Source organism: Streptomyces sp. NPDC050147, from assembly GCF_040660195.1.
Lineage (GTDB): Bacteria > Actinomycetota > Actinomycetes > Streptomycetales > Streptomycetaceae > Streptomyces.
In genome coordinates, this window is the sequence record NZ_JBFALJ010000017.1 from 55418 (window position 1) to 110381 (window position 54964).

Annotated in this window: 55 protein-coding genes and 1 pseudogene (2 of these 56 cut by a window edge); 29 read left to right on the forward strand and 27 right to left on the reverse strand. The window is 69.4% G+C overall.

Features of this window, described 5'->3' with window-relative positions; genetic code table 11:
* A protein-coding gene (locus AB0I94_RS24950; protein WP_363311852.1) for an AAA family ATPase crosses the window boundary here: on the reverse strand, positions 1 to 2950 show its 5' portion. 50 nt of this gene lie to the left of the window's left edge; 2950 of the gene's 3000 nt are visible here — the first part of the coding sequence; its start codon is at positions 2948 to 2950; its stop codon lies off the left edge, out of view.
* A 369-nt stretch (positions 2951 to 3319) separates the two neighbouring features.
* Between AB0I94_RS24950 and snpA the strand changes: the two genes are divergently transcribed.
* Complete coding sequence (snpA, locus tag AB0I94_RS24955) at positions 3320 to 3991, forward strand: snapalysin (RefSeq protein WP_363311853.1); 672 nt, start codon at positions 3320 to 3322, stop codon at positions 3989 to 3991.
* Positions 3992 to 4135: 144 nt separating this feature from the next.
* Here snpA and AB0I94_RS24960 read toward each other — a convergent pair whose 3' ends face one another.
* The 4 genes from AB0I94_RS24960 to AB0I94_RS24975 form a co-directional block, all read right to left on the reverse strand.
* Positions 4136 to 5701, reverse strand: coding sequence for an alkaline phosphatase D family protein (locus AB0I94_RS24960; protein ID WP_363311854.1), 1566 nt, complete (start codon positions 5699 to 5701; stop codon positions 4136 to 4138).
* On the reverse strand, positions 5698 to 6276 hold the full coding sequence (locus AB0I94_RS24965) for a phosphoesterase (protein WP_363311855.1): 579 nt from the start codon (positions 6274 to 6276) through the stop codon (positions 5698 to 5700). The genes AB0I94_RS24960 and AB0I94_RS24965 overlap by 4 nt, the downstream gene beginning before the upstream one ends.
* 186 nt (positions 6277 to 6462) lie before the next feature.
* A complete protein-coding gene (locus tag AB0I94_RS24970; protein WP_363311856.1) occupies positions 6463 to 6819 on the reverse strand; it encodes a DoxX family protein in 357 nt (118 codons plus the stop codon).
* Between the two features lie 255 nt (positions 6820 to 7074).
* Entirely contained in the window at positions 7075 to 7458 is a 384-nt protein-coding gene (locus AB0I94_RS24975; protein WP_363311857.1) for a DUF6223 family protein, read from the reverse strand.
* A 229-nt stretch (positions 7459 to 7687) separates the two neighbouring features.
* Here AB0I94_RS24975 and AB0I94_RS24980 point away from each other — a divergent pair, with 229 nt between their 5' ends.
* The 8 genes from AB0I94_RS24980 (at position 7688) to AB0I94_RS25015 (ending at position 15409) form a co-directional block, all read left to right on the forward strand.
* A complete protein-coding gene (locus AB0I94_RS24980) occupies positions 7688 to 8815 on the forward strand; it encodes a sensor histidine kinase (protein WP_363311858.1) in 1128 nt (375 codons plus the stop codon).
* The gene (locus AB0I94_RS24985) at positions 8812 to 9474 is read left to right on the forward strand and encodes a response regulator transcription factor (protein ID WP_363311859.1); all 663 of its coding nucleotides are present in this window, start codon (positions 8812 to 8814) and stop codon (positions 9472 to 9474) included. The genes AB0I94_RS24980 and AB0I94_RS24985 overlap by 4 nt, the downstream gene beginning before the upstream one ends.
* A gap of 152 nt (positions 9475 to 9626) precedes the next feature.
* Complete coding sequence (locus tag AB0I94_RS24990; RefSeq protein ID WP_363311860.1) at positions 9627 to 10493, forward strand: GNAT family N-acetyltransferase; 867 nt, start codon at positions 9627 to 9629, stop codon at positions 10491 to 10493.
* A gap of 416 nt (positions 10494 to 10909) precedes the next feature.
* Entirely contained in the window at positions 10910 to 11032 is a 123-nt protein-coding gene (locus AB0I94_RS24995) for a keywimysin-related RiPP (protein WP_363311861.1), read from the forward strand.
* Between the two features lie 76 nt (positions 11033 to 11108).
* Positions 11109 to 12965, forward strand: a complete 1857-nt coding sequence (locus AB0I94_RS25000) for an asparagine synthase-related protein (protein ID WP_363311862.1) — start codon at positions 11109 to 11111, stop codon at positions 12963 to 12965.
* A complete protein-coding gene (locus AB0I94_RS25005; protein WP_363311863.1) occupies positions 12962 to 13219 on the forward strand; it encodes a lasso peptide biosynthesis PqqD family chaperone in 258 nt (85 codons plus the stop codon). The genes AB0I94_RS25000 and AB0I94_RS25005 overlap by 4 nt, the downstream gene beginning before the upstream one ends.
* 16 nt (positions 13220 to 13235) lie before the next feature.
* Positions 13236 to 13652, forward strand: a complete 417-nt coding sequence (locus AB0I94_RS25010) for a lasso peptide biosynthesis B2 protein (protein WP_363311864.1) — start codon at positions 13236 to 13238, stop codon at positions 13650 to 13652.
* Positions 13649 to 15409, forward strand: coding sequence for an ABC transporter ATP-binding protein (locus AB0I94_RS25015; protein WP_363311865.1), 1761 nt, complete (start codon positions 13649 to 13651; stop codon positions 15407 to 15409). The genes AB0I94_RS25010 and AB0I94_RS25015 overlap by 4 nt, the downstream gene beginning before the upstream one ends.
* A 34-nt stretch (positions 15410 to 15443) precedes the next feature.
* Here the strand turns inward: AB0I94_RS25015 and AB0I94_RS25020 are convergent, their stop codons facing one another.
* From AB0I94_RS25020 to AB0I94_RS25030, 3 genes are read right to left on the reverse strand one after another with little or no spacing between them, the layout of a single operon-like run.
* Positions 15444 to 15656 (reverse strand): hypothetical protein, encoded by a 213-nt coding sequence (locus AB0I94_RS25020; RefSeq protein WP_363311866.1) that lies wholly within the window; start codon positions 15654 to 15656, stop codon positions 15444 to 15446.
* A gap of 60 nt (positions 15657 to 15716) precedes the next feature.
* A complete protein-coding gene (locus AB0I94_RS25025; protein WP_363311867.1) occupies positions 15717 to 16805 on the reverse strand; it encodes a HAMP domain-containing sensor histidine kinase in 1089 nt (362 codons plus the stop codon).
* Positions 16798 to 17493, reverse strand: coding sequence for a response regulator transcription factor (locus tag AB0I94_RS25030; protein ID WP_363311868.1), 696 nt, complete (start codon positions 17491 to 17493; stop codon positions 16798 to 16800). The genes AB0I94_RS25025 and AB0I94_RS25030 overlap by 8 nt, the downstream gene beginning before the upstream one ends.
* 215 nt (positions 17494 to 17708) lie before the next feature.
* Between AB0I94_RS25030 and AB0I94_RS25035 the strand changes: the two are divergent.
* Positions 17709 to 18005: pseudogene (locus tag AB0I94_RS25035) on the forward strand (TetR/AcrR family transcriptional regulator); the annotation flags it as partial.
* Positions 18006 to 18017: 12 nt separating this feature from the next.
* Here AB0I94_RS25035 and AB0I94_RS25040 read toward each other — a convergent pair.
* The 5 genes from AB0I94_RS25040 to AB0I94_RS25060 all read right to left on the reverse strand — a co-directional run bounded on the left by AB0I94_RS25040 (position 18018) and on the right by AB0I94_RS25060 (position 22139).
* Positions 18018 to 19058, reverse strand: a complete 1041-nt coding sequence (locus tag AB0I94_RS25040; RefSeq protein WP_363311869.1) for an FAD-dependent oxidoreductase — start codon at positions 19056 to 19058, stop codon at positions 18018 to 18020.
* Positions 19059 to 19289: 231 nt separating this feature from the next.
* On the reverse strand, positions 19290 to 19715 hold the full coding sequence (locus tag AB0I94_RS25045; protein WP_363311870.1) for an SgcJ/EcaC family oxidoreductase: 426 nt from the start codon (positions 19713 to 19715) through the stop codon (positions 19290 to 19292).
* A 5-nt stretch (positions 19716 to 19720) separates the two neighbouring features.
* Positions 19721 to 19921 (reverse strand): helix-turn-helix domain-containing protein, encoded by a 201-nt coding sequence (locus tag AB0I94_RS25050; protein ID WP_363311871.1) that lies wholly within the window; start codon positions 19919 to 19921, stop codon positions 19721 to 19723.
* Positions 19881 to 20723: a hypothetical protein gene (locus tag AB0I94_RS25055; RefSeq protein ID WP_363311872.1), complete on the reverse strand. Its 843-nt coding sequence runs from the start codon at positions 20721 to 20723 to the stop codon at positions 19881 to 19883. Before AB0I94_RS25055 ends, AB0I94_RS25050 begins: the two co-directional genes overlap by 41 nt.
* Positions 20724 to 20873: 150 nt before the next feature.
* Positions 20874 to 22139 carry a serine hydrolase domain-containing protein gene (locus AB0I94_RS25060; protein WP_363311873.1) on the reverse strand — a complete coding sequence of 422 codons (1266 nt, stop codon included), beginning with the start codon at positions 22137 to 22139 and terminating at the stop codon, positions 20874 to 20876.
* Positions 22140 to 22742: 603 nt separating this feature from the next.
* Here AB0I94_RS25060 and AB0I94_RS25065 point away from each other — a divergent pair.
* Positions 22743 to 23192, forward strand: a complete 450-nt coding sequence (locus AB0I94_RS25065; RefSeq protein ID WP_363311874.1) for an ABC transporter substrate-binding protein — start codon at positions 22743 to 22745, stop codon at positions 23190 to 23192.
* Between the two features lie 485 nt (positions 23193 to 23677).
* Here AB0I94_RS25065 and AB0I94_RS25070 read toward each other — a convergent pair whose 3' ends face one another.
* From AB0I94_RS25070 to AB0I94_RS25080, 3 genes are all read right to left on the reverse strand, one after another.
* On the reverse strand, positions 23678 to 23986 hold the full coding sequence (locus tag AB0I94_RS25070; RefSeq protein ID WP_363311875.1) for a hypothetical protein: 309 nt from the start codon (positions 23984 to 23986) through the stop codon (positions 23678 to 23680).
* 304 nt (positions 23987 to 24290) lie between these two features.
* The gene (locus AB0I94_RS25075) at positions 24291 to 24911 is read right to left on the reverse strand and encodes a LysE family transporter (RefSeq protein ID WP_363311876.1); all 621 of its coding nucleotides are present in this window, start codon (positions 24909 to 24911) and stop codon (positions 24291 to 24293) included.
* A gap of 38 nt (positions 24912 to 24949) precedes the next feature.
* The gene (locus AB0I94_RS25080) at positions 24950 to 25765 is read right to left on the reverse strand and encodes an AraC family transcriptional regulator (RefSeq protein ID WP_363311877.1); all 816 of its coding nucleotides are present in this window, start codon (positions 25763 to 25765) and stop codon (positions 24950 to 24952) included.
* 352 nt (positions 25766 to 26117) lie between these two features.
* Between AB0I94_RS25080 and AB0I94_RS25085 the strand changes: the two genes are divergently transcribed.
* The 6 genes from AB0I94_RS25085 to AB0I94_RS25110 all read left to right on the forward strand — a co-directional run bounded on the left by AB0I94_RS25085 (position 26118) and on the right by AB0I94_RS25110 (position 31425).
* Positions 26118 to 27401 (forward strand): hypothetical protein, encoded by a 1284-nt coding sequence (locus AB0I94_RS25085; protein WP_363311878.1) that lies wholly within the window; start codon positions 26118 to 26120, stop codon positions 27399 to 27401.
* A 226-nt stretch (positions 27402 to 27627) separates the two neighbouring features.
* Positions 27628 to 28221: a hypothetical protein gene (locus AB0I94_RS25090; RefSeq protein WP_363311879.1), complete on the forward strand. Its 594-nt coding sequence runs from the start codon at positions 27628 to 27630 to the stop codon at positions 28219 to 28221.
* Positions 28222 to 28654: 433 nt separating this feature from the next.
* On the forward strand, positions 28655 to 29221 hold the full coding sequence (locus AB0I94_RS25095) for an RICIN domain-containing protein (RefSeq protein WP_363311880.1): 567 nt from the start codon (positions 28655 to 28657) through the stop codon (positions 29219 to 29221).
* Between the two features lie 275 nt (positions 29222 to 29496).
* Positions 29497 to 29931, forward strand: a complete 435-nt coding sequence (locus tag AB0I94_RS25100) for a VOC family protein (protein WP_363311881.1) — start codon at positions 29497 to 29499, stop codon at positions 29929 to 29931.
* Between the two features lie 188 nt (positions 29932 to 30119).
* Positions 30120 to 30545, forward strand: a complete 426-nt coding sequence (locus AB0I94_RS25105; protein WP_363311882.1) for an NUDIX domain-containing protein — start codon at positions 30120 to 30122, stop codon at positions 30543 to 30545.
* 139 nt (positions 30546 to 30684) lie between these two features.
* Positions 30685 to 31425: a class I SAM-dependent methyltransferase gene (locus AB0I94_RS25110; RefSeq protein ID WP_363311883.1), complete on the forward strand. Its 741-nt coding sequence runs from the start codon at positions 30685 to 30687 to the stop codon at positions 31423 to 31425.
* Positions 31426 to 31507: 82 nt separating this feature from the next.
* Here AB0I94_RS25110 and AB0I94_RS25115 read toward each other — a convergent pair whose 3' ends face one another.
* Both AB0I94_RS25115 and AB0I94_RS25120 read right to left on the reverse strand, forming a co-directional pair.
* Positions 31508 to 32383 carry a helix-turn-helix domain-containing protein gene (locus AB0I94_RS25115; RefSeq protein WP_363311884.1) on the reverse strand — a complete coding sequence of 292 codons (876 nt, stop codon included), beginning with the start codon at positions 32381 to 32383 and terminating at the stop codon, positions 31508 to 31510.
* Positions 32384 to 32446: 63 nt separating this feature from the next.
* Positions 32447 to 33778 carry an MFS transporter gene (locus AB0I94_RS25120; protein WP_363311885.1) on the reverse strand — a complete coding sequence of 444 codons (1332 nt, stop codon included), beginning with the start codon at positions 33776 to 33778 and terminating at the stop codon, positions 32447 to 32449.
* Between the two features lie 228 nt (positions 33779 to 34006).
* Between AB0I94_RS25120 and AB0I94_RS25125 the strand changes: the two genes are divergently transcribed.
* The 4 genes from AB0I94_RS25125 to AB0I94_RS25140 all read left to right on the forward strand — a co-directional run bounded on the left by AB0I94_RS25125 (position 34007) and on the right by AB0I94_RS25140 (position 38158).
* The gene (locus AB0I94_RS25125; protein ID WP_363311886.1) at positions 34007 to 34849 is read left to right on the forward strand and encodes an amidohydrolase family protein; all 843 of its coding nucleotides are present in this window, start codon (positions 34007 to 34009) and stop codon (positions 34847 to 34849) included.
* A gap of 34 nt (positions 34850 to 34883) precedes the next feature.
* Positions 34884 to 35666: an SDR family oxidoreductase gene (locus tag AB0I94_RS25130; RefSeq protein ID WP_363311887.1), complete on the forward strand. Its 783-nt coding sequence runs from the start codon at positions 34884 to 34886 to the stop codon at positions 35664 to 35666.
* Between the two features lie 66 nt (positions 35667 to 35732).
* A complete protein-coding gene (locus AB0I94_RS25135; protein WP_363311888.1) occupies positions 35733 to 37400 on the forward strand; it encodes an AMP-binding protein in 1668 nt (555 codons plus the stop codon).
* Entirely contained in the window at positions 37397 to 38158 is a 762-nt protein-coding gene (locus AB0I94_RS25140; RefSeq protein ID WP_363311889.1) for an enoyl-CoA hydratase, read from the forward strand. The genes AB0I94_RS25135 and AB0I94_RS25140 overlap by 4 nt, the downstream gene beginning before the upstream one ends.
* 71 nt (positions 38159 to 38229) lie before the next feature.
* Here the strand turns inward: AB0I94_RS25140 and AB0I94_RS25145 are convergent, their stop codons facing one another.
* From AB0I94_RS25145 to AB0I94_RS25160, 4 genes are all read right to left on the reverse strand, one after another.
* The gene (locus AB0I94_RS25145) at positions 38230 to 38913 is read right to left on the reverse strand and encodes a hypothetical protein (RefSeq protein WP_363311890.1); all 684 of its coding nucleotides are present in this window, start codon (positions 38911 to 38913) and stop codon (positions 38230 to 38232) included.
* A gap of 286 nt (positions 38914 to 39199) precedes the next feature.
* Positions 39200 to 39745 carry an EF-hand domain-containing protein gene (locus AB0I94_RS25150; protein ID WP_363311891.1) on the reverse strand — a complete coding sequence of 182 codons (546 nt, stop codon included), beginning with the start codon at positions 39743 to 39745 and terminating at the stop codon, positions 39200 to 39202.
* 207 nt (positions 39746 to 39952) lie between these two features.
* Positions 39953 to 40321 carry an MmcQ/YjbR family DNA-binding protein gene (locus AB0I94_RS25155; protein ID WP_363311892.1) on the reverse strand — a complete coding sequence of 123 codons (369 nt, stop codon included), beginning with the start codon at positions 40319 to 40321 and terminating at the stop codon, positions 39953 to 39955.
* On the reverse strand, positions 40318 to 40713 hold the full coding sequence (locus tag AB0I94_RS25160; RefSeq protein ID WP_363311893.1) for an MmcQ/YjbR family DNA-binding protein: 396 nt from the start codon (positions 40711 to 40713) through the stop codon (positions 40318 to 40320). Before AB0I94_RS25160 ends, AB0I94_RS25155 begins: the two co-directional genes overlap by 4 nt.
* A 125-nt stretch (positions 40714 to 40838) precedes the next feature.
* Here AB0I94_RS25160 and AB0I94_RS25165 point away from each other — a divergent pair, with 125 nt between their 5' ends.
* Positions 40839 to 41771 carry an AraC family transcriptional regulator gene (locus tag AB0I94_RS25165; protein ID WP_363311894.1) on the forward strand — a complete coding sequence of 311 codons (933 nt, stop codon included), beginning with the start codon at positions 40839 to 40841 and terminating at the stop codon, positions 41769 to 41771.
* A gap of 148 nt (positions 41772 to 41919) precedes the next feature.
* On the opposite strand, the gene AB0I94_RS25170 is transcribed toward AB0I94_RS25165, so the two are convergent.
* Positions 41920 to 42408, reverse strand: coding sequence for a nitroreductase/quinone reductase family protein (locus tag AB0I94_RS25170; protein WP_363311896.1), 489 nt, complete (start codon positions 42406 to 42408; stop codon positions 41920 to 41922).
* Positions 42409 to 42447: 39 nt separating this feature from the next.
* A complete protein-coding gene (locus tag AB0I94_RS25175) occupies positions 42448 to 43209 on the reverse strand; it encodes an SDR family oxidoreductase (RefSeq protein ID WP_363311897.1) in 762 nt (253 codons plus the stop codon).
* Positions 43210 to 43388: 179 nt separating this feature from the next.
* Between AB0I94_RS25175 and AB0I94_RS25180 the strand changes: the two genes are divergently transcribed.
* Complete coding sequence (locus tag AB0I94_RS25180; RefSeq protein WP_363311898.1) at positions 43389 to 46787, forward strand: BTAD domain-containing putative transcriptional regulator; 3399 nt, start codon at positions 43389 to 43391, stop codon at positions 46785 to 46787.
* Between the two features lie 99 nt (positions 46788 to 46886).
* Positions 46887 to 47114, forward strand: coding sequence for a DUF5133 domain-containing protein (locus AB0I94_RS25185; protein ID WP_363311899.1), 228 nt, complete (start codon positions 46887 to 46889; stop codon positions 47112 to 47114).
* A 121-nt stretch (positions 47115 to 47235) separates the two neighbouring features.
* Here AB0I94_RS25185 and AB0I94_RS25190 read toward each other — a convergent pair whose 3' ends face one another.
* Positions 47236 to 47787: a DM13 domain-containing protein gene (locus AB0I94_RS25190; protein WP_363311900.1), complete on the reverse strand. Its 552-nt coding sequence runs from the start codon at positions 47785 to 47787 to the stop codon at positions 47236 to 47238.
* A 785-nt stretch (positions 47788 to 48572) separates the two neighbouring features.
* Between AB0I94_RS25190 and AB0I94_RS25195 the strand changes: the two genes are divergently transcribed.
* Positions 48573 to 49697, forward strand: coding sequence for a hypothetical protein (locus AB0I94_RS25195; protein WP_363311901.1), 1125 nt, complete (start codon positions 48573 to 48575; stop codon positions 49695 to 49697).
* Between the two features lie 163 nt (positions 49698 to 49860).
* Here the strand turns inward: AB0I94_RS25195 and AB0I94_RS25200 are convergent, their stop codons facing one another.
* The gene (locus tag AB0I94_RS25200) at positions 49861 to 50346 is read right to left on the reverse strand and encodes a carboxymuconolactone decarboxylase family protein (RefSeq protein ID WP_363311902.1); all 486 of its coding nucleotides are present in this window, start codon (positions 50344 to 50346) and stop codon (positions 49861 to 49863) included.
* A gap of 197 nt (positions 50347 to 50543) precedes the next feature.
* Here AB0I94_RS25200 and AB0I94_RS25205 point away from each other — a divergent pair, with 197 nt between their 5' ends.
* The 3 genes from AB0I94_RS25205 to AB0I94_RS25215 all read left to right on the forward strand — a co-directional run bounded on the left by AB0I94_RS25205 (position 50544) and on the right by AB0I94_RS25215 (position 53192).
* The gene (locus AB0I94_RS25205) at positions 50544 to 51467 is read left to right on the forward strand and encodes an RNA polymerase sigma-70 factor (protein WP_363311903.1); all 924 of its coding nucleotides are present in this window, start codon (positions 50544 to 50546) and stop codon (positions 51465 to 51467) included.
* An 80-nt stretch (positions 51468 to 51547) separates the two neighbouring features.
* A complete protein-coding gene (locus AB0I94_RS25210; RefSeq protein WP_363311904.1) occupies positions 51548 to 51979 on the forward strand; it encodes an SgcJ/EcaC family oxidoreductase in 432 nt (143 codons plus the stop codon).
* Between the two features lie 382 nt (positions 51980 to 52361).
* Positions 52362 to 53192 carry a DUF899 family protein gene (locus tag AB0I94_RS25215; RefSeq protein WP_363311905.1) on the forward strand — a complete coding sequence of 277 codons (831 nt, stop codon included), beginning with the start codon at positions 52362 to 52364 and terminating at the stop codon, positions 53190 to 53192.
* Between the two features lie 57 nt (positions 53193 to 53249).
* Here the strand turns inward: AB0I94_RS25215 and pcaD are convergent, their stop codons facing one another.
* Positions 53250 to 54056, reverse strand: coding sequence for a 3-oxoadipate enol-lactonase (gene pcaD, locus AB0I94_RS25220; RefSeq protein WP_363311906.1), 807 nt, complete (start codon positions 54054 to 54056; stop codon positions 53250 to 53252).
* Positions 54057 to 54155: 99 nt separating this feature from the next.
* Between pcaD and AB0I94_RS25225 the strand changes: the two genes are divergently transcribed.
* On the forward strand, positions 54156 to 54964 hold the 5' portion of the coding sequence (locus tag AB0I94_RS25225) for a LysR family transcriptional regulator (protein WP_363311907.1). 118 nt of this gene lie beyond the right edge of the window; 809 of the gene's 927 nt are visible here — the first part of the coding sequence; it begins with the start codon at positions 54156 to 54158; its stop codon lies off the right edge, out of view.

The following is a 54964-nucleotide window of genomic DNA, read 5'->3' on the forward strand; positions in this document are numbered from 1 at the left end:
GGCCAGAAGCGTTCAGCTTGGCCAGGATGTGGGAGACATGCACGCTCGCCGTCTTCGGCGAGATGAACAGTGCCTCCGCGATCTGCCGGTTGCTCCGCCCGGCGGCGACCAGCCGCAGCACTTCTTGCTCGCGGAAGGTGAGTCCCAGTGCCGCCGCCGGCGTCGGGGGCGGGGCAGCCTCCCCGTCGTCCTGTGTCAGCGGGATCCGAGCGCGGTCCGCCAACGTGCTGATCTCCCTGGAGAGCGGCGCCGCGCCCAGCTCACGTGCCGCCGCGTCGGCCTGTCGCAGCAGCTCACCGGCCGTTTTGCGGGAGCCGGTGCCACCCTGGGTGATCAGCGTCTCCGCGAGCCGCAATCGGGCGGTGGCCAAAAGCACCGGGGCCTGCAGCTGCTCGATGGCGTCCAGCGCCTGCGTCCATCGGAGGGTTGCGTCGTCGCCCTCGGCGGTGAGTAGTTCGGCCTGGATCATCTGGGCCTGCGCGGCCCACAGCGGCGCGAAATCGGGCTGGCCCTTCATGGCGTCGCGGATTCGCCGCACCGCTGCTGCGCGCCCCGGCCCGGCCACCGCGAGCCGGGAGGCTCGTGCCTCCGCCGCCGCGGCTTCGTACAACAGCGGCCAGCCGTATCGCTGGTGGCCGGGGGCGGTGGCATCACCGACGGCTGTCTCCAGCAGGGAGCGAACGTCCAGGATCCGGCCGTCGGCGGCCGCCAGCGCGATGGTGATCCGGGTCACGGCCAGGGTGTGCTGGAGCTCCGGACGGGGGCCGGCGGCCCAGCTGTCGGCCTCATCGAGCAGGCGCAGGGTTTCGTCGTACGCGCCCCGGGCCAGGGCCAGTTCGGCCCGCTGCTCGGCTATCTGCCCGCGCGTCCGCAAGCTCGCCCCGCGGCGGCCGGAGGCCCGGTCGAGCGCTTCGTCGGCGTCGGCCCAGCGGCCGAGCTGGATGAGGGACTCGGCGAGGTTGCAGTCGATGAACGAGGCGGTGTCCGGCAGCCCGTACCGCTCGGCGAGCTCGCTTCCCTCCTCGGCGACTTCGACGGCCTCGATGTAGCGGCCAAGGCCGTGCAGCGCCGTGGACAGGTTGCCGAAGCCGCGCAGCAGGACGTTGGCATTGTCGGGCTTCAGTTCTCGGGCGCACACCTCGCGGGCCAGCTCGAGCCCGGCTTCGACGTCGCCCGAGTGGATGGTGAGCCAGGCCAGGGTGTGTCGCGCGGTAAGACCGGCGGTCTCGGCGCCCGTCGTACGGCAGGCTTCCACGGCCCGCTCCGCGATCTCGATCGCCTTCGGCCCCGGCTGGTGCACCACGTACCAGTGCGCCGCATGCGTCAGCACATAGGCGTGTACGACGGACGGGGGCAGGCCCTGGAGCAGCTTCTGGGCTTGGGAGATCTCATCCCAGCCGTCCGAGCGGGAGAGGTCGCGCATCAACTGGTAGCGCTCGGTCCACAACCAGGCGGCCCGCAGCGGGTCGGCGCCCTCCAGCTCGCGCAGCGCCCGCTTGCAGATCGTGAGCGCTCGCTCCTGCTCTCCTGTCAGGCGCGCGGCGACGGTGACAGCAGCGAGCAGGTCCACGAAGTCGCCGGCCATGTCCAGGGACATGGCCGGACAGAGGCCGTCGTCGACGCTCTGTCGCATCGCCTGGCGGCGCAACTCCTCAGGAACGTCGTCCCACAGCTCCAGGGCCTGCTCCAGCAGGTGGTGCTGCTCGGCGAACGCATGCCGGCCGCGGGCCGCGCCTGCTGCGGCGAGCACAGCGGGCAGGGCGTTGGCGGGGTCGCGGGCGTTGAACCAGTAGCCGGCAAGGCGTCCGGCTCGCTCCTCGGGCCGTACGAGCGTGGGGTCGGCCTCCAGCGCATTGGCGTAGCGACGACTGAGCCGCGAGCGCTCGCCGGGCAGCAGGTCACCGGCCACGGCCTCGCGCATCAGGGCATGGCGGAAACGGAAGGACTCGCCTTCGTCGGAGGGCTGCAGGACGGCCGCGCCGACGGCGGTACGCAGGGTCTCGATCAGCTCGTCCTCGGCCAGACCCGCCACGGCGGCCAGCAAACGGAACTCCACGTCGGAGCCGCCCTCGGCAGCAGTCCGCACCACGCGCTGTACTGCCTCCGGCAGCGCCTCGACCCGGACCAGCAGCAGGTCGCGCAGTGAGTCGCTGATGCCGCCGGGAGAACCCTCGCGAATGCTGCAGGCAAGCTCCTCGACGAAGAACGCGTTGCCCTCGGAGCGTGCGAAGACACGGTCAAGGATTTGCTCGGTCGGGGCCTCGCCGTGGAGGGCGGCGAGCTGGCGGCGCACTTCGGCGCGCTCGAAGCGGGGGAGTTCAAGGCGGTTGACGGTGCGCAGCCGCTCGTACTCGGCGAGGGCAGGCCGCAACGGGTGGCGGCGGTGCAGGTCATCGGCGCGGTAGGTGGCGACGATGAGCAGGCGGCTGTCGGTGAGGGAACGCAGCAGGTAGCTGAGCAGCTCTCGGGTCGAGCGGTCGGCCCAGTGCAAGTCCTCCAGGGCCACGACGAGAGTCCGGCCCGCGGAGAGCCGCTCGAGGAGGCGGACGGTGAGCTCGAAGAGCCGGGCACGACCGTCGGTTTCGGGTCGGCCTCCGTCCATGTCACCGAGCTCGGGCAGGAGTCGGGCGAGCTCGCCTTCCTGGCCGGCGACTGCGGCGTCCAGCTCCGCGCCGAGCTGTCGGCGCAAGGAGCGCAGAGCGGCGGAGACGGGATGGTACGGCAGGGCGTCGGCGCCGGTTTCCACGCAGCCGCCAAGGGCGACGACGGCCCCGCCTGAGGTGGCCCGGCCGAGGAACTCCCGAAGCAGCCGGGTCTTGCCCACACCGGCCTCGCCGCCCAGGAAGACGGCGCCGGGCTCCCCGGCGTCCGCCCGGGACAAGGCATCACCGAGGGCGGCCAGCTCGGCGCTCCGGCCGACGAAGAAGGGGCTTGTATGGCTACTGTGCACAGCGCTGAGCATGGCATCTCGTACGAGGTGGGGGACAGCGGGTTCGATGTCGGCGGAGTGCCGGCGCGGCTGAGCGCGTCACTTTTGATCCGCGGCCGGGCTAGCCGAAGATGAGCTCAACTTTCTCGACCGCGCCCCCATCTGAGAGCATGTGAGGGGCAACTGCCTTACTGGGCGGACCAGTTGATGTCCTGGCGCTATCGCCAAGTGGTATCGGTGCGGGCGGGCCCCGCTGTCCCGATACTCGTCCCGACCACGGGCCGCACTCGAAGGCCTCCGGTCCCGGGACCCCGGGCATCCCCGTGCCCGAAAGTTCCCGGCCGCCTTGGCCGTCCAGGCCACCGGACACCCAAAAAGGGACTCACCCCCATGAACAGATCCCGCAGCAGATTCCTCGCCGTCCTTGGCGCCGCCGCTCTGGTCGGCTCGCTCGCCGCCCCGACGGCGTTCGCGGCGCCCGACACGGCCACGCTCCCCTCCACGAACGTTACGTCGGCGTATGAGGGCTCCGCCGAGAACGAGGCCGCCAACCGGCAGTTCTTCGACGCCGTCTTGAAGTCGGCGCTGAAGAAGCAGGCGGCGCAGCCGGGCATCCAGGTCGTCACCGTCCGCTACCGCACGAGCCGGGCGCCCAGCTTCCGCAGCCAGATAGCGCAGAGCACGCAGATCTGGAACTCCTCCGTCAGCAACGTGAAGCTCCAAGAGTCCAGCACGAGCGCCGACTTCGAGTACCGCGAGGGCAACGACTCGCGCGGCTCGTACGCCTCCACCGACGGGCGCGGCCACGGCTACATCTTCCTGGACTACCGGCAGAACCAGCAGTACAACTCCACGCGGGTGACGGCTCATGAGACGGGTCACGTGCTGGGTCTGCCCGATCGCTACTCCGGCCCGTGCAGCGAGTTGATGTCCGGCGGTGGTCCTGGCCCGTCCTGCACCAACGCCTACCCGAACGCGCAGGAGCGCCAGCGGGTCAACAGCCTCTGGGCCAGGGGGATCGCCACCCTGAAGGACAAGGGTGAGCTGACCAAGGTCCGCTGACCGGGCACGCTACCGACGGGCGCACCGTCACCTCGACCTGTGCCCCATGCCCCATGGCCCGTGCCTCGCGTCCCGGCTTGCTTCGGCCGGGCCGCGGGTTGTCGGGGCAGGGGGCATGGGGCACGTCGGCAGGTGTGGTTGGTGTCAGTCCCTGCGGTACTGCGCGGGCGACCCCTTCGTGTCCTCGTCCTCGTAGGACCCAACCTTGCCGCGGTCCACATGGAAGGTGGTCAGCGTGCTGATGGGCGAGTGCGGGTCGCGGCGGTCATCGATGACTCGCATGTGTGCGCTGAACCGCTCTGGCGTCACCTCGTACACGTCGTAGCCGTACCGGTTGCCCTCGAAGTACTTCAGGTGCGGATTGGCCTTGCCCATCAAGGGGCCGTTGGCCGCGTTCCAGTCCGCGGAGTAGGCGCCGGATGTCACCGAGTGCGCGGTGAACTCCGTGCCCACCAAGGGAGATTGTGGCTCGTCGAAGTCCGTGCGGACGTCGTCGACGAACGCCGAGTGCCAGTCACCGGTGATGACGACCAGGTCCTCCAGGCCGCTGTCATGCACGTGCCCGAGGACCTCCTTGCGCTCGGCGAGGAAGCCGTCCCACTGGTCGGTGAACATGTACGAGCCGCCAGGACGGCCTCTCAGCTGGCTCAGCATGATGGAGTTGGCCCATATGTGCCAGGCGTCGGGGGCGCGGTCGACGGTTTCCTTCAGCCACGTCTTCTGCTCAGCGCCCAGGATCGTGCCGTCGGGCAGATTCTGCGCCGTACGGTACGAGCGCAGGTCGAGGATGGCCAGTTCCAGCAGGTCGCCCCAGCGCCGCACCCGGTGGATCTCGGGGTCGGGCAGCGCGGACCCGCCGAAGGAGTCGCGGTGCGGCATGTGCTCGAACCACGCCTGGTAGGCGGCCGCGCGGCGCCGCATGAACGGGGCTCCGCCGCCGGTGCCGCTGTAGTCGTTGACGACCTCGTGGTCGTCCCAGGTCAAGAACCACGGATGGGCGGCGTGCGCCTCGCGGAGCGATTTGTCACCCTTGTAGAGAGCGTGCCGCTTGCGGTAGTCGGCGAGCGTGAGGATCTCCGGACCGTCGTGGTCCCGCACGTGCTCCTCGGGTACGCCGCCGACCTGGCCGTGCTCGTAGATGTAGTCGCCGAGATGGACGACGAAGTCGACGTCCTCGCGGGCGATGCCGCGGTGGGCGGCGTAGAAACCGTCGTGGAACGCCTGGCAGTTGGCGGCCGCGAAGGTGACCTTGGAGACACGGCCGCGCGGCGCCGTCTTCGTACGCCCCACGCGGGACGTCTTACCGAGCGCCTTGAACGCGTACCAGTAGTGTCGGCCGGGGGCGAGGCCGCTCACCGGGACGTGCACGCTGTGGCCGAGCGTCGCCGACGCCGGCGCGGTGCCGCGGGCGACGACGCGGCGCAGCCGGGCGTCCTTGGCGACGACCCACTCGACCTCGACGACCTCGGGAAGTCTCTGCTCGGCGGCGAGCGGTTCGGGAGCGAGTCTGGTCCACAGCAGCACGGAGTGCGGCTGCGGATCACCGGAGGCGACGCCGAGCGTGAAGGGCGCGGGGTCGTACTGGGCCCCCAGGTTCTCGGCGGCCTCGCGGGCCTGCGCCGGGGTGAGGCCCGGGGCCAGCGGCCAGGCGAGGCTGAGCGCGCCGGCGACCGCGGCGGACTTGAGCAGGTCACGGCGGTTGACGGTCATCGGCGGCCTCCGGTGGCGCTGAGGGTGAGGGAAACGGCGTCCGCGTAGCCGTCGTTGGAGGTTCCGCTTCCGCTGCGCGTGAAGACGAGCAGAACCCGCGCCGAGCGGGCGGTGGGCGGCACGGCGGCCTCGGCCGTGCGCTCCAGGAGGCCGGTCTTGCCCTGCCGGTCGGCCGCGCTGAGGGGGCCGAGGACGCTGAGGGCGAGGGGGGTGCCCTTGGCGTCGCGGAACTCCACGGAGAGGCGTGCGCCGTCCTCCTGTCCGGCGAAGCCGCCGAGCCAGCCGGCCAGGGTGTAGCGGACCTTGCCCGCGTCGACGGCGCGGCGTCCGGTCGGACCGCTCCTGGGCAGGTCGATGTCCTGCGTCAGCGCGGTGCGCGGGCTGTTGCCGCCCGAGTAGAAGCGGCTGCCGCGGCGGGCCGGGCCGGGGTCCGACGCGGTCGGGTAGCCGCCGCCGAGACTGTAGGCGATGAGCGCCGGGGCTCCCTGGGTGATTTTCCAGCCTCGGACCTTCGAGACGGGGTCGGCGGTGCCGCCGGTCCCGCTCTCCGCGTCGCCGTTGACGACGAGATTCACGCGCGCCTCCTGTGATCGGTGAGTTGAGCGCGGTCAGCCCACCAGCCCCGCATGAACCAGGAGAAGTATTCTGGCGAATTCTGTTACCGCCGTTACCTGTGGCGGTGTGCCGCCGGAGGAGCCCGCCACCCTCTCGCCCGCCTCGCCTGTGGCGGCGGCGGGCACAGAACTCGTGCATCCGGCGGGTTACCAGGGGCCGTGGTAGAGCAGGCCCAGGATGAGGGCGGCCACCGCGGTGGCCAGGAACGCGATCCCGCCTACGATGTCGCGGGAGCCCACCCGCAAGTGGGCGATGATCGCGCCGACGAAGTACAGCACGAGGCCGGAGGCGGCGAGAGTTCCCAGTAGCGGAACGGCGAGCCCGGCCAGCAGCCCCACGGTGCCCGCTGCCAGCAACGCGCCCAGCACCGGTCCGTACTTCCGAGGTATGCCCTTCATGTCCGCCTGGGCCTTGGGGTACTCATGGCCGATCAGGTAGGTGACGGCGGCGGCACCGTTGAAGACCGCGCCGAGGATGGTGACCGTGACGAAGGCGACGAACACGTTCTCTCCGTTCTTTGGAGACGATGTTGCTGGGCGCCTCGTTGTGGCAACACCACCCGAAGGTGCTGTCGGCGGGGGATGGGATGCTTCCTGTGCGCTGATCATCCCCGTGGTCCGGCTTGCCAGTTGCCTGCTCCTGGTCTTCGCTCCGCCGCTGTCCTCCGCGCTCTCCGGGGCTGCGGTGCCGGCCGCCGGTGCCTCCGTCTACGGGGTCCGGCGCGCGGTGGCCGCACGCACGCCGTGACCCGGTGGCGGTCAGACGGTCATCCGGTCGATCGGCCGGTCGGCGCCGCGGGAGCGGGTCAACGCCCGGCGGCCGAGGAGCGCGGCGCCCAGCCCCAGCGGGACGGCGATGATGGCGCCGACGAGCCCGTTGCCGGTGCCGGGACCGCCGCTGGAGGTGGCCAGGTGCAGCACCGCGAGGGCCGTGCCGGACAGACCCACCGCGATGGCCGAGATCCCGCCGGTGCGCGCGTTGCCGATGCTGAACCGGCCGCGGGCGTGGGCCAGGGCCAGCCAGCCGATAGCCAGGCCGAGCAGCCCTACCCCCAGGGCCAGGTTGGCCCCGGTCCGCCCGTCGCCGATGATCCCGCCCTCGGCGGCCACCACCAGCGCTGCTGAAGCTGCTGAAGCACTCATGCCGCTCTCCTCCTTCTCCGTCGCTGACTGCGAGGTTCGATGCGTCTTGAGCATGCGCGCCGGCCCCCCGCGGATCGTCCAGCAGACGCAGGCACTTTCCACTGCCGCATCCGCGGCATCCGGATACCGCGGATGCGGCAGGGCGGCGCGCCGGTACCACACACGCGGTAGCCGATCGCTCGTCCAAGAGCCGGACTCGCCCACAACCGCACCCGGTTACGGTGCACCCATGGACAAAGGACGGTTCGCTCTCCCGGCCCCGGTCACCGACTGGGCGATCGCCGTGGGCGTGGCGGTGCTGCTGCTGAGCACCGGGCTGTCCGGGCCGACCCCGGCCGGGGGCGGCGAGTTGCCCGGCTACGTGCTGCTGGCGGCCGGCGGGCTGGCGCTGGCCGCGCGCCGCCGGGCACCGCTCGTGGTCCTGGCCGTCACCGGTCTGTCTGCGGTGGGCTGTCTGGCGGCCGGGTTCGAGGTGCTCGCCGTCTCCTACCTGGTCGCCGTCTATGGCGCGGTACGTGCCGGACACCGCGCCGTCGCAGTGGTCGCGTCCGTGGGCCTGTTGGCCGTGCTCCACCTCACCGCCCTTGTCTTCCACGGCGGGCCCGCGCGCGAGGTCGTGGCGCAGGCCCGGAGCACCCTCGAGATCGCCTGGCTGATCGCCGCCTTCGCCGCGGGGGAGGCGGTGCGGCAGGCCGAACGGCGGGCGGACGAAGCCGAGCGCACCCGCGAGGAGGCCGCCAGGCGCCGGGCCGACGAGGAGCGGCTGCGTATCGCGCGGGAGCTGCACGACTCGCTCACCCACCAGATCTCGGTCATCAAGGTGCAGTCCGAGGTCGCCGTCCACGTGGCCCGGCGGCGGGGCGAGCAGGTGCCAGAGCCCCTGCTGGCGATCCACGAAGCCGGCCGGGAGGCGAGCCGGGAACTGCGCGCGACCCTCGAGGCGCTGCGCGACGACGACACTACCCCGCCGCACGGACTCGACCACATCGCAAACCTGGTGGAAGGGTTCCGAACAACCGGCCTGGAGACGACGCTGACGATCGAAGGACATCCGCACGCCGTGCCGGCCGCGGTGGGCCGTACCGCTTACCGGATCGTTCAGGAGTCGCTCACCAACGTCGCCCGGCACGCCGCCGCAACCACTGCGTCGGTGCTCGTCGACTACCGGCCGGGCGCCCTCGCCATCCGCGTCGACGACAACGGAAAGGACACCCCGCACCCCGTGCCGACGCTCGGCCTCGGGCTGCTCGGCATGCGCGAACGCGTCACGGCGCTGGGCGGCCGATTGCGCACAGGGCCGCGCGGCACCGGCGGCTTCACCGTCCAGGCCGAACTCCCCACGAACGGAGCGTCGTGATCCGGGTCCTGCTCGTCGACGACCAGCCGCTCATCCGCAGCGGCTTCCGCGCGCTGCTCGACCTCGAAGACGACATCGAGGTGGTGGCCGAGGCCGCCGACGGCCGAGAGGGCCTGGCGCTCGTCGAGGAGCAGCTGCCCGACGTCGTACTCATCGACATCCAGATGCCCGTCATGGACGGCATCGAAGCGACCCGGCGCATCGCCGCGGACCCGGCCCTGGCCGGCGTGCACGTCGTCGTGCTGACCAACTACGGCATGGATGAGTACGTCTTCGACGCGCTGCGCGCCGGCGCCGCCGGGTTCCTTGTCAAAGACATCGTGCCGGAGGACTTCCTGCACGCCGTACGCGTCGCCGCCCGCGGCGACGCCCTGCTCGCGCCCGCGATCACCCGCAAGCTCATTGACCGGTACGTCACCCAGCCGCCCCCCACTCGCGTCGGCAGCGGGCTGGAGGAACTGACCAGCCGCGAACGCGAGGCCGTCGCCCTGGCCGCACAGGGCCTGTCCAACGACGAGATCGCCGACCGCCTGGTCATCAGCCCGTCGACCGCCAAGACCCACATCAACCGGGCCATGGCCAAGCTCCATGCCCGCGATCGCGCCCAACTCGTAGTCCTCGCCTACGAGTCCGGCCTGGTGACTCCGCGCAACTCCTGACGCCGGCGCGCTGTCGACTGGCCAGGACGCTACGGCGCCTCGTCGCCAAGGGCCTCGCGGGGCCGGCTCCTTGAGCGCCTTGCGGTCCTGCGCGCGGGCCTGTTCGTAAAACCAGGTGCGACCCGTCGCCGCGATGGTGTGAGATGCGGGACATGACGATCGTTCTGAACGAGCCCGGCGTCGATGGGCTGACCGGGGTCGTGGATGCCCTCCGCGTATGGCAGGACGACCGCACGCCGCTGCAACTCCATCCGGGAGACCTCGGCTGGGCCTGGGCGCTTGGCGCGGAGAGGCTGGCCGCGGCCGTCCGCACCTGGAGCGTGGACGGACGGATCGTTGCCGTCGGATATCTGGACGACCCTGATGTGCTGCGCCTGACGACCGCGCCGGATCTGCGACAGGACGATGATCTGGCGCGCCAACTCCTTGCGGATCTCGATGATCCGGAGCGCGGGGTCCTGCCGCCCGGGAAGGTCGGCCTCGAAATCCCCAACGGCGCCTTGCTCCGCGAGGTCCTTTTGGAGGCGGGCTGGATTCTGGACGAGCCGTGGACGCCGCTGCGCCACGACCTCGCCGAGCCGGTGAAGGACTCCGGCCTGCGGATCGAGGTAGCAGGTCCGGAGACGGCGGGGGTGCGGACCGCGGTGCATCGCTCGGCGTTCGGCAGCCCGGCGTTCACCGAGGAGGTTTGGCACGTCCTCGCGGCCGGGCCGGCCTATGCCGACGCCCGCTGCCTGATCGGCTACGACGACCAGGACAACGCGGTGGCCGCGGCGACGGTCTGGTCGGCCGGGCCCGGCAAGCCCGGCCTGCTGGAGCCGGTGGGCGTGCACGCCGACCATCGCGGTCGTGGCTACGGGACGGCGATCAGCGTCGCCGCTGCGGCGGCGCTGCGTGAGCTGGGTGCGTCAAGCGCACTCGTCACCACCCCGACCTCGAACGCTGCCGCCGTCGCCGCCTACAGGGCAGCGGGATACGAGCCGTCGTCCGAACGGCTCGACGTCAGCCGAGCCGCCTGAAAATGATCGGGCGGCGGTAGCGGACAGGCCGCGTCGCTGACCCTGGCTGGGCCCGAACGCCCTTCGAGGACATGGGGCAGGTCGGGGTTCGACGATGGCCGGACGATCCGGCGCGGAGCGTCCAACCGCGTCACATGCGCCATCGCCCCACGTGGGAGGCGAGGCGTCGCCAGGCGCCGCGGCGGGCGCAATGGCACGAATGCGGATCAAGACTTAGCCTGGAATGGCGCACGGCGAGCATGTCCCAGGGCATGGCGTCGGTGCCAAATGGCTGATGACGCGCTGCTGACGACGCGCCCGCGTTCGAGAGGCGTATGTCCAGCCAGACCCCTCCGGTTCAGGTTCCGTGCCTTCTCACGCGGCTGTGGCCGCGTGGGTCGGCGCGTCGAGAGGAACGCGAAAGGAGGTGTACCGAGATGCGCACCTACGAGCGTCCGACGCTGACTCCGATGGGTTCGTTCGGGAAGGTGACCGGCGGACGAGGCGTCAAGAGGACAGGCCCGCCTGACCTTCTCCATCGTCACCGTCTGATCGGCTGAGTCACCCGAGAGAAGGTGGAACCCTGGTGGCGGCGCTTATGCCGCCGCCAGGCCCGTTCAGCGAAAGCGGGGCCCCATGGCCGCATTGACCCGACTGGCAGCGGTTCCCTCATGGTTCGTCGTTCTCCCCGACTGCACGGCCGCAGGGCCCATCGCGGGAGCTTTGCGCGGCTACGCGGAAATGACGATCGATCACCCTTCGGGAAAGCCATGGGTGTTGGGGCGGTGGGACGCCGACGAGATGGCCGTCGGCGAGGCGGGAGACAGCAAAATCACCGTGCTGGGCCAGCACGCGAGCGCCGACCGGCGCCGGGTGAGCCGGAGCGCCCAACGCGTGCGGACCCCCGGCGAAGTCGACGGGCTGGCCGCCGAATTGACGGGCAGTTCGCATGTGATCGCCTCGGTGGCCGGGAAAGTACGCGTACAGGGCACCGTCACGGGCCTGCGGCGGGTGTACTCCGCCGAGATCAACGGAATCACAGCCGCCTCGGACCGGGCCGATGTACTCGCGTTCCTCCTCGGCTCCGGCATGGACGAACGGCGGCTCGCCGTTCATCTGCTGGTACCACCCGTACTCCATCCCCTGTCGGACCAACCGGTATGGCGGGACGTGACCTTCCTGCCCACCGACCGTTTTCTGCTGCTCAACGAGAGCGGCCGTGCCCGCCGGATCCGTTGGTGGACGCCGCCCGAGCCCGAGCTGCCGTTGGCCCAGGGGGCGCAACGGCTGCGCGCGGCGCTGACGGCCGCCGTGGACGCCCGTACCGGAGGCCGTGAGCAGGTCGGCTGCGATCTGAGCGGACTTGACTCGACGTCGGTGTGTTGCCTGGCGGCCCGCCGGTCCAAGGTCGTGGCCTGTACCGCGGCCAGTCCCGATCCGCTCGACGACGACGTGCTGTGGGCAACCCGCACTGCGGCTGCGCTCGCCGGTGACGTGGAGCACCACGTCATCCCGTCCGGCGACATGCCGCTCATCTACCACGGGCTGCTGGACGTGGACGAGTTGTTCGACGAGCCCTGCGGGAGCATCGCCGACCACGCCCGCTGGCTCATCGTCGCCGGACGTGCCGCGTCACGTGGGTGCCGGCTGCACCTGACGGGGTTCGGCGGCGACGAGCTGCTGGCCTCCTCCACCTCCCACCTGCGTACGTTGCTGCGTACGCATCCGGCTGCCGCCCTGCGCCGGCTCAACGTCCTTGCGACGAAGCACGGGTGGTCCCGCAAGCAGCTGCTCCGGGAGCTGGCCGACAGTCGTCCGTACCACCGCTGGCTTCTGGGAGCGGCGGACAGGCTCACCACACCCGCCGCGCAGGACGGGGCTTTGCTGGGCTGGGGGTCCCCTCCGAGTCTGCCGCCGTGGGCCACGCTGGAAGCGGTCAGCGCCGTAAGGGAGTTGATCCGCTCGGAGGCGCCCGCCGCCGAGCCGCTCGCCGAGCTCCAGGGACAGCACTTCGAGTTGGAGGGAATTCAGGACGCGGCCCGCCCGGTGCGTCAGATCGGCCGGCTCGCCGACCGGGCGGGAATCACTCTCGCCGCGCCCTACCTCGACGACCGCGTGCTCGAAGCGAGCCTCGCGGTGCGGCCCGAGGAGAAAGACACCCCCTGGCAGTACAAGCCGCTGATCCTGGCGGCGATGCGCGGCATCGTCCCTCCGGCGAGCCTGACGAGGCAGACCAAGTCAGGCGGAATCTGCGACCTGAACGTCGCGCTGCGCACGAACCGGGAGGGCCTCCTCGCCCTGTGGGACGACTCCCGGCTGGGCCGCCTTGGACTGATCGACGCGGCGGAACTGCGCAGGCTCTGCACCCGGCCCCTCGACCCGAACCATCCCCACGACCTGCACGGCGGGCTCTACCAGAGCGTGGCCTGCGAACTCTGGCTGCGCACCTGGGAACGGGCCGCCGCCCCACCGACCGCGGGAGCGATGCCATGACACTCAAGCTGCGTACCGGCGTGTCCTGCGCCGACACGGAGTACGGAATCGCGCTGCTCGACGAGGACAGCGGCCAGTACTGGGAGCTGAACCCCACCGGCGCCCAAGTCCTGCGGATCCTGCTGCGCGGCGGCACCTCGGAGCAGGCGGTGCGGGACCTGACCGATACCTGCGATGTCGATGCCGACAGCGCGCGCGACGACGTACGGGGCCTGGTCGAGGCGCTTGACTCGTCCGGCCTGGTGGAGCGGTAGGAGAAGGAGAACCCCGGTGACCTTTCCGCAAGCCCTCTCACACGAACCGCGCGCGGTGCCCCTGAGGCGCCGGGCCGAGGTGCGGCTGGTCGTCGGCCTTGCCCGGCTGCTGGCCCGTCAACCTCCGCGACGCATCCGGACGGTGCTCCGCCGCGTCAGCCGTGGTGCCCGTCCGGCGCGTTACGACGAGGCCCTGGCCGCCCGCGAGACCGTGGTGACCGTCAGCCTCGCCTGCGCCGCTCCGGAAGGCTGTCTGCCCCGGTCACTGGCCACTGCCATGCTGTGCCGCCTGCACGGACGGTGGCCGGTGTGGTGCGTGGGGGTGCGGCGGGTGGCGCCGTTCGCGGCGCACGCCTGGGTCGAGGCGGGAGGCGTTGCCGTCGGCGAGGACGCCCCGCCCGACTACTTCCGGGCCTTCTTCACGGTGCCATGAGCGGCACGGGTGGCGACCGCGTGCCCGGCGGCGGACACCTCACCGCACCGCGGGAGATCCTTCGCGTACTGCGCGGGCACCGGCGGTGGATCGCGGGCGCGGTGACGCTGACGCTGATCGCCTCGGCGCTGGGACTGGCCCAGCCCCTGGTGGTCAGGCGAGTGATCGACTCGTCCGCAGCGGGAACGGCCGTCGCCGGCTCCGTCGGCCTGCTGGTCGCGCTGTTCGTCGCCCAGGCGCTGGTCGGGGCGGTGGCCGGTTACGTCTTGGCGCGCACCGGCGAAGGCGTCGTACTGGGTGTACGCCTCAACCTCATCGACCATCTGCTGCGGCTGCCCATGAGGACGTACGACCGGCATCGGATCGGCGACCTGATCTCCCGGGCCGGCACCGACAGCACAGCCCTGCGCCTGCTCATCGCCCAGGGCTTCACCGACGCGCTCACCGGCAGCATCGGCCTGGCCGGTGTGGTCGCTCTGATGATCTGGCTCGACTGGGCTCTCTTCCTCGTCGTCACCGCCATGATCGCCTTCGGCGGGCTGATCGTCGCCTCGGTGCTGCGCGGGATCGCCCGAGCCTCGTTCCACGCCCAGCAGGCCACCGGATCGATGACCGCGGAACTGGAGCGGGCCCTGGACGCCATCCGCACCGTACGGGCCAGCCGCGCCGAACGGCGGGAGGCGCAACGAATCGGAGCACAGGCCCGGTCGGCCTTCTCCGCGGGCGTACGGGTGGGGAAACTGGACGCGGTGGTCACACCGGCGATCGAACTGACGGTCCAGGGCTCGTTCCTCGTGGTCCTGCTCATCGGCGGCGTACGGGTCGCGGGCCAGGGCGGCTCGGTCGCCGACCTGGCCGCCTTCCTGCTCTACATGCTCTATCTGGTGGGGCCGGTCGGCTCGGTCTTCCAGGCCGTGAGCACCATGCAGCAGGGCGCGGGCGCGCTGCGGCGGATCGCCGAGATCCTGGACCTGCCGCAGGAGCCGGACGGCGGGCGCCGGTACGACATCACCTCCCCGGCGCCCGAGGTGACCCGCCCCCCGGTACTGGAGTTCAGGGATGTCTGGTTCGGCTACGACCCGCGGCGTCCGGTGCTGCGCGGAGTGTCGTTCGAGGTGCCACCACGCGGTCACGTCGCGTTGATCGGCAGCTCCGGCGTCGGCAAGTCGACGGTCTTCGCGCTGGCAGAGCGCTTCTACGACCCCGGTGACGGCCTCGTCCTGTTCGAGGGCCGCGACGTACGGAGCCTCAGCCGCGCCCAGCACCGCGCCCGGATCGGGCTCGTCGAGCAGCACGCCCCGGTCATGTACGGCACGCTGCGGGAGAACCTGCTGTACGCCGCCCCCGAGGCCGGCGCCGACGAACTGGACCGGGTGGTGGAGCTGGCCCAGCTGACGGAGCTTACGTCCCGGCTGCCGCGCGGCCTCGACACCGACGCCGGGGAGCACGGCATGGCGCTCTCCGGCGGCGAACGCATGCGCATCGCCATCGCCAGGTCCCTGCTCACCCGGCCCAGCCTGCTGCTGCTCGACGAGCCGACCGCCCACCTCGACGCGGTGAACGAGGCGGCGCTACGCCGGTCGATCCGCCGGACCGGCGCGGAATGCGCACTGCTGGTCATCGCGCACCGGTTCTCGACGATCCATGCTGCGGACCTGATCGTCGTACTCGACGCGGGTGAGATCGTGGCCACGGGCAGCCACGAGGAACTGCTGGACACCAGTGAGCACTACCGGTCTCTTTGCCGTGCCCAGTAGGTCGGCGTGTCCGGGTGGGTTCTCGAGCGGGATGTCAGCGGAACACGGGGCTGACGTAGTTCGCCGGGTGCTTCGAACCGTCGGGCTTGGCCGTCCCGCCAGTGGTCCAGTCGAGGGCCAGGTCGCTGGTCCGGCAGGGGGCAGGCTGTCCGGCTGCGGGCTGACTGGCGGCCCAGGCCGGGGTGGTGGTGATCGCCAGGATGCCGGCGCATGCGAGGGCCGCTACGCGTAGTTGGATCCGCATCATTGTTCACACCTCCAAGGTGGGGCATGGTGGCCGCGGACCAAATCCCCGACTCGCTACCTGTCAGTGTGTTGGGGCCGCCACGGGGAGTTCCACCGTGATTCGGAGCCCGCCGGCGGGGCGCGGGGCGAGGGTGAGTGTCGCGTCGTGTGCCTGGGTGATCGTTTTGACGATGGCCAGGCCGAGGCCGACACCTGCGTGGTCGACGCGGATGCGTTCGGCGCCGCGCTGAAACGGTTCGGTGAGTGTCGAGACCCATTCTGGGGAGAGCTCCACCCCCGTGTTTTCGACGGTGAGTACCGCGGTCTCGGGGCCGGCGCTGGTCGTGACCCACACGGTGCCCCGCTCGGGCAGGTTGTGGACGATCGCGTTGTGCACGAGGTTCGTCGTCAGCTGCAGCAGGAGCGCCTGCGATCCGAAAGCCGGGGCGATGTCGCCGGAGGTTTCGATGGTGGCACCGTGTTTCTCGGCGAGCGGGAGGAGCGTCTCGGTGGCCTCGTCCACGAGCAGGGACAGGTCGACAGGCTCCCGGGTGAAGGACCGCTGGTCGGCGCGGCTGAGCAGGAGCAGCGCCTCGGTGAGGTCGATCGCGCGAGCGTTGACGGCGCGAAGACGGTCGACGAGTTTGCCGGGGTCGTGTGTCGGATCGTTGTGGGCCACGTCGAGAAGTGTCTTCGAGATCGCGAGCGGGGTGCGCAGCTCGTGCGAGGCGTTGACTGCGAATCTCCGCTGTTCGGCGACGTGTGCTTCGAGCCGGGCGAGCATGGTGTCGAAGGCGTCGGCGAGTTCGCGGAACTCGTCCTGGCGGCCCGGCAGCTGGATGCGGTGGGAGAGTGATCCGGTCGTGGCCGTGCGGGTGGCGTCGGTGATGCGGTTCAGCGGGGCGAGCATACGGCCGGCGAGGAACCAACCTCCCAGGAGGCCGAATACGAGGAGGAACACCATCACCGCGGCTGCCATGGGGGCGAACCCGCGCACGAAGTCGGTGCCCGGAGTCGCTCTCCATGCCCCCTCTTCGTTGGTCTGCAACCACCCCTGTCGTAGGAGAAACACTCCCATGGCAGCGAGCAGCAGGCCGCCGGCCAGCATGAGGAATCCCGCGTAGCTGAGGGTGAGTTTGAGCCGAACGCTCAACCCGGGCCGCCTATCCACGCTCGGCTCCCTCGTGTCCGGCCTCTGATTGCGTGTCGATGCGGTAGCCGACGCCTGGCACGGTGGCGATGACCCAGGGCTTGCCGAGGCGCTTGCGCAGGGCCGAGACGGTGATGCGTACGGCGTTGGTGAACGGGTCGGCGTTCTCGTCCCACGCCCGTTCCAGGAGTTCTTCGGCGCTGACGACACCGCCCTCCGCGGCGACGAGAACTTCGAGCACGGCGAACTGCTTCCGGGTGAGCGCGACGTAGTGGTCGTCGCGGTAGACCTCGCGGCGGAACGGATCCAGGCGCAGGCCCGCGATCTCTCGCACGGGTGGCCTGGTGTGAGCGCGCCTGCGGGCGAGTGCTCTGAGCCTGAGCACGAGCTCCCGCAGCTCGAACGGTTTGGTGAGGTAGTCGTCGGCGCCGAGCCCGAACCCGGAGGCCTTGTCGTCGAGGCGGTCGGCGGCGGTGAGCATGAGGATCGGCAGGCCGCTGCCGGAGGCGACGATCCGTTTGGCCACCTCGTCGCCGGAAGGGCCGGGGATGTCCCGGTCCAGGACGGCGATGTCGTACGTGTTGATGCCCAGCAGCTCCAGAGCGGTGCCGCCGTCACCTGCGATGTCGGCCGCGATCGCTTCCAGGCGCAGGCCGTCGCGGATGGCTTCTGCCATATAGGGCTCGTCCTCGACGATCAATACACGCATGTACTTCATGCTAGGAGTCGGCACATATCGTCCACGTATTGAAAACCGCATACGGGCCGATGCAGAGGCCCGTCCGGACAGGCCCTTCCTGCCCGAGCCCGGCTCGGAGCTGCCCTGTGCCCCGGTAGGTCTACGCCTCGAGGAATTCCAGCGCGGGCGACGAAGGCGTCGTGGTACTGGAAGATCCCGACGTGTCCCGCGTCGGGACAGAGGGGGACGCCTATCTCTCCGTCGAGCACCGTGACGACGCGGCGGACGGCTGCCCGGTCGCCGCGCTCGCCACCGACATCGCGCGCGGCGGCGGGGGAGACGAGGCCCGGCGCGTCTACGCGGAGGGGGTGGGCGACTTCGCCGCCTTCCTCGCCGGCGAGGAAGGCGCTGACGACCAGGACGGCCTCGCCCGTCTGTGCACCATGTTCGGCGCGCTCGTCCTGGCCCGCGCGACCAAGGGCACCCCGCTCTCCGAGGAGATCCTCGCGGCCGCGCACGCGGCCGTGACGGGGAACGACTGATCAGCAGTGATGTCAGTGGACGCGTGGGCGGCAACGCTGCAGTTCGGAGGCCGGTCTGCCGGTCACGAGTTCGTCTGCGACAAGCCGTCCGACGGTGGGCGCCAGGGTGACGGCGGAGTGCATGACGGCGACGTAGACGGACCGATCGTGTGTCGCGTATCCAATGACGGGTCCGTGAGCGGGCATGGGACGCTGGGCGGTGCGGTGGCCGAGCAGGCGGCACCGGTCGCTTCCTCGGAAGGCCGCCTTCAAGTGCTGGAGCGCGCCCTGAGCGGCCTGCGCAAAGGCTGCTGGTGTGCCTTCGACATGCGGCACGACCAGCAGGAGGCCGCCGTCCCGTACCTCCCGGACCTCGAAATCAGGGCTGGCCACGATGGTCTTGACCAGACCAGGCGGTGCGGTGACCCGCGCGAGGGTGGCCGGGGAGGCGGCGATGGCCAGGTCGGCCGATAGAGGTTCGCAGAGCTTGGGAACCTGAGTTCCGGCAGTGAGTACGACGGTTGCGGCGGCGTGGGACCCGGTCGAGGTGAGTACTCCCTCGACGCGTCGATTGGTCATCCGCAAGGAGGTGACCGCGGTGTTGTGGAGCACGGTTGCTCCGTGGGCCTTGGCGGCTGCGACGAGTGCGTGGGCCAGGGCCGTTGGGTCGACGCCTGCGTCGCTCGGGGTGTGGATGGCCTGGCCGGGTGGGTGCCGGAGGTTGGGCTCCAGGGCTGCGATGTCACTTCGTCCGACACGGAACTGGCCTGGCTCCGGCCGTGAGCCAGGCGCCGGTGTGCCGGCCCAGGTCAGCGAGCCGGTCCGGCGGATGGTGATGTGTGGCAGTTCGTCCTCCAGGCGTCGGTAATCCGCCTGGGCGTACTCGCGGAAGTCCTGTGCGCCGCCGGGCCAGTGGCCTCCCGAGCTGCGGATCCAGGCGAAGGAGTCTCCTGTGACCCCCGTGGCCGGTGCGGGCCCTTGTTCGAGGAGGGTGACGGGGACGCCCCGACGTGCCAAGTGGTAGGCCACTGAAGAGCCGACGATTCCCGCACCGACGACAACAACGGCTGACATGAGGTCCTTTCGAGGTCGACACCACTCCCGTACAGCGCCCTGGCGCCCCCGCCCCCGCCAGTCCGCTGACTTGCCCAAGTCGGCCCCCGCCCCCGGTCGTTCGATGCCGCCGCTCCTGACCTGGGTCGAGTCGTGGGCGTCAAACAGAGCGACTCCATGGGTGCGTTTCTATGGGTGCGTTCAGAGCGGCTGCATGGGTGCGTTGATGCGCCGGCCACCGGGGGCCGGCGCCTATTCGGGGAGCTGCACTGTGTTCTGGTTGGCCGTGAGCAGCCAGCGCCCTTCCTCCTTGGCCATCACGTACAGCGGCGAGGTCGGGTTGCCGGTCGGCTCGCCGTCCAGCGTCAGGTACTGGCCGCGCGCTTTGACCGCCGCGACGTCGGGGCGGATGAAGAGCACATCCACCAGTTCGTAGCGGACCGAACCGTTCGCCATCGAGCCGGGTAGCGCCTTGTGCGTGAATGCCGCGATCTCCTCGAGCCCGGTGAGCAGCTTTCCGTGCGCCGTCGTCCAGATCGCATCGGACCGGAAGAGGCTCAGGAACTCGTCCGGGAGCTCATTGACCTGTGAGTGCTCGATCGTGGCGATGACCCGCTCGATCGCTTGGAGGTCAGCGGACTGTGCGAGTGCGTCTGTTGTTGCTGTCGTTGTGTTCATGCGTGTCAGCATGAGACATCAACCAGACTTGAGGTCAAGCGAGTTGGTACGTCGATCCCGGACACCTTGGAGAGGCGCTTCAGGCGGTAGCGGAACGTGTTGGGGTGGACGTGCATGGCGGCCGAGGCGGAGATGACGTCGCCGAAGGCCGAGGCCGACCGGGCCCTACGGGTCCTGCGCGAGCGGCGGCCCGACCTCAGGGCCACCGGCCTCGCCGCTGTCTACGGGGATGCCCTGCTCCTCGAACTGACCGACCGGATCGCCACCGACGGCGGCCCGCCGGACGGCTCGATCGTCCGACTGCGCGCCTGCGACGCCGGCGCGGGAGCGGCGCAGGTCCTCCGGCCTGGCCGCGACACGTCCGACCCCGATGACGACCGATGCCCGTTCGCCGATCCGCTCGAGAAAGGCCTCGGCGAGCCACCGGGCCGCGTCGTCCGACGCGGCGGGCAGGACCGCGTGGGTGACGCCGTCGAGCGTGGCCGTGGCCGTCATCGGGTGGATCGCGTTCAGATAGAGGGCGAGGGCGAGGGCGAAGGCGTCGGCGATCCGGTCGGCAGCCACGACCAGGTCGGCGGCCGGCGAGGTGTCGGTCGCGGCGAGGGCCAGTACGCAGGCGGGCTGGGCGGAGAGGCCCAGCCTGTCGCGGCGCCTGGAGCGCCCTCGCCGCCCTCCAGGAGGGCGGCGAGCAGGTCGGCGCGCAGCCGGTGCCCACGTCCTCACCTGCCTTGCGGCGCAGCAGATGCAGGGCGGCGACCTTGGCGGCGTCCCACAGCGCCCGCTCGTTGTCCCTGGGTCGTGATCCTTTGACCACGCCCCAGAGGGAGCCGAGGATCTCTCCGCCCGCGCGGACCGCGATCGCGGCCCGCGGCTTCTCCGAGATCCCCTCCAGATACAGGGGCTCGTCGTTGCGGTAGAGCGAGCGGAACGCACCGCGCTCCTCCAGGGCGCGCAGTCTCTCCGCCTGGGCCTGGCGGTCGAGGATAGTCGCGATCCTGGCGTCGTCACCCTCGTCCTGGCGGCTGGAGAAGGGCCAGCACCCGGCCGTCGCGATCCTCGACCGTCACCGGCCCGTCGAGGAGCGCGGAGACCGCGTTGGGCAGTGCGAACAAGTCTCCGGCCGGGGCACGAGGCGGGCAGAGGGGCACGGCGAGTGGGTCAGGAGAGCTGCAGGGGGTGGGGCGCCGGGGCTGTGGACGCTCGCTCCTGACCGGTGCCGGCACTGGCGCCGGTGCCGGGACAGAAGACCGCCTCCATTACGGCTTCGGAGATGCCGCCCTGGTCGACCCAGTCACCGTTCATGTTGGTGCTGGCGACCTTCGAGCCGTCGCGCAGGCCCATCGACCACGACAGCGAGCCGTGGATCGTGCCGCCGTGCCCCCACGCCCGCACACCGCAGGACAGCTTCTGGCCCATCACGCCGAGCCCGTATCCGGTGTCGGGGATCCAGTTCACGGTCGGTACGGCGGTGAACATCGCCTCTTGCTCGGCGGGACGCAGCAACCGGCCCTTGAGCAGGGCGCCGTAAAACCGATTGATGTCGCCGGACGTGGAGATCATGTCTCCGGCAGAGCCACCCCACGTCGCGCTCATCTCGGTCACGTCGTGGACCGGGGCCGCGGGGTCGGCCAGCATGAGCTTGGAGTAACCCCTTCCGTGCGCCCCAGCGATGCCCGTGCTCTCGCGCGGCAGATACGTGTGGGACAGGCCGAGCGGCACGATGATCCGCCGGGTCACCTCGGTGGCGAATGAGTGTCCCGACGCCTTCTCGGCGATCATCCCGGCGAGGACGAAGTTGGTGTTGGAGTAGGCCCACGACGTACCTGGTGTGAAGTCCGGCGCATGACTCATCGCCGTCTTGACGAGGTCCTCGGGGCGGACGCTGTCGAAGCGGTGATCGATGAAACCCTGACCGACCAGCTTGGTCCGGATGGCCGAGTGGCTCGTGTAGTTGAAGATGCCGCTGGTGTGGTTGAGCAGCTGCCGTACGGTGATCGCGCTGCCGTCGTGACCGTTGCCCTTCACCACTCCCGGCAGCCACTTCTCGACGGTGTCGTCGAGGCTGAGCAGTCGCTCGCCCACCAACTGCAGCAGGACCGTGGCGGTGAACGTCTTCGTCGTGCTCCCGATCCGGTAGCGATCGTAGGGCGCCAGTTTGCGTCCGGTCGAGGTATCGGCGACGCCGGCGGAGCCGAACCACCGGGAGGAACCGTTCTGGACCTCGGCGAGGATGCCGGGAGCCCCGTGCTCGCTCACCGCCCAGTCGAGCACACGCTGGACGGCGTCGTTCCTCGTCGTGGTCTCCGCAGACGCAGACGCAGAGGCGGACGTAGGCGCAGAGGCAGATGCGGACACGGTCAGCGACGCAACCACGGCCACTGCGGCGATGCTCGCGATGAGGACAGCTCTGGAACGACGGAACATGAGGCTTCCTTTCGTAGCGAGGCTGACACGTACTCCCGGGCATTGCCTCCGGGAGCCGACATCGTTCCCGAGCTCAGTCACGCCCTGGCTAAGGACGGCGGGACGCAATCTTGTCCGCGGGGTGGTGCCGCGGTACGAACCCGACCGGGCGGCCCCCGCCGTCCGGCCGGGCGAGTGCCTCGTGGCCGTCGGCACATATCAGCGCACGTCCCTTCGCATGCCGGTCCGAAGAGGCGTCCCGACGGCCGGCCTGACGTTCGCTGGTGCCATGTCACGCCCGTACGACGTGGCTGATGTGCGCGGCTTGCACGACCCGCGTGACTTCCACTGCCTCGCGCTGACGTCCGGCCTGGAGGTCCTTCTTGGCGCCCCGTAAGAACCTGACGGCCCTGTTGCTCGTCACCGCTGTGGTGCCGACCGCCTGCTCCGGTGGCGGTTCGCCCACACCGGCGGCCGGTGGCAGTACGCGCTGGTCATCGAACCGTCCTTCGACCTCAAGACGGCCGACCCGGGGCGAATGTACGAGGCCACCGGCCCCTTCGTGGGCAAGGCGGTGTACGACACGCTGCTCATCTTCGACGGCGACGACGTGATACCAAGCCGGTGCCGGCGCTGACCGAGCCGTACACGCTCTCCGCCGACGGCAAGGTCCTCACCTTCAAGCTGTGTGCGGGAGCGCAGTTCAGCGACGGCTCCCCGCTCACCGCCGACGACGACGTGGACCTCTCCCTGACCCACCTGCGTGACATGAAAGGCAACCCGCCGTTCCTCCTGGCCGGAGTGGAGGTGGCCAAGAGCGGCGACTCCACGCTCACGCTGACGTCGAATCCGCACGAACCCTCCGGCGGCCAGCACCAGCGCCGGCGCGTAGCCATCGCCCCCGCGCTGGCCGCCCGCCCCCCCCGCCTGCTGAACGGCGACAAGCCCCTCTCGGCCCTCGACGCCTCCGCCCAGTCCCAGGTCGCCACCCGCATGCGCGACCTGGCCGTCGACTCGGGCGGCGCCGCTCACTCAGGTCCGGTCACGAGGGGCGTGGAGCCAGCAGGCGGCTGACGCTGCCGGGCCCCGCGTCGCAGAAGAGCGGTCTTTCCAGGGATCATCTCCGGCACATCATCGGACGAAGGGTTCATGCATGCACGGCGCGAAGGCCCGCCTCAGTGGCGACTGGGGCGGGCCTCCTGTTGGGCGTGCTGATGGGCGTCGGCGAGGAGCTGGGCGGCGTGCGCCGATGCGGGGCAACGACTTCTACCGGGTCCAGCACAGCGCCGGCGAAGGCGGGAAAACAGCCTGTGATCAGACGGCCCCGCCCCTCATCGCGCCTGAGGTCTTCAGTAGTCGATCAAGCCTGTGGCGCGAGTCGTTCCCTTGAACTGCAAGAAGAACTTGGTGCCGTCAAGCACGTCGGTGGCAGCCAACCCCCAACGGTCTTTTGCCAGCGACCGCCAGCCGTTGCAGTTCCAGCCCGACCCCTTCCCCCGGGGCCAGGAGGTCCCGAAGGGCCAAAGCTCCCTGTCTCCGCCAAGCACGACAGGAACGTGTCAGTTCTGGACCTTGCCGAGAAGCGGCAGCGCGGGGGCGGCGGACTCGTCCTCATAGTGCGAGTGCTGACGGATCTCGTTGCACTGGAAAGCACGAGCCTCGTCCAGCACCTCTGCGGGGACGATGACGTCGATGTCCTGGACGGTCGGACAGACGTCTCCGATGATTTCGATGTTCTGCGAGTAGTCGCCGTGGCCCGACGCGTCGGCCGTGGCGGGCGTAACGGCCACGGCGGGCGTGACAGCCATACCGGTTGCGGCCAAGGTCAGCAGCGAGCCCGACAGCACCTTCTTGTTCACAGAGTTCATATTTACTGAGCGCTCCTACCGGGGATAGCGTGGCACCCCGTTCGGGTGCCGACGCCGGACCCAACCGGCGTGCCGTGGCAAAGGTTGCGTGATGACACGGGCTTTCACCCAGTCGTCCGTCTCAAGCACCGCCGGGGCGGGGCGGACCCAGAACGGACCCGTCCCGCGCATTCTGAGCCCGGCTCGCCACGAACTCGACGATGAGCGCGCCGACAACATCGGCTCGGCCGCGGGCGCTCCGACAACCGTCCTGTTACCGGCAGAACCGGGAAATGACGGGTCGTCGAGAGCCTGCTGGCGAATATCACATGACTCGGCTCAGCTGAAGAATCGCGAAGACCAGGAGCGAGACACCACAGCAGGCTTCAAGTACGCGTACAGCCAACGGTGGCAGCGCCCTGCGCAGCACCACGATCAACCCCGCCGCGACCAGACACCACAGCATCGAGGAGGCCATGAACCCGGCAAAGAAGACGCCCAGCTCCGCCGCGCCGCCCGGGCCCAGCACGGCACCCACCCCGCCAGCCGCACCCGACCAATAGACAACGTTCCATGGGTTCGCCAGGGACATGCCCGCCCCCACAGCCATGGCCTTGCGGTCCTGTCCGGCGTACGGCTCCGCTGTTGGATCGGACACCTTCCGCGCGAGCGCGTCGCGCAGGCCCGCCACTCCCAACCAGGCCAGCAACAGGCACCCGGCCACGGTGAGCGGCATGCTCAACGCCGGTACCGCGAACAGCGCCCCCACCCCTGCCAGGCCGAGCACCGCCCAGACGGCGTCGCCCACCAGCGAGCCGACCTGGACCGCGAAGGCAGGGCCGAACCCGCCCCGGATTCCACGCCGAAGAGACTCGCTGAACACCGCGCCCGGCGTCGCGTTGAACACCAGCCCCAACCACAGAGCCACCATGAAGATCTCAGTCATGCCGGCCACAGTGGCGGAGGGCGGGCCGTGCGGTCTTGTCAGATGTTGATCTGAGACAGCCGACGGTACCGGCCCGGTGTGATGGCGTAGGCCGCGGCGAAGTGGCGGTGGAAATGGGCCTGGTCGGCGAAGCCGAGCGTGTGCGCGACATCGGCGACGGGCTCACCCTTGCGCAGCCGGCGCCGTGCCTCGGCCAACCGGGCCGACAGATGCCAGGCGTAGGGAGGGGTGCCGGTGGCACGGGTGAACGTGCGGATCAGATGCTCCCGGGACATCCCGGCCTCGTCGGCCAGCTCGGCCAGCCGCGGCGCGCCGGACAGGTCGCTGCGGAACCGGGCGAGCACCGTGGCTATCCGGGCGTCAGCGGGTTCCGGAGCACGCACGCGCCGTCCTGAAGCCAGGTCGAGCAGCTGCGACAGCACGAGCATGAGCCGTTCCTGGACCAGAACAGCAGATTCGGCAGGTGGAGGGTGTCCCTCCGGTGCTAGCTCGCGGAACGCTCTGGCCGCAGCAAGGAACTCCTCGCGTAGGTGTGGAGAGCGTACGACGGGCCGTTCGAAGTCGACCGGGGCGTCACCCGTCAGCGCTTCCACCGCCGTTGGCGGGACATACCAGCTCACGGCAGCGAAGGACGCGTCGGGCGGGACCTGGGTGGTGCACGACTGGACCTGGCCGGGGTTGTAGACGGTGAACTCGTCCAGGTTCACGTCGAACGAGGTGTGATCCAGCCGGACTCGCTCCAGGCCGCAGAGGTTGACGCTGATCACGTACTCGTCGTGGCTGTGCCGCGGGAAGCCGCCCGAGGGGGGACGCACGACCGTCAGCTGACCTCCACCCCATTCCGTGACATCCATGCGCAGAGAGTACGGCAGGCAGCAGGCGTGGCCGGATGGGGTCGGAACCGGGTTCGAACGTGGAGGCTCGCTGTCCGGTACGACAAGGACTTCTGAGCCTGCAACGCTGCGACGATCATGTGGATCCGCCATGCTTGCGAGTTGGCCGTCTTCAGGGGCCCGGCTCTTGAGCCAGGCCGCGTGGTCGACGAAATCACGATGATCAATTTCATGGCCTGCCACCTCACCCGCGAGGCCACTCTCAACTGGCGAGGCCCCCTCGTTCGGGGATGAAGCGCGCGTCGGGTCGTGCCTCAGCCCTGTTAATCTCGCACGAGATTTCGAATGCTCGAAGCGACTGACGGGGTGGCACGTGAGGAAGCAGTTGTTCGTGTTCGGCAGCACAGTGATGGCCGTACTCACAGCGGTTCCCGCGGCGGCGGCCCCTCTTCCTCCGCCACCGTTGGTGAGCCTGAACGTCTCGGGTGGCCATTACACACTGACCGAGAAGGTGAACCCGTACCAGACCCCGCCGAGCGCCGAGTACACGCCCGTGGGGATCAACGGAGCGCTGTCCGGCACTGACCGGACCGCGATGCTGGGGAGCGGCGATCCGGAGTGCGCGGCACGTGCCGACGCGTTGCCGCAACCGACCGTGCCGACCAGCGCGGCGTACTGCTGGGACACGGTGATGCAGGGAAAGCAGGGGGCGGAGAACGCACACTTGATGCCCTGGGTACCGCAGGGCCTCGCCACCTCCGGCGAAGCACAGCTGAGCGGCATTCCTGTCACCGGAGACAACCGTGCCGCGATCGTCAGTTGGACGTGGCAGAACACGAAGCAGGACCCGGTGACGGACCCTGAGAATCCGCCACCGCCCAAGAAGGACTACCGCCACAACTCGGTGAAGCTGGCTTTCGTCAACCTGGACGACATGAAGTACCGCTTCGTGCTCCCGGTCTGGGTGGACGAAGCGGGCGTGCAGCGGCGGATCTACGGGCACGGCGGCGGACTGGCCTGGTACGGCCCGTACTTGTTCATGTCCAGCACCTCCAACTGGGAGGGGCAGCCGGGCCCTGACGCGGGCAAGGCCGGCATCCGCGTGTTCGACACCCGCAAGATCTACAAGAAGAAGGACGGAGGCGGCGGCGACTACCAGTACGTCTTGCCGGAGGTACGGCACTACGTCTCCGGCGGCGCCTCCTTCGACTACGTCTCGTTGGACCGCAACAGTGCCGGCGGCGCCAGTCTGGTCGGCGGCAACTACAGGTCCTCGTCGACCACGGGGAGTTACGCCGGCACCGAGGTCTACCGCTATCGGTTCGGCGACGACTACCGGCTGAACCGGACGCCCGTACAGGGATGGAAATCCACCGTTCCGCAGAACGTCGGCGACGCGATCAGCGATGTCCAGGGGGTCCAGGCCAACGGCGACACGCTGTACTTCAACATGTCCAAGGGGTCCGTGGCCAACCGCCGCTTCTCCACGGCCGGTGTCGGCGGCGCCGCATCGGAATGGACGCTCAAGTCACGCAAGGACTGGTCCTACCGCCCGCAGGACCTTTCCCTCTGGTACGCCACCAACGAACTCTGGAGCCTCACCGAGGGTGAGGAGGACAGGGTGCTCTACTCGGTGAAAATGGACGCCCTGAAGTAGAACGGATCCGGCCCTGTCTGAAGCCGTCGTCGGCGCCCTCGGCCGCCGACGGCGCTGCCTTCCCCTCGGCCTGGTGGTCGGTCTGCCCGATCACGTGGTCCGCGAGTGGTGACCGACGGAGTGAACCGGCCACGCCGCCTCGAAGGTCGCCGGGGCCGCGTGCTGCTCATGGAGGTCATCGGGTACCTGCTGCCGCCGCCAGGGGGCCGTGGTCCAGAATCAACCCATGGACGTGCCCAAGCTGCTGGAAGCCGTCTCCCTGCTGGTCCCCGCCGAGATCGCCACCGAGAACGACATCACGATCAACGACGTCTGGGACTACCTCGCCCATGACGAGTGGGAGGTGGCCCTCGGGCTTTTGGAGGAACTCGGGGACGTCCACCTGCTTCCGCTCGACTTCTGGGAAAGCCTCGCCACGGCCGCCGAGCAGATGCGGCTGGAGAGAAGCGCGGCCTGGTGCCACTGGCGCTGCTACGAGTCCCGCAACGGGATCATCCGCGCCGACCTCACGCTTCGGCCAACCGGCGAGAGCAGGCGGCAGGCGCCCTTCTCCGGAGCCGGTGTTCTGCGGCCGATGTGGAACATCGGCAATCGCACACCAACTGGTGAGGACGACCTCAACATCGCACGCCTCTGGGCCGAGTTCACCCCCGTCCTGGGGCCCGGCGAGCGTGCCTCGGTGCGACTTGCACCCCTCGACCCCTCGCAGTGGCGGCACCTCCAGCCCGGCCAAACGATCACCATGCACGAAGACAGGACCATCGGCGGCACCGCTGTCGTCCGGGAAGTCCACGGGCCTACTGCCAAGCCCGCCGCATAAAACCACCTGCCGCCCCTGGATCCTGCGGTGCAGAGAAGGTCAGTCAGATGTCTCTTGCCCTCGATGGGCTCCGGCAGGATGCGCTCGCACAGCACCTTGATCGGCTCGACTCGGCTCCATCCGCCGTACGTAGTGACTCCAGTAGCAGGTCAGACTGAGACAAGGCACCGTGTGCTCCTCAGGTTGAACTGGCCGTTCACCAGGGGGCCTTACCCGATGGCCTGGGCCGGCACGGTGCTCCCATATGCGGTGTCCTCTTCTCAAAGGGCCGCACAAGCGTCCCAAGGGGGCGAGCCGTGAACAGAAACGTTACGCCGCCGCGAGGCACATATGACTTATAGCTCTAAGGAGTTACATACCAGTTGAAACGGTGTTACGTGCCTTGCGGTGCCGCTATCCAGGAAGGACCACCAGCGTCTGTCGAAGGAGTCATATGCGCAGCTCGTTGAGGACCAAGCTCGTCACTGCCGCCGCTGCCCTGTTGGCGACGGCCTTCACCGGGACCGTCACCGCCTCGGGCGCACAAGCGGCGCCGCAGGACGAGCCGCCTACCGGCTGGAAGATGGTGGTCCATCAGATGTCCAGCGGCTACCTCTTCCCCGACGCCTACACCGACATCGACGACGAGGTGCAGGTCTGGAACGGGGACCTGGTCCCTGACCAGGGCTACAAGTGGTTGATCACACGCGACAGTGAGCACCCCGGCGCCTACCGGATCCGCACCAACCCCCACAAGAAGTGCCTCACCATCGGCTCCAGCACGAGTGACTACGTGAAAATGCGGAACTGCACCGGCAGCACGAGCCAGAGCTGGTACATCCGCCACGTCCCCGGGACCACCAGCGACTGGGCCATCGTGCCCTACAGCTACGACGACCACGCGATCCGGCCGGGCACCTCCACCTCCCCCACCGACCACGTCTACCCCCGCCAGATGTGGGGAGGCCAGCCCGACCTCACCCACGCATGGCGTTTGGTCGACCCGCCCCGCGGCCGCTGAGCACTCCCCGGCGGCACAGCGCCCCGCCCGCCACCCGCCCTCCGGCGGGCTTCAGCGGGCGGGGACCGTACGAGCCCGTCGCCCTCGCGGAGACCGGAGTGTGCGGTGGCGCCGGGGTCTTCGACGACCCGGCCGCCGAGAGGCCGACGGCTGCTGCGGCTCGTAACCGACCTCAACGCCCCTGAGCACAGGGCGAGATGGAAACCGGGACCGGGCGACAGGGTGTGGATCCACCCGCCCGGCGAGATGAGCACGGCCCCTGTTATCGTGCGCCGATGTCAACGATCAAGCAGTTCCAAGTGACCTTCGACTGCGCGGAACCTGCGCGTCTCGCCGCCTTCTGGTGCGAGGTGCTGGGGTACGTCGTACCTCCGACCCCGACGGGGTTCGCTACCTGGGAGGACTACCACCGCTCGCTGCCGCCTGAGGACCAGGTGAACTACTTCGCGTGCAGTGATCCCTCGGGTGTAGGCCCGCGCGTACTCTTCCAGCGCGTTCCCGAAGGGAAGGTTGTCAAGAACCGGCTGCATCTCGATGTGCGGGCCGGTATCGGACTCGTGGGTGAGGAGCGTCTGGCCACGCTCGAGGCCGAATGTGCGCGGCTGGTCGCGCTTGGCGCGGTACATGTGCGAACGATGCGTGCCGATGGCGAGAACGAGTCCTGCATTGTGATGCAGGACATCGAGGGCAACGAGTTCTGTCTCGACTGAGGATTCTCAAGTCGGCGAGGTGAGGAGCCGTCGAGCCAAAGCACGGAAGTCGTCACATCGGCAGGCTTGTCATCGTCAACGCCGCTTTGGGTGTCCGGCCGCCAGGTGCAGGTTCTCCTGGTGCAGGTTCTCCTGTGTCGGCCTCCACGGGGCTCCGAATAGCGGCGTTGTCAGTGGGCTCTGCCAGGGTGTGCGTCGTGGACGAACTGGTGGAGCGTGTCGACGATCAAGATCGTGTGCTGGGGGTGCTGGTCAGCCGCCGCCAGGCCATCCGGGAGGGTTGGCTGCACCGGGTCGCCGTGACGGTGTGTCGTGATGAGCGTGGGCGGATCCTCGTTCACCGGCGGTCGGAGCAGCTGTCGCGCTTCCCCGGGCTCTACGAGGTCATGATCGGTGGTGCCGTGGATGTCGGTGAGTCCTATGAACGGGCCGCCGCGCGGGAGCTGGCCGAAGAGCTGGGCATTCGTGTGCTGCCACGCTTGCTGTTCACGTTCCTCAACGGCAGCGGTTTGAGCCCTCACTGGCTTGCACGGAACACGTCAACAGCGATGCGAATACGGCGCAGACACCGTGCTCAGTGCTTCGAGAAGAGCCAGGTCGGGGTGGGAGGTTAACGACCGACAACTATCGTGCGAGGGCTCGTCCTGCGGATCATGGGCCGAGCCAAGCCGAGACAGGGCCGGACTGCGGCGAGCGCCTGCCAGTGCCGTAATCGTGTTGACCGCCCCCGGCAGGCAGTGCTGGAGTCGGCACGTGGACAGCATCCCCGCCAACCGGCGGCTCTGGAACCAGATCAGCAGCGCCTACCAGCACGAGCACGACCCGCAAATCGGCGCCACACCACGGCTGTGGGGCATGTACTCCATCCCCGACTCGCACCTGCACGCCCTGGGCGACGTCACTGGCAAGCGCGTCCTCGAACTCGGCTGCGGCGCCGGCCAGTGGTCCAGGGCGCTCGCCGCCGAGGGCGCCACCGTGGTCGGGCTCGACCTGTCCGAAGCCCAACTCGCCGCAGCTGGCCGCGTGATGGGAGCAGACCGCTACCCGTTGGTGCAAGGCGCCGCCGAACAACTTCCCTTCGCCGACGGCAGCTTCGACCTGGTCTTCTGCGACTTCGGTGGGCTCAGCTGGGCGCCACCGCACCTGGCCGTCCCGCAGGCCGCACGCGTCCTGGGGCCAGGCGGGCGCCTGGTGTTCAACGTCGCCAGCCCATGGTTCGAAGCCTGCTACGACGAAGCCGCTGCCCGCGTGACCACGACGCTGCAGCAGGACTACTTCGGCCTGAACACCATCGCCGAAGACGACGGCGCGACCAGCTATCAGCTCACCTACGGCGACTGGGTCAAGGTCCTGCGCGGCGCGGGTCTCATCATCGACGACCTCATCGAGCCGCGGCCCGAACTCGGAACACCCAACGGCTACAACGAAACCGACCCACCCGACTGGGCACACCGCTGGCCGGCGGAACTGCTCTGGGTGACCCACAAACCGTAAGCTCCGCCGCACCGAGACGTGAAGGCATCCTCTCGCCGGGCAGGCCCAAGGGCGCCGGAATCGGCCGGCCGTCTCACCGGCGTTACGCGGTCCGTCCCGGGACGCTTTTCCTGGGCCGTGCCGCGGACTTGGCGGGCTTGGAGCGCTCTTCGCTGATGCCGGTCAGTCCGGCCAGGCCAGGGCCGTACTGCTCGTTCAGCGGTTCGCTGAGGTCGGTGTAGATCTGCTGGACGTACATGTCGTGGCGGACGTATCCCTTGACGAGGGCGGCGAACAGCGGATCGTTGACCCACACGCAGTCCCAGTCCTTGCCGCCGGGTGCCAACGCCCACAGGGCCGCCGTGCCGTCCGCCACGACGGCCAGGTGCCGGGCCTGGTGGTGGCGGTAGACGACCCCTTCGGTGCTGGCGTGGCGGAGCGTGCGGCCCGGCAGTTCGAAGGGCGGGGTGCCGAAGCAGAGCACATCGAAGGTCACACCACGCTCGGCTGCGGCGCCTGCCTCGTCGCCGAGTGCTTCCAGCTCCTCCGTACGGCCCGAGAGGTATACGTGCCGCTCGGCGTCCGCGAGGATTCCGCGGGCCCGCGCGATGATGGAAGCGCGGTCGTTCATGGACCGAAGCGGCCGGATCTGCTCGGTGCGGTCCTCGGCGACGAACCTGTTGAGTTCGTAGCGGGCGTCAGAGACCCGCCTTCGGAAGTCGGTCTCGAGGTGGCCGAGCAACTGGTCGGCCGCTACGGCGACGAACCGGGCAGGGGAGTCGCCGGTCTTGACCACGGCGCCGCGCGAGGTGAGCCGCCGCAGGGTCTCGTACACCTTGGGCTGCGGGATGCCGGTCACGTTGGACAGCGCGTAGCCCGTCAAAGGCTCCTGGCCGAGCAGGCCCACGTACGCCCGCGCGTCGTACTGGGAGAAGCCGAGCTCCACCAGTCGGGCCGCGGTCTCGTCAGCCGTACTCATGGTTCGCACTCCTGTCAGCCGGACTTCGCAGGGTCACTACCGTAAGAGTGAGTGTATCGGCGGCTAGGAGGCCAGGGTCTCCAGTTTCCGCCGGGCGGTTTCGGGCCCGAACGCCCAGAAGACCACCAGACCCACGACCAGGGTGGTGAGGAACATGAGATACAGGGCGGCCATGCCGCCGTCGCCGTCGAGGACCCAGCCGATCACCGCGGGGGCCAGGACCGCTCCCACGTTGCGGAAGCTGCTGGCGGCCATGGTGCCCCACGCGCGCATCCGGGTCGGGTACAGCTCGCCGGTGTACATGAAGGCGATCGGCGCGACCGCGTTCACGCCCAGCAGGACGGGGACGGCGAGGGCGATGAGGCCGCCCGGGGACTGGGTCTGCCCGGACCAGGTGACGAGCGCGCCCATCGCTGCTCCCAGGGCGGAGACCGCGTAGCCGAGCGTGATCCAGAAGCGGCGCCCCAGCCGGTCCACGGTCAGCGCGATGGTCACCACCAGCACCACGTTGACGGCCTGGAGCCCCGCGCTGGCCAGGGACGCGGTCGCCGGGTGCATGCCGCCCTCGTTGACCAGCAGGCTCGGCAGCCAGGTGGTGAGACCCCAGAGGGTGAAGTAGGTGGTGAACCAGACGGTCCAGATCATCATGGTGCGCCTGAGGTACTGCGTGGAGAAGATCTCCGCCAATCGCGTGGGCCGCGTATCGGGCGCGATCGGCGCCTCGACGGGCTCCAGTTGACGTCCCTTGCGCAGAGTCTCTGCCTCCATGGCGGTCACCAGCGTCTCCGCCTCCGCGGTCCGGCCCCGGGAGATGAGGAAGCGCGGGGACTCCACAAGGCGAGGGCGTGCCCAGAGCGCGACGAACAGCGGGATCGCTCCCAGGGCGAGCATGGTGCGCCAGGTGGCTTCGTCGTGCAGCAGACCGAACAGGGCCGCCGCGACGAGGGACGCGGCCATGTTGCCCAGGGTGAAGCTGGTCTCGTACAGCATCACCGAGCGGCCGCGGGCGCGTCCTCGTACGAGTTCGTTGAACAGCGCGGCGGCCACCGGCACTTCGGCCCCGAGGCCGATCCCTTGCACCAGGCGGAAGAGGCCCAGGCTCAGACCGCTCCACGCGCCCGCGGCCAGCAGGGCGGCCACACCGAACAGGGCCATGGAGGCGAGGAACACCGGGCGGCGGCCGTAGCGCTCGCCGGCCCAGCCGAGGCCGAGCGCGCCCGCGATCTGCCCGACGTAGCCGGCGCTGATGAGCAGCCCGGCGTCACCGAGACCGATGTGCATCGTCGAGGTGACCGCGGTGAGCGTCACCGCCAGCGCGACGGTGTCGAAGGAGTCGAAAAACGTTCCCGTCCCCAGGATCTGAAAGGCCCTGCGGTGGGCGCTGGTGAACGGCAACCGTTCCCACCTGGCCAGGAGTTCACCCCCTCGCGTACTGGTGTCCTCGGTTCGTGACGGTGCCTCGGTCGTTGCGCCTCCCATGAACAATCGCCCCGGCGAAGGGCTAGTCACTACCACGGTAGGTAGTACACACTGAGGCGAGCCGGGCCCCGCTGTACAGAGGTCTGCGCGGACGAAACGTGAGGGAGTGACTGACTCCCTGCACAGGCGGAAAGAGGGGCAAGGATGAGAAGGATCGACCTGCACTGCTATCCGGGGACTGCCGAGTGGATCGCCTCCCAGCAGCCCTTCCCGGCAGCGCTCGCGGAGTACTGGAACAAGCCCTGGGAACCACGCGCCGAGGAAGAGGTGGTGGCCGACCTGGACAAGCACGGCATCGAAGCGGTGCTGGTCGCCTTCGACATCGAGACCGTCACCGGCGCCCCGCCCTGCGGCAACGACTATGTGGCCGCTCTGCGCGACCGGCACCCGGACACCTTCATCGGCGCCTGGGGGGCCGTCGACCCGCTGCGCGGGGAACAAGCCGTCGCCGACGCCGAGACGGCGGTGCGCGAACACGGCGTGCTCGGCTTCCACTTCCACCCGATCATGGGGCGCTACGCGGTGGACGACCGGCAGCTCTACCCCCTGTTCGAGGCGATCACCGCCCTGGGCGTACCGGTGATGATCGACGTGGGAACCACGGGCATGGGCGCGGGCATGCCCGGCGGCATGGGCGCCCGCATCCGCCACGCCCACCCCCGAGCGGTGGACGAACTGGCCGCCGACTTCCCGCAGTTGACGATTATCGCCGCGCATCCGGGTTGGCCCTGGATCGAGGAGATGACCGCCGTGGCCCTGCACAAGGGCAACGTCTACTGGGAGATGTCGGGCTGGGCGCCGAAGCACTTCCCTCAGCAGCTGCGCACCGACATCCGCGCCCGGCTGCGGGACAAGGTCATGTTCGGCACCGACCACCCGAGCCTGCCGTTCGAGCGGCTCCTGCGCGAATGGGACGAGCTGGGCTATACCGAGGCCGTCATGCACCAGGTGTTCCACGGCAACGCGGAACGCCTTCTCGGCCTGTAGGCCGCCAGTTCTTGTCCGAGCGAAGGGAATGAACATGACTGACGACAAGCCGGTAGCGCTGGTGACAGGCTCCGCACGGGGAATCGGGCGGGCAGCTGTTCTGGCGCTTGCCACGGCGGGTTACGACGTGGCGGTGAACTACGCCTCCAGCCACGAGGCGGCCAAGGAGACCGCCACCCTGGCCGAGAACATCGGGGCCGCGGCCCTGATCTGCCGCGCCGATGTCGCCGACGAGGCTGCGGTGCTCACCATGGTGGAGGAGATACGCAACCGGTTCGGCCGCCTGGACGTGCTGGTCAACAACGCGGGCACCACGGCCCGTACCCCGCCCGCTGACCTCGACGGGCTCGACATGGCCGAGTGGGACCGGGTGTTCGCGGTCAACGTGCGCGGCCTCTTCCAAGTGACCCGCGCCTGCGTGCCGTTGCTCAAGGACGCCGCCGGGAGGCGTCCGGGCCGCACGGCCGTGGTGAACCTGGCCAGCATCGTGGGACTGCGTCCGGGGCCGCAGCCGTTCCCGTACGCCGCTTCCAAGGCGGCGGTGGTGAACCTGACCAAGACCCTCGCCGGGCGCCTTGGCCCGGACGGCATCCGGGCCAACGCCGTGGCCCCCGGCTGGATGGTGGGGGAGTGGATGGAGGACCAGCTGGGAGACAACTACGAACGGCTGATGGAGCGGCGGGGCCGTCACACCCCGATGCGGCGGTGCGTCACACCGGACGAAGTGGCCCAGAGCGTTCTCGCGCTGATCGACTCCAACCCCTTCGTGACCGGCGAGATCGTCGTCATCGACGGCGGCTTCAGTGCGACGACCTGAGTCCGGAGACGGCCTGAGTGCGGAGACGACCTCAGTGCAGAGACGATCTGAGTGCAGGAGGACACCGTGACCCTGGATGGAATCGTTCCCTTCCCGCCCGCGTACGTCGAGCGCTACCGCGCGAAGGGCTACTGGGAGGACCGCACCCTGCGCGACGTGTTCGCGCAGGCATGCACGCAGTACGCCGATCGCGTGGCCCTGCACCACGACGGCGTCGACATGACCTACGGCGAACTGGAGGAGCGCGCCGCGCGAGCGGCCCGAGGCTTTTGGGCTCTGGGCCTGCGCCCGCTGGACCGGGTCGTCCTGCAACTGCCCAACACGGCCGACTTCGCCGTGACCCATCTGGGACTGCAGAAGATCGGCGTCATCCCCATCATGGCTCTCCCGGCGCACCGCTACCGGGAACTGGAGCAGTTCGCGCGGTTGTCCGACGCCGTCGCCGCGATCACCCCCGACCGGTCCAAGGACGCCGATCACCGTGAGATCGTCACCCGGGTGCGCGCCACGGCGCCATCCCTGCGGCTGCACATCGTCGCCGGTGACCCGGGGCAGGACGCCACGGCGCTGAGCACCGTCCTGGCAGGCGGCGCCGGCGAAGAGGGCGATGTGGATCTGGCGGCCGTCGAGGTCGACCCCATGGAAGCGGCGCTCTTCCAGCTCTCCGGCGGCACCACCGGCGTTCCGAAGCTGATTCCGCGTCTGCACAACGACTACGTCTTCAACACCAAGAACGCCATGTCGGTGTGCGACATCCGGCCGGACGACTGCCTGCTGAACGTCCTGCCGATCTCGCACAACCTGCCGCTTGCCTGCCCCGGCCTGCACGGCTTCCTGCTCGCCGGGGCCCGTACGGTGCTGCACCCCACCACGCGCGGCGCCCAGGTGTTCCCGCTGATCGAGAAGCACCGGGTGACCCACATCCATGTGGTGCCCGCGCTGCTGATCAAGTGGCTGAACGACCCTCTGATCCACGAGTACGACCTGTCGTCGGTCCGCGTGATCCAGAGCGGCGGGCAGCGGCTCCAGCCCGAAACCCGCGCGCTGGCCCAGCGCATGCTGCCGGGCTGCCGTATCCAGGAGAACTTCGGCATGGCCGAAGGGCTGCTGACCTTCGTACGGCTCGACGACTCCGAAGAGGTGCGGATGGAGACCGTCGGCCGCCCCGTCTGCCCGGACGACGAAGTGCTGCTCCTGGACGAGAACGGCCAAGAGGTGCCCGACGGCGAAGTCGGGGAACTGGCCGCGCGCGGCCCCTACACCCTGCGCGGCTACTTCCGCGCCCCCGAGCACAACGCCCGCGCCTTCACCCCGGACGGCTTCTATCTGTCGGGGGACCTGATGCGCCGACATCCCTCGGGCAACTACGTCGTCGCCGGCCGGCGCAAGGACCTCATCAACCGCGGCGGGGAGAAGATCAGCGCCGAAGAGATCGAGAACCTCCTCATCGGGCACCCGGCGATCGTCAACGTGGCCTGCATTCCGGTGAACGACCCCGTACTGGGCGAGCGCATGTGCGCCTGCGTGGTCCCCCGCGAAGGAGTGGCGCCACCCACCCTGCAAGAGCTGACCGAGTTCCTTTCCCGGCACGAGATCGCCAAGTTCAAGCTCCCCGAACGGCTGGAGATCATGCAGAGCCTGCCCCTGTCGCACGTCGGGAAGGTCTCCAAGAAGGACCTGGTCGCCCGGTTCGCCGACGACGCGCCGTCCGCCACCCCCGGCGGTGGCTCATGAGCGGCCTGCTGCGCGTCGAGCGCGAACGAGGCACCGCCACGCTCACGCTCGACGACCCGGACCACCGCAACGTCCTGTCCGGCCCGCTCGTCGTCGAACTCCTCGCGGCATTCGACGAGTTGGAGGCCGACCCCGCCGTCACCTCGATCGTCCTCACGGGGGCGGGCACGGCCTTCTGCGCCGGAGCCGACCTCACCGACCTCCTGGCGGCATCCGAGGGCGACACCTCGGGGGTCGAGACCGTCTACGAGTCCTTCCTGCGGGTAGCCCGGTCTCCTCTGCCCACCATCGCCGCCGTCAACGGCCCGGCGGTCGGCGCCGGCCTCAACCTCGCGCTGGCCTGCGACGTGCGGGTGGCCGCCGAATCGGCGTGGTTCGACACCCGCTTCCTCAAGCTCGGCCTGCACCCCGGCGGCGGCCACACCTGGATGCTGCACCGCCTGGTCGGAGCGCAGACGGCAGCCGCCATGGTGCTCTTCGGCGAACGCCTGGACGGCGCCGCCGCTACCACCGCCGGACTGGCCCACCGGTGCGTCCCCGACCCGGACCTGCTCGCCGCGGCCCACGCCCTGGCCGCCGGAGCGGGCACTGTCGAACCGGAGCTTGTCCGCCGTACGAAGCGATCGCTGCGGCGCGCGGGCGACGGGCGGGAGCACGGCCAGGTGGTGGAAGAGGAAACGCGGGAGCAACTCTGGTCGCTTTCCCTGCCCGGCACCGCGGAGCGCCTGCGCGAGCTAAGGAAGAACCCCAGAGACTGACCGTCCCTCCCGCCCGCACGGAGGAGTTCACGTACGAGGTCGGTTGTGATCGCCTCTCTGGTCCGCCCCGTTCAGGGCAGTGCGGGGATGGCTTCGTCGAGCAGGTCGGTGACGAACTTGCGCAGGCGACCGGCACGAACGGGGCTGACGCCGTGGATGACTTGCGAGCCGTAGGCGACGGCGGTGCCGGCGCGGGCATCGGTGGTCCAGCGGGTACGGCGAGCTCCCTCAAGCCAGGTGGGGGCGCTGGCGTGCCGGGGAGCCCCCGGCTCGGAGGCGTGGGGCAGCCGGTGCGTCAGGGGGGTGCTGGGCATGAAGCCCTCCCCTTCGCCGACCTCTTCGCCAGTCCAGATGCCGGGGCTGGAGGTGGTCTCGATGTAGAAGTCGCCGCCCGCCTCAGCGTCGTCGAGAACGACGCCGATACGGCCGAGTCGGCGCGGCGCCGTGCCGGGATCGGGGATGCCGTCGAGGTGGGTGGGGACTTCCTGGCCTGCGGTGAGTTCGGTGTAGGCCCAAGGCGCAGCGGCCGAAATCGATGGCATGGTGCGGCGGATCGCGGGCAGAGCCCGGCGGGTGGCGTCCTGCAGGATGTCCTGGGCCGCGACCGGGGCGAGAAGGATCTCGGCTTGGTGGCGAGGCTGCCAACCGGTCTCATCGAGAGTGGCATGCATGATCTTGCGGAGCTGGGTGAGCTCGCTGTCGGTCAAGAAGCCCTCGGTGGTGTGCAGGGCCAGGGTTTCACTGATGTGAATCATGGTGCTCCCTCGCAGCTGAACCGTAGAGACGGGGTACGTCTCCCACGCTCGGGCACAGAGGAGGGGTGGTCCAGACACAGGCGGGGGCGCCTGGAGGCACGCGGCCGGTGGGCATGCGCCGGGTTCCGTACGAGGGTTCGGTGCGCTCATGAGGAACGCCGGGGTGTCGCCAGAAGATGAGCGGGAGGGGCCGGCCGTGTGCCTGGTCCAGCCGCCCCCGCCTCCATGCCTCGGTCCGCAGGCTCTCATCGACGTGACCAGGCCCGCGTGCGCCGCTCGGTGGTCTTCAGGCCCGCGCGTCCATGATGAGGGCGCCCGCCTGGTCCTCCGAGTCGCTGGTATAGAAGTCGACTACGGCACGCTGCCATTCCTCGACGTCCAGACGGCCATCACCGTTGCGGTCGAGTTGCTCGAACGCCTGCCGCGAGTCCGCCTCTGCCATTCCTGACGCGCTTTGCGAACGCAGGAACTCCGCCAGGCTCACGCTGCCGTCTCCATCGCTGTCGACCAGGGCAACGTGCGCCTCGACCGACGGCCCCACGAGATCACCGATGGTGCCCAGCTCACGCGCGCGCAACAGTGCGCCCACGAAGGCCTCTTGGTCCAACCGGTCACTGTCCTGGACTCCGGCGAGCTTCGCCAGGCCCAGCCAGAACGCCACGGCCCCCTCCCGCACCGCCGCGGCTCGGGGCGTTTCGGCCGGTTCAGCCATCCCATCGAGGAGCCGCTGGGCCCGTGCTTCGACATCACTCCGGTCGACGTAGCCGTCGCCTGCGAAGTCAAGGATGTGGAATCGACGGACGTACTTGGCGCGAAGACCAGAATCGCTCATGCCGAACGGCCCCTTCCGGGCAGGAGTTGCTGGATGTCACCGGCAGCGTAGGCACACCCGACTCCCCACGCAGTGCACGCCACACACCCGTCCGAGGGACGACGGCCTGGGCGATCGCCAACCCGCCCTCAGGAGAGCCGAATCGCTCGTACACGTCCCAGGCGAGGGGCCGCGAAGAGCGGGCCCTCGCCGCCGTCGAGCAGCGTCTCATCGCGTGCCGGGGCGGTCGCGGCGCGGCAGCCCCTCGACGACCAGGTCGTAGGAGTGCTCGACGGCGTCCGTGATCAGCCGCTTGGTGATACCGCGTCCCGGCCCGAGCGAGATCCAATGCCGTTTGTCGAGGTAGCGGCCCGGTGTGACGGTGGGGTAGCCGCGTTCCAGCGCGCGGGCGTGTTCGGGTTCGCACTTGACCGTGATGATCTGTTCGTCCGGGTCGTCGGTGACGATCAGGAACAGCTTGCCCGCCACCTTGTACACGTCGAGTGCGGGAGTGAAGGGGCGGCCGTGGCTGACGTGGGGGAGGGCGAGCGCCGCCTGGCGAGCGGTGTCCTGGAGTCGGTCCCCGGCCGCGCTCACCGGGCCACCCGCGTACCGATGCCGTAGGTGTGCGGGTCGACGGGCTGCCGGGCCCTGGGCAGGTGGGCGACGACGAGCCGGTAGGAGTCGGTGACGAGTTCCCTGACGAGGGTCTTGTCGATGCCTGCCCCGTCCTCCACCGTGATCCAGTGCTTTTTGTTCATGTGGTAGCCGGGGGTGATGTGGCTGTTCTGCTGTTGCAGGGCGTACGCCTCGCCGGGGTCCGCCTTGAGGATCACCACGGGACGCCCCGGAACCTCGGTCATCAGCATGAACACCTTGCCGCGTACTTTGAAGACCTCCCAGTCTGGGCCGAAGGGATGCGTCGGCCGGGCTCCGGGAAGCTCCTCCGCGCAGTCGGCGGCGAACGTGTGCAGGGTCGATCCGTTCATGGGGGTGTCTTCCTTGCCTTCCTCGGAGAGTGACACGACTGCCGCTTCGCAGGGCGCGCCGTGCGGTCGCGGCACATCCCATCGTTCCCCTGAAGCCGACAAAACGGGCGGTAGGCTGCGGACACGTGATGGTCAACAAGCGACACCCCAGGCAGGACGGACGGTCCGGACCGGCCGAGGTTCCGCTTTTCGGGTTCCAGCCCCCGGTCGGCACTCCGTACGGGCTCGAGGTGAGTACCGTCGAGGACTTCTTCGCCCAGCACGACGACTGGCCGTGGAACCCGCCCCGTCCGGGCCGTGCCACTTTCCATTACCTGATCGGGGTCACCGAGGGTGAGCTGCGGCACGACGTCGATCACGTCACGCGGACCGTCTCGCCCGGCCAGTGGCTGTGGGTGCGTCCGGGGCACACGCAGTGCTGGCATCCGCCCGGCGACGCTCGCGGCCCGTTCCTCCTGTTCGAGCCGGGCGTGCTCACCCCTGACGTCGCCCGCCTGCTGGCTCCGCTCACCGCGCACGAGGCGCCCGCCGTGCTGACTCCGCACGCCGATGACGGCTCCTGGCTGCAGCAGACCGCGCTCCAGCTCCTGGACGAACACCGGGCGCTGGGGCGCCGTCGGCTCGATGTCCACAACGCCCTGCGGCGCAGCCTGCTCGAATCGCTGCTGCTGCGTCTCGCCAATTCCCCGGACATCACCTCCGTGGGCACGACGGCCGGTGCGGGCCGTGGTGACACGTACGGGCGGTTCGTGGATGCCCTGGAGCTGCACTTCCGCGAGCTGCACCAAGCCGCGGACTACGCCGAGCTGCTCGGCTGTTCGGTCCGTACCCTCAGCCGCGCCGCTCGGAACGCCACTGGCAAGGGGGCGCGTGAGCTGATCGACGAGCGGCGCCTGCTGGAAGCCCGGCGTCTGCTGGGAGGCGCCGAGTGGGACGCCCGGGCCGTGGCCGCCCATCTCGGTTTCACGGATCCCGCCAACTTCGGCCGCTTCTTCAGCGGACACACTGGTCTCACTCCGGCCGCGTTCGCGGCCGGCGAGGCCACGAACGCTCCGTGACCGGAGCGCGGTGGCGGCGTTGCTTGCTTCTGTCCGTGACGGCTGGTGCTCTACCGTCCACTCCATGCCTCGCTCACGCGTTCCTGCCGTCCGGCCGGTGCGTCTGCCGCCCTGGTACAGACTGCTGCGCCGGGTGGCCCGCGCCCGCTCACGTCTGGAATCCGGTCGAGAGCGTATCTGGGAGGGGCACCGGCCCGGTCCCGATGCGATCGAGGATGACCACCGGGATGGTCCGTCGGCTCTTGGCCTCGTACGTACGGTAAACGGGAGCCAGTTCGGTCATCAGTCGCCACAGCCGCTCCCGTTCCGCACCCTCGGCGGTGCGCGCTCGGGCAGCGAACCGGTCGGCGAGGATCTGTACCTGCACCTCCGGATCGGCCGCCAGGTTGAGGTACCACTGGGGGTGGGTGTGGGTGATGTCCGAGCCTGAGGCGACGAGGATGTAACGGCCTGCGTCCTGCCCGTAGAAGAGGCCGGTCCGGTAGTGCCTGCCGGTCTTTCGGCCCCGGTGGGTGAGGACGAGATTGGTCATCCCGCCTTCCCGGTGGCCGCTGGCACCGTCCGTTGCGACATAGCGGCGTACGTGCTCCGCCACCGAGGGGTCGGGGCTTTCGATTACCTTCTCTCGCGCTGACATAGCACTCTCCAGAACTCTCAAGGTGTGGGTCGGACCGACTCAGTGAGCGGCGACGAGGCCCTGGGCGAAGCCGCCGTCGACGGCGAGCTCGACATTGGTGGTGAAGGTCGCGTCGGCCGCCAAGAAGAGCGAGGCCGCGGCGACCTCCTCGACCGTGCCGTTGCGCCCGAGCGGCGTGCTCTTGTCACCCTGCTGCTCGAACTCCCTGCGCTGCTCCTCCGTCAGGCCGGTCACCCCCATCGTCGGCGTCTTGATGAACCCGGGAGCAACGGAGTTCACCCGGATCTTCCGGGGCAGCAACTCGGCTGCCAGCACGTGCCCGAGGGCGCGCATGGCCTCCTTGGACGCGGAGTACGCGCTCAGTCCGGGGAAAACGACGTCGTTGGCGACCGTGGTGAAGACGATCGATCCGCCGTCCTCCATCAGCGGCGCAAGCGCCTGGACGGTGAAGAAGGTGCCCTTGGTGTTGATGGCGAAGTGCCGGTCCCAGGACGCCTCGGTGACCTCCGCCAGCTCGGCGAACTCCGCGACGCCGTGGTTGACGAAGAGGTGATCGACACGGCCGAGCTTCTCCTGGGCGAGATCGGCGAGGGCTGCGATGTCCGCCATGCTGGCGGCGTCGGAGCGTACGACGTGTGCCGCCTCGCCCTTGAGCTCGGACCGCGCCTCTTCCAAGGTCTTCTCACTGCGGCCCGTCAGGACGACCTCCGCCCCTTCGGCGAGCAGCGCCTTGACGATGGCAAGGCCCATACCGTGCGTCCCACCGGTGACGACGGCCTTCTTGCCGGTGAACCTGCTCATGATGACTCCGTAAGTTGTCGGGTGATGGTGCGGCTTGCGGTTGATCGGGGTTGCGAGAACGACTCTGCGGCAGGGCCCTTTCGGTCCGCCTGCGATCCGCATTCGGTCCGCTGCGAGGCGCTTTCGGTCTACTGCCGGGTGCTCGCCCACGGCCCGCGCGCTCCCCGTACGCTGAACCGATGCGCTTTGGGGTACTGGGACCACTGGCCCTCTGGACGGCGGACGGCGAACTCGCGGCGGTGCCCGAGGCGAAGGTGCGCGTCCTGCTGGCCGGCCTGCTGGTCACGCCCGGGCAGGTCGTCTCGGCGGACCGGCTGGTCGAGGACCTCTGGGGTGAGACGCCACCCGCCCGGCCGGCCGCGGCGCTGCAGACGTTGGTGTCCCGGCTGCGCAAGGCCCTGGCAGCGGCCGGGGGAGAGGGCATGGTGGTGCACCGCCCGCCGGGATACCAACTACGGGTGGCCGACGACGCGGTGGACGCGGAGCAGTTCCTCTCACTGGCCGCCCGCGCCCGCCGTGCCGAGGACCCCCGCGAGCGGGCCACCGGGTTCGAACAGGCCCTTGCCCAGTGGCGGGGCCCCGCCTTCGCCGGCTTTGCGGACGAGCCGTTCGCCCGGGCGGCAGCGGCTCGGCTCGAGGAACAGCAGCTCCTTGTCCGGGAGGAGCAGGCAGAGACCCGGCTGCAACTCGGCGAGCACGGGCAACTAGCCGCTGAGTTAAAGGAACTGACTGAGCGACATCCACTACGCGAACGGCTGCGCGCGGCCCATATGCGCGCCCTGTACGGCAGCGGTCGGCCCAGCGAGGCGCTCGAGGTCTACCAGGAGGTGCGCCGCCTGCTGGCCGACGAGCTGGGCCTGGAGCCGGGCCCCGAACTGGCCGCGCTGCAGGGGGAGATCCTCAGCCAGACAGGTCAGGCCGGCCCGGCAGGTCAGGCCGCCCGCCCGCCGGTGGTGCTCCGCGGCGCGGAGGCGGAGGTTATCCGTCCGCACCTACCTGCCGCGCAGCTGCCCGTCCCGGTCACCGGCCTGATCGGGCGGTCGCGGTCCGTGGCCGAGGTACGGGCCATGCTTGCGGAGGAGCGGCTGGTGACGCTGACGGGGCCCGGCGGGGTCGGCAAGACACGCCTTGCGCTGGAAGTCGCGGGCGGGGAGGCGGGACCAGGTGCCCGCGGGGGCGTCGCGGCGCTGTTCCCGGACGGGGTACGGCTGGTGGAACTCTCCGGTGCGGCACGTTCGGCCGGGGCGTCGGGCGCCGCGGTCGACGCACTGGCCGAGGTGGCGGCGGTGGCGCTGGGCATCCGCGACGACGCCCGCCCCGGCTCACCGCCGCCGACGGCTGCCGGTAGCCCGCACCCCCTGACGGACCGGTTGTCCCATGCGTTGCAAGACCGGCGGCTCCTGCTCGTCCTGGACAACTGCGAGCACGTGATCGAGGCGGTGGCGGCCCTGGCCCGGCTGCTGCTGCAGGCCGCGCCGGGCGTACGCCTCCTGGCCACCAGCCGCGAGCCGCTGGGTATTCTCGGCGAACAGCTGTGGCCCCTCCCGCCGTTGGACGTTCCGATGCCGGGAGCCGCCCCCGCGGACGTGATGCGGTCGAGTGCGGTCCGGCTCTTCGTGGCGCGGGCCGCCGCCGTGTCGCCCGGCTTCACCCTCTCCGAGAGCAACGCCGAGGCGGTCGCCACCATCTGCCGCCGCATGGACGGCATTCCACTCGCCGTCGAGCTGGCGGCCACTCGGCTCCGCGTCCTGGGCGCGGCCACACTCGCCGAACGGCTCGACGACCGGTTCGGGCTCCTGACGAGCGGGCGGCGGGACGCCCCGGCGCGGCAGCAGACCCTGCGGGCGGTGATCGACTGGAGCTGGGAGCTGCTGACCGCCGCCGAGCGCGCGGTGCTGCGCCGCTTGGCCGTCCACTCCGACGGCTGCACGCTGGATGCCGCCGAGGCGCTCTGCTCGGGGGGCGGTGTGAAGCCCGGCGAGGTCGTCGACCTGCTGGCCCGGCTCGTGGACCGGTCGCTGGTCGTCGTCACCGCCGGTACGCAGCCGCCCGGCGTTCTCGAAGAACCGCAGCCGCGCTACCGGCTGCTGGAGTCGGTGGCGGCGTACTGCCTGGAACAACTGCGGGCGACGAGAGCGAACCCGGCGCACGGAACCGTACCGGCGCCCGCGTACGGGAGCGGGTCCGCGACCGAGTACGACCAGCTGCGCCGCGCCCACCTGCGCTACTACACCGAACTCGCCGAGCGCGCCGAGAGTCATTTGCGCGGTAATGACCAGCAGCGTTGGCTGCACCGCCTCGACGCCGATGCGGCCAACCTGCGCGCCGCACTCGACACCGCGGCCGCCACGGGCGAGGCCCCGCTCGCCCGACGCCTTGTGCGGGCCATGGCCTGGTACTGGTTCCTGCGTGGCCGGCTCACGGAAGCCAAGCGCTCCCTGGCCACGGCGCTGGCCATCACGGAGACGCCCGCTGCGGACCAGGAGAGCGGTACGCCCGGTGGCGACCGCGCCCACGTGGCCGCGTGGCACGCGGGGATGACCCTGCTGTCGGGTGACCCCCTGGGATCCGGGCAGGTGAGTCGCGTGCCGCTGCGGCTGTACGAGGACATGACGGACGTCGGTGACATCGGCCGGGGCACCCCAGGTTGGTTCCTCGCCCATGCCGCGACGATGTTCGGTGCGATGGAGGTGGGTGAGGAGCTGGTGCGCCGTACTCTGGCCGATGTCCGGACGCGGGGCGACAGCTGGGGCAGCGCGGCGGCCCTGAGCCTTCGGGGCGTGCAGCGCTACGTGCGCGGTGACCTGACAGCCTCCCGGTCAGACGCCGACGACAGCCTCGACCTCTTCCGTGAACTCGGCGACCGCTGGGGCCAGTTGCAGGCCGTCGGAGTGCTGGGCAGGCTGGCGGAGATCGAAGGCGACTACCGGTCCGCGCAGGCCCAGCACCGACACGGCCTGCGCATCGCCGAGGACCTGGGCCTGTGGACCGAGGCATCCGTCCGCTGGTCCGAGCTGGGCCGCATCGCCTTCCTCGACGGCGACCACGCGCGAGCCGAGCGACTTCACCGCAACGGCCGACGGCTCGCCATCCAGCATGCCGACCACCGCGCCCAGGAGTTCGCCGAGGTCGGCCTCGCTCTCGGCGCCCGGCGTCAGGGACGCTTGGAGGAGGCCGAGCCCTACCTGCGTACCTGGCTGAAGTGGAACCGCCGGTTCGAGGCAGCGAACGGCGCCGCTCTCATCCTCGCCGAGCTCGGCTTCATCGCCGAACTCCGGGGCGACCACGATGCGGCCCTCACTCTGCACACCGAGGGCCTGACGGCCGCCCGCACCACCGGGGACCCCCGGGCCGTCGCCCTCGCCCTGGAGGGCCTGGCCGGCGCCCACCACCTGGCCGGCCGCTTCGAACTCGCCGCCCAACTGCTCGGCACTGCCGCCCGCTCCCGCACCTCCGTGCGGGCACCTCTGCCGCAGGCCGAACGCGGCGACGTCGACCGCATCACGGCCGCCGTCCGTACGGCCCTGGGCGACCCCGGCTTCACCGCCGCGTTCGCCCGAGACGCGGCGGTGCCGTAATGCAGGACGACCTCGCGAAAGTGCGGGCGAATATCGCTCTGGCTCTGGGGCACAAGATGGGGCGGATACCCCTGGTAGTGGCTCTGAGGGAGGCCCCTGATGCTGATGGCACACCCGGTCGTGCTGAAGAACCTGCTGGAGCAGTACGAGACGCTGAGCGCCCTGCATGCTGAGAACGGCACCAAGGAAGCCCGTCAGCGCATGGAAGACGTTGCCTACACGCTCTGCATATCGACCGGCACCCGCCGTATCGACGCCGCCCTCAGCGCCGCGCGTCGCCAGCTTTCCGCAACTCCCGTAGAAGGCGGGCCGGTCCTTACCGCCTGACGCAGGTCCGGCGCGCGTGGTGGCCTCCTGGTCGGCGTGGGATCGCGGCGGGGTGGTGCCTTGCGGGAGGCACCGAGAGGAAGTGTCCCGCAAGGCGCCCGCGGCCTGCCCGACCCAACCGTCAGACGGGACTGAGTTCGGCCGCCCCGAAGGACACGCTGAAGCGCTTGCACCAGATGCTGACGCTGCTGTATTCGTTCACGTCGAGGTCGGCGGGCAGGGCATAGTTCTGGTCCCCCTTGTTGCCCTTGAGCTTGCCGAGACTTTCGTACTTCCCGTCGTCGAAGACGCCCCAGCCCGCCTTGCCTTCCTTCACCGGAGCATCGGTGATCCAGACGTGCAGGTCCGGGCCGTTGCTGGTGTCCAGGCCGTCCAGGCGCAGGGCGTGCGAGCCGTCGGCCAGGCGGAGGATCTTCGCTGAACCGGCGGTGCTGTGCTCGTGGCTGATGAACTGGCCCGTGGCCACCGTGCGCGGCCCTTCAGGTGTCGGCGGTGCGGAACTGGTGCTCGGCGACTGGCCCTTGGCAGGTTCGGGCGCGGCTGTGGGCAGTTCCTCGTGGACGGTCTCGTCCGTCCACAGGGTCCACGGTTTGAACAAGTAAAGAGCCGCTCCGATGACCAGGACGGCTGCCGCAACCGCTCCGAGAACCAGTGGTTTGCGCGCTCTCGTCATTCTTTGCCCCCTGAGGTATTCGATCCTTTGGACTCCTGGGGAAACGTCGCTCAAAACGACGGATCCCCAGGTCAATTGATATTCACGACGTACGCCGGCCGAGATCAGACGGTCTCGCGGACGGTGAAGTCACACCACGGTGCCCATCCCCCGGTCGCGGTACCCCTGCGATTCCTGATCATGAAAACCCCCATCGTTCCCACAGTGCAGCCCACCTCTGATCCCGTGCGCCGTGACGAGGATCAGTAGACACTCTGGCCTCACGCGTGGAACGACAACGGAGTCATCCGTCATGGCTCCGTAAGCTCTTGGCGCGCGGCCGCATGCCAGGCGCGGGGGCGTTCGTCACGCAGCCGCCCGAGTTGGCTGAAGGTGCGCCGGCAGGCTTTGGGGGCGGCGGCTCTCCATCACAGCCAGGTGGGCGGTCAGGCGCGGCGATACTTGGCCATTCGACCCACAGGACCTCCGCGTGTGTCACTCGGCCCTCGGCGTCCTTCCGTCCGCGGATCGCAGGCTGAGGGGCACATGAAACTGCTGCCGGGAATACGGTGCTGTCAGCTGACATGTCGGAAACAGGCCAGTGGATCGCTTTCCTCGCTTCTGTGGCGATGACAGGTCAGTCAGGCGGTGCCAGAGTGTGCGCGCACGGTACGTCGAGGGACTCCGGCCGGACCCGTCCTCGCACCCTGGCGCCCGCCTCACGTGGCGCCAGCGTCTTGAGAGCACGTCTCACTTCAGTATGCCCCTGCCCGTGATGCCGCGACGGGGGCCGGAGAGGGAACGCGATGGGTTCATGGCAGTGGAACGACCAGGAACAGCCCACCACCACAGTCGGTGTCCGGGCCACGATGGGCGCCGTCACCATGAAGGACGACCCACAGGCCATGCAGCGGCCGTATGTCTTCGTGCGCGGCTATGACTCGCGCCTGCACGTCAACTGGTGGGACGGCAAGGCGTGGCACTGGAGCGACCAGGGCACGCCGGCCGGGCGCACGATCATCGAGAAGGTCGGCGTCGTCACGATGCAGAACGACGCCGACGCGCAACAGCGCCCGTACGCCTTCGTCATCACCGACGACTCGAAACTGCACGTGAACTGGTGGGACGGCAGCAAGTGGCACTGGAGCGACCAGGGTTCGCCTGCCGGGCGTCTGATCCGTGAGGGCGTCGGCGTCATCTCCGCCCGGGACAATCCGAGCGCGGCGCAGCGCCCGTACGCCTTCGTCATCACCGACGACTTCCGCCTGTGGGTCAACTGGTGGGACGGCTCCAAGTGGCACTGGAGCGACCAAGGAGCACCGCCGAACCGCACCATCTCCCGGCCCATCGGCGTCACCACGATGAAGGACAACCCCAACGCCTTCACCCGCCCCTACGCCTTCGTCATCACCGACGACTCCAAGGTCTGGGTCAACTGGTGGGACGGGTCCAAGTGGCACTGGAGCGACCAGGGCGCCCCGTCCGGGCAGCCGGTCAAGAAGGGCGTCGGCGTCATCAGCGCCCAGAACGACCCGAACGCGAAGGAGCGGCCGTACGCCTTCGTCCAGGGCTACGACTCGAAGCTGTACGTGAACTGGTGGGACGGCAGCAAGTGGAACTGGAGCGCACAAGGGGCGCCCAGCGGGCGGCTCATCCTCGACTCCGTCGGTGTGGTCACGATGAAGGACGACCCGAACGCCTTCACCCGCCCCTACGTCTTCGTCATCACCGACGACTCGAAGATGTACGTCAACTGGTGGGACGGCAAGGCCTGGCACTGGGCCGCCCAGAACACGCCACCCGGACGCGTCATCGAACGCCCCGGAGAAGCGATCACCATGCAGGACAATCCGAACGCCACGCAGCGCCCGTACGCGTTTGTCATCACCGATGACTCCGACCTGTGGGTCAACTGGTGGTCGCTGCCCTGAGCAGCGCCCTTGGTAGGCCGCCGTGTCTTGTCCGGCGGCCTACCAAGGGGCCGGTTCCGAGCCTTCCCGGGCCAACTGTTGGCTATCGGGCACAAGATCGCCGTTCATGCCCCGTAGCGCAGCAGCGAACGAGCGAGGGCCGGCCCGGCGACATCGAGGGTGATCAGACGGCGACGCCGGCGAGATTGCCGGGTTCGTAGGCGCCGCCCTGGTTGTTGAGGATTACGCCGAGCCGGTTGGTCGCGTTGATCATCGCTATCAGGGAGACCAGCGCGATGGCCTGGTCGTCGTCGTAGTGCTTGCGCACCTGGGTCCAGGTCTCGTCGGAGACACCCTCGTAGCCGTCGATGATGCGCGTGCCCTCCTCGGTGAGGGCCAGGGCGGCTCGCTCGGCCTCGGTGAACACGGTGGAGTGGCGCCAGGCGGCGACCAGGTTCAGCCGGGCCGACGTCTCACCGGCGACCGTGGCGTCCTTGGTGTGGATGTCGACGCAGAAACCACAGCCGTTGATCTGGCTGGCGCGCAGCTGCACCAACTCCTGGGTCGGCTTGGGCAGCGGCGACTCCTGGATCACCTGGCTGACGGCGAAGATCCGCTTGCCGATCTTGGCGCCGATCTCGTGGGCGAACAGGTTCATACGGGGTTCCATGACAACGTCCTCGCTTGTGGAATCGTATCCGCGCGGATCGTCCGCGCAGCGTCCTGACGCTCATAAGGCGCCGGCCGCCGGGGAGCTGTGACAGCACGGCGGTGTGACGAGGACCACCGGGGTTCTCTGTCACAAGAGCACGAGGGGCGGCGTCTTGTGCGCGACACGGACATGAGATGTAACAGGCGGGAGCCACGATGGACGAGCACACCGAGCGAGTCACCGGCGTGACGGGGCACAGCCCTCGCTCCGAGGGGACGGACTCCGCCACCGAGGCGTTCGTCGCCCATCGCAACCTGTTGTTCACCGTTGCCTACGAGATGCTCGGCTCCGCCGCCGACGCCGAGGACGTCCTTCAGGAGACCTGGCTGCGCTGGGCGGACGTCGACCACGACACGGTCCGGGACCCGCGTGCCTTCCTGGCCCGCATCACCACGCGCCAGGCGTTGACCCGGCTGCGTACGCTGCGTCGACGCAAGGAGTCCTACGTCGGCCCCTGGCTGCCCGAGCCCCTGCTGACCGCGCCCGATGTCGCCGAGGACATCGAGCTGGCCGACAGCGTCTCCATGGCGATGCTGCTCGTACTGGAGACGCTCACGCCGACCGAGCGGGCCGTGTTCGTACTGCGCGACGTCTTCGATCTCGGGTACGACGAGATCGCGCAGGCAGTCGACAAGACCCCCGCCGCGGTCCGGCAGATCGCCCACCGCGCACGGGCCCACGTCGCGGCGCGCCGACCGCGCGAGGCCGTCTCCCCGGCCCAGACACGCAGTGCGCTCGAGGCTTTCCAACAGGCCGTCGAAACGGGGGACTTGCAGAGGCTGCTCGACATGATCGCACCGGACGTCGTGCTGCTGACCGACGGCGGCGGAGTCGTACAGGCCGCACTGGAGCCCGTCGTGGGCGCCGAAGCGGTGGCCAACGTGTTGAGCAGGCTCACGACCGTGACCTTGCAGCCGGCACAGGTCAACGGTCACCCGGCGCTGATCCTGCGCGCGGGCGGCGAAATCGACACCGTCCTGGCGGTGCGCCTCGAGGCCGGCCTCATCACCGGGTTTTACGCCGTCCGCAACCCCGAGAAGCTGTCGCGTATCAACCAGGAGACCGCAGTGGGCCGCTGAGCCCGAGCGGGCCCGCTCTCACGAGCTGGGGGTCGATCGACCCTGAGTCAGGCCTTGATCTCAAGTCCAGTTGAGGTTCCATGATGATCGGCATGGAGACAACAGTCATTGATCAGGAGACGCAGCAAGCCGAGATCGAAGCGATCAAGCAGGTGATCGCCACGCTCGAGCACTCCCAACAGAAGGAGCTGCCCGAGGAGTTCGTCGGCCTCTTCCGGGCCGACGCGATCTGGACGACGGGCCACGGCAAGTACCTCGCCGGCCGCGATGAGATCTCGTCCTTCACGCACCAGGTGCTGCCTGGCGCCATGAAGGACTCGACGGCCACGTACGAGGTGGTGGACGTGCTGTTCATCCGCCCCGACGTCGCCGCGGTCAAGGCACACGCACAGTACTGGACGCTGGCAGGGGAGCCGATCGGGAACGCGGGCTCCCCGCTCTACGTGATGGCCAAGGAGGACGGGCGATGGCGCCTGGCCGCCTGCCAGAACACAGAGGTCCTCACCCCGTGACGTGAGGCGGCGGTGCAGCGCCGGCCAGCCGTAGAGACCGACTGCCTATTAGTTACGTGGAATCAAGCGCCGCAGGATGCACCTCGTACCCTGCGGCGTCTCCACGTACTGAGGAGATCCGTCAGGACGGCCGGCTCCGGCTGGTCGCACGCAGCCCCCTTTGTCCGCCGCCTGCGTCAGGAAGATGGGCGCCGTCCTCGCACAGGCAGACGCCGAACACCCGTGGCGTGACGTCATGTTCTCCGCGGACTGGAGCACACGCGGCGTGCTCGAGCATCGATGCGCACAGCCAGCGGCCATAGTTGAGTCCGAAGGAGATTCAGCGGCAGATGCCGGCAGATACCGCACTCAGTAAGAGTGCAGGGGACAAGGAGAGAAAGCGATGAAGGATGAATCAGTCCCCGGCGAGCCGACGGTCGTCGACCGGGCTACCTTCCAGGCCGAACTCGACCATCTGCGCACCCGGGAGAAGGCACACACCCGGGAAGGCGACGCGATCGCCGCGGCCCGTCGGCGCCTGCCCATGGTGGAGGTTGACCCCGACCTCGAGTTGATCGGGCCAAGCGGGCCGCTCACCCTGCGCGACGCGTTCGAAGGCCGCCGTCAGCTCGTCGCCTACTACTTCATGTGGTGGCCCGCCCGACACGCACCCGAGCAGTGCGAGGGCTGCACGTTGTTCCTCAGCCAGGTCACCGAGCTGTCCTACCTGCACTCCCGTGACATCACCTATGCGGTCTTCAGCCAGGGCCGCAACACCGCGTTCGGCCCCGCCGACCCACAGGTCTCCTACGACGAGAGCCTCCGCTACCGCGACTTCATGGGCTGGACCATGCCGTGGTACTCAGCACAGCCCTCCCTGGACACGCTCCTCGTCGGTCGTGAAATCGGTCTGTTCCACCTCGTGTGCTATCTCCGAGAGGGCGACCGCGTCTTCGAGACCTACTGGACCAACCGCCGCGGCGTGGAGGCGATGGACTACAGCTACGCGCTCATGGACCTCGCCGTCTACGGGCGCCAGGAGCCATGGGAGGATTCACCCCCCGGTTGGCCGCAACACTGCTCCATGAGGACCGACAGCGGCCCACCCGGATGGTCGCCAGTGTCGGACGAGTCGGGCGGACGCCCCATCGCCCAGTGGCCGCGACTCGACGCCGGACACTCCGACCACCTTGCCGCTGGACGGCACACTGGCGAATCGCGGTTCTCGAGGTGACGGAACGCGCACCCCAGGGTGGACGAACCGGCTTCGCGGGGCAGAGCGCAGTACACCTCAGGACTGTTCTGTCAGGAAGCCCACCACGGCGTCCAGGAATTCCGCCTGCCCTTCGACGTTCGCCATGTGCACCGTGGGCAGGACGGTGAACCGCGCGCCGGGGACGGTCGCGGCGAGGTCCTTGCCGTGATCGACGGACGTGACGGTGTCGTGCTCGCCCGCGATGACCAGCGTCGGGTTGCGGATGAGAGTGGCCGTGCGGCGCAGGTCGAAGTCGCGCACCGCGGCCCAGCTCCCGGCCACGCCCTCGCGCTGCGTGGCGAGCAGGGTGCGGCGGAAGCCCTCGACGACCTCGTTGTCGCCTCGCAGCATGTGGGCCGGGAACCAGTTGCGCAGGAAACCTTCCGCGGTGACCTGCATGTCGGGTGCTTCCAGCAGTTCGGCGATCGGTCGGTCCCACTGATTGGCCGGGCCGAGGTGCGCGGCGGTGTTGGAGAGCACCAGGCGGTCGACGCGCTCCGGAACGTGGATCCCCAGCCACTGCGCGACGATTCCGCCCAGAGACAGGCCCAGCACGTGCACCCGCTGCAGGCCCAGCGCGTCCAGCAGCTCCACCACGTCGCGCCCCAGCCGGTCCAGGGAATACGGGCCGTGCGGGACAGCGGAGGCGCCGTGGCCACGCGCGTCGTAGCGCAGCAGCCGGAAGTGCTCGGTCAGAGCGGACACTTGGCCATCCCACATGTGGAGATCGGTACCGATGGAGTTCGAGAGCAGCAGCACCGGCTTGGTCTCGTCACCGTCGAAGCGGTAGGCGATACGGACGCCATCGCCGGTGGTGATGGCGGTACGGGTCTGAGAAGTCATGTCAGCTCCAGTGATCTAGCGGCTATGCACTCACCTTATGAAGACCACCCACAGAGGTCTATTACAAAGATCAGAAGAGCTCTGTAAGCTCGCTGAACAATGTCGAACTTCACGCTCCACGAGTTGCAGTGCTTCAACGCAGTTGTGCTCGACGGCGGCTTCCAGGCCGCCGCCGAGCGGCTGCACCGCTCGCACCCTTCCGTGTTCGCGGCAGTCGCCAAGCTGGAGCGCCAGCTGGGTCTGGACCTGTTGGATCGCTCGGGCTATCGGGTTCAGCTCACCGAGGCGGGGCACGCCTTCCACCGCAAGGTTCGCTTCCTGCTGCACGAGGCCGAGGAGCTGCAGACCTACGCCGCGCAGTTGGCGATGGGTGAAGAAGCCGAACTGCGCGTGGTGCTCGGGGACCTGTGCCCACTGCCACCGGTGTTGGAGAAACTCAGCCGCTTCTTCGCGCAGTGCCCGCAGACACGACTGCACCTGCAGTTCGAGACGGTCACCGGGCCCTGGGAGCGGCTGCTGGAGGACGAAGCCGACCTCATCGTGCACCGCGTCCCCAAAAGTGACGTGCGGATGGAGTGGATCGATCTCGGCCGCGTCGCGCTGGTGCCCGTCGTGGCGCCCGGCTTCCTGCCCTTCCCCCCGGACACCGACATCACACCGCAGCGGATGCAGGCCTTCACTCAATGCGTGGTCCGGGATTCGGCGCGGCATCCGTCTGAACAAGGCCATTTCCTGGTCGAAGGCGCGCCCCGGAGCTCCGTTCCTGACCACCTCATGAAGAAGGAGCTGATCTTGCACGGCATGGCGTGGGGACACGTGCCCCGATTCATGATCGAGACCGAGTTGCGTGACGGAAGCCTGATTTCCATCGCCGGACGGCACTTTCCCGGTGTGGTCGAGGAACTCTC

Bases quoted from the DNA above. Each gene is read 5' to 3' on its own strand.
- snpA (WP_363311853.1), top strand. From the start codon at position 3,320: ATGAACAGATCCCGCAGCAGATTCCTCGCCGTCCTTGGCGCCGCCGCT.
- AB0I94_RS24960 (WP_363311854.1), bottom strand. From the start codon at position 5,701: ATGACCGTCAACCGCCGTGACCTGCTCAAGTCCGCCGCGGTCGCCGGC.
- AB0I94_RS24975 (WP_363311857.1), bottom strand. From the start codon at position 7,458: ATGAGTGCTTCAGCAGCTTCAGCAGCGCTGGTGGTGGCCGCCGAGGGC.
- AB0I94_RS24980 (WP_363311858.1), top strand. From the start codon at position 7,688: ATGGACAAAGGACGGTTCGCTCTCCCGGCCCCGGTCACCGACTGGGCG.
- AB0I94_RS24990 (WP_363311860.1), top strand. From the start codon at position 9,627: ATGACGATCGTTCTGAACGAGCCCGGCGTCGATGGGCTGACCGGGGTC.
- AB0I94_RS24995 (WP_363311861.1), top strand. From the start codon at position 10,910: ATGCGCACCTACGAGCGTCCGACGCTGACTCCGATGGGTTCGTTCGGG.
- AB0I94_RS25000 (WP_363311862.1), top strand. From the start codon at position 11,109: ATGGCCGCATTGACCCGACTGGCAGCGGTTCCCTCATGGTTCGTCGTT.
- AB0I94_RS25005 (WP_363311863.1), top strand. From the start codon at position 12,962: ATGACACTCAAGCTGCGTACCGGCGTGTCCTGCGCCGACACGGAGTAC.
- AB0I94_RS25015 (WP_363311865.1), top strand. From the start codon at position 13,649: ATGAGCGGCACGGGTGGCGACCGCGTGCCCGGCGGCGGACACCTCACC.
- AB0I94_RS25020 (WP_363311866.1), bottom strand. From the start codon at position 15,656: ATGATGCGGATCCAACTACGCGTAGCGGCCCTCGCATGCGCCGGCATC.
- AB0I94_RS25030 (WP_363311868.1), bottom strand. From the start codon at position 17,493: ATGCGTGTATTGATCGTCGAGGACGAGCCCTATATGGCAGAAGCCATC.
- AB0I94_RS25040 (WP_363311869.1), bottom strand. From the start codon at position 19,058: ATGTCAGCCGTTGTTGTCGTCGGTGCGGGAATCGTCGGCTCTTCAGTG.
- AB0I94_RS25045 (WP_363311870.1), bottom strand. From the start codon at position 19,715: ATGAACACAACGACAGCAACAACAGACGCACTCGCACAGTCCGCTGAC.
- AB0I94_RS25060 (WP_363311873.1), bottom strand. From the start codon at position 22,139: ATGTTCCGTCGTTCCAGAGCTGTCCTCATCGCGAGCATCGCCGCAGTG.
- AB0I94_RS25070 (WP_363311875.1), bottom strand. From the start codon at position 23,986: ATGAACTCTGTGAACAAGAAGGTGCTGTCGGGCTCGCTGCTGACCTTG.
- AB0I94_RS25075 (WP_363311876.1), bottom strand. From the start codon at position 24,911: ATGACTGAGATCTTCATGGTGGCTCTGTGGTTGGGGCTGGTGTTCAAC.
- AB0I94_RS25080 (WP_363311877.1), bottom strand. From the start codon at position 25,765: ATGGATGTCACGGAATGGGGTGGAGGTCAGCTGACGGTCGTGCGTCCC.
- AB0I94_RS25090 (WP_363311879.1), top strand. From the start codon at position 27,628: ATGGACGTGCCCAAGCTGCTGGAAGCCGTCTCCCTGCTGGTCCCCGCC.
- AB0I94_RS25095 (WP_363311880.1), top strand. From the start codon at position 28,655: ATGCGCAGCTCGTTGAGGACCAAGCTCGTCACTGCCGCCGCTGCCCTG.
- AB0I94_RS25100 (WP_363311881.1), top strand. From the start codon at position 29,497: ATGTCAACGATCAAGCAGTTCCAAGTGACCTTCGACTGCGCGGAACCT.
- AB0I94_RS25115 (WP_363311884.1), bottom strand. From the start codon at position 32,383: ATGAGTACGGCTGACGAGACCGCGGCCCGACTGGTGGAGCTCGGCTTC.
- AB0I94_RS25125 (WP_363311886.1), top strand. From the start codon at position 34,007: ATGAGAAGGATCGACCTGCACTGCTATCCGGGGACTGCCGAGTGGATC.
- AB0I94_RS25130 (WP_363311887.1), top strand. From the start codon at position 34,884: ATGACTGACGACAAGCCGGTAGCGCTGGTGACAGGCTCCGCACGGGGA.
- AB0I94_RS25140 (WP_363311889.1), top strand. From the start codon at position 37,397: ATGAGCGGCCTGCTGCGCGTCGAGCGCGAACGAGGCACCGCCACGCTC.
- AB0I94_RS25145 (WP_363311890.1), bottom strand. From the start codon at position 38,913: ATGATTCACATCAGTGAAACCCTGGCCCTGCACACCACCGAGGGCTTC.
- AB0I94_RS25150 (WP_363311891.1), bottom strand. From the start codon at position 39,745: ATGAGCGATTCTGGTCTTCGCGCCAAGTACGTCCGTCGATTCCACATC.
- AB0I94_RS25160 (WP_363311893.1), bottom strand. From the start codon at position 40,713: ATGAACGGATCGACCCTGCACACGTTCGCCGCCGACTGCGCGGAGGAG.
- AB0I94_RS25170 (WP_363311896.1), bottom strand. From the start codon at position 42,408: ATGTCAGCGCGAGAGAAGGTAATCGAAAGCCCCGACCCCTCGGTGGCG.
- AB0I94_RS25175 (WP_363311897.1), bottom strand. From the start codon at position 43,209: ATGAGCAGGTTCACCGGCAAGAAGGCCGTCGTCACCGGTGGGACGCAC.
- AB0I94_RS25180 (WP_363311898.1), top strand. From the start codon at position 43,389: ATGCGCTTTGGGGTACTGGGACCACTGGCCCTCTGGACGGCGGACGGC.
- AB0I94_RS25185 (WP_363311899.1), top strand. From the start codon at position 46,887: ATGCTGATGGCACACCCGGTCGTGCTGAAGAACCTGCTGGAGCAGTAC.
- AB0I94_RS25190 (WP_363311900.1), bottom strand. From the start codon at position 47,787: ATGACGAGAGCGCGCAAACCACTGGTTCTCGGAGCGGTTGCGGCAGCC.
- AB0I94_RS25195 (WP_363311901.1), top strand. From the start codon at position 48,573: ATGGGTTCATGGCAGTGGAACGACCAGGAACAGCCCACCACCACAGTC.
- AB0I94_RS25200 (WP_363311902.1), bottom strand. From the start codon at position 50,346: ATGGAACCCCGTATGAACCTGTTCGCCCACGAGATCGGCGCCAAGATC.
- AB0I94_RS25205 (WP_363311903.1), top strand. From the start codon at position 50,544: ATGGACGAGCACACCGAGCGAGTCACCGGCGTGACGGGGCACAGCCCT.
- AB0I94_RS25210 (WP_363311904.1), top strand. From the start codon at position 51,548: ATGATGATCGGCATGGAGACAACAGTCATTGATCAGGAGACGCAGCAA.
- AB0I94_RS25215 (WP_363311905.1), top strand. From the start codon at position 52,362: ATGAAGGATGAATCAGTCCCCGGCGAGCCGACGGTCGTCGACCGGGCT.
- pcaD (WP_363311906.1), bottom strand. From the start codon at position 54,056: ATGACTTCTCAGACCCGTACCGCCATCACCACCGGCGATGGCGTCCGT.